At 72.6% G+C, this 56,071-nt stretch carries 50 protein-coding genes, 1 pseudogene and 1 riboswitch (2 of these 52 cut by a window edge); of the genes and pseudogenes, 27 read left to right on the top strand and 24 right to left on the bottom strand.

From position 1 onward, the window contains the following. Positions 1-56, top strand: the end of a protein-coding gene (locus tag ACFYYJ_RS11260; RefSeq protein WP_389131036.1) for a SpoIIE family protein phosphatase. Its footprint begins 2,023 nt before the window's first position; the window shows 56 of its 2,079 coding nt (coding positions 2,024-2,079); the start codon falls outside the window, past its left edge; it ends in the stop codon at positions 54-56. Positions 57-134: 78 nt separating this feature from the next. Here ACFYYJ_RS11260 and ACFYYJ_RS11255 read toward each other — a convergent pair whose 3' ends face one another. Continuing rightward, positions 135-2,933 carry a SpoIIE family protein phosphatase gene (locus ACFYYJ_RS11255; protein WP_389131033.1) on the bottom strand — a complete coding sequence of 933 codons (2,799 nt, stop codon included), beginning with the start codon at positions 2,931-2,933 and terminating at the stop codon, positions 135-137. Continuing rightward, a pseudogene (locus tag ACFYYJ_RS11250) lies at positions 2,930-3,370 on the bottom strand (helix-turn-helix domain-containing protein); the annotation flags it as partial. The gene ACFYYJ_RS11255 and the pseudogene ACFYYJ_RS11250, both read right to left, overlap by 4 nt. Positions 3,371-3,592: 222 nt before the next feature. Here ACFYYJ_RS11250 and ACFYYJ_RS11245 point away from each other — a divergent pair. Continuing rightward, entirely contained in the window at positions 3,593-4,162 is a 570-nt protein-coding gene (locus tag ACFYYJ_RS11245) for a cysteine hydrolase family protein (protein WP_389131030.1), read from the top strand. 69 nt (positions 4,163-4,231) lie between these two features. Here ACFYYJ_RS11245 and ACFYYJ_RS11240 read toward each other — a convergent pair whose 3' ends face one another. Next, a complete protein-coding gene (locus tag ACFYYJ_RS11240) occupies positions 4,232-5,380 on the bottom strand; it encodes a glycerate kinase (RefSeq protein ID WP_385132425.1) in 1,149 nt (382 codons plus the stop codon). A gap of 143 nt (positions 5,381-5,523) precedes the next feature. Here ACFYYJ_RS11240 and ACFYYJ_RS11235 point away from each other — a divergent pair, with 143 nt between their 5' ends. Genes ACFYYJ_RS11235 through ACFYYJ_RS11220 form a run of 4 tightly spaced genes read left to right on the top strand, consistent with a single transcriptional unit; the run spans position 5,524 to position 9,036 of the window. Then, positions 5,524-7,242, top strand: a complete 1,719-nt coding sequence (locus ACFYYJ_RS11235) for a BCCT family transporter (protein WP_389131026.1) — start codon at positions 5,524-5,526, stop codon at positions 7,240-7,242. Positions 7,243-7,276: 34 nt separating this feature from the next. Continuing rightward, positions 7,277-7,777, top strand: coding sequence for an NUDIX domain-containing protein (locus ACFYYJ_RS11230; protein WP_385132431.1), 501 nt, complete (start codon positions 7,277-7,279; stop codon positions 7,775-7,777). A 35-nt stretch (positions 7,778-7,812) separates the two neighbouring features. Then, on the top strand, positions 7,813-8,241 hold the full coding sequence (locus ACFYYJ_RS11225) for a hypothetical protein (protein WP_385132434.1): 429 nt from the start codon (positions 7,813-7,815) through the stop codon (positions 8,239-8,241). Positions 8,242-8,268: 27 nt separating this feature from the next. Beyond that, positions 8,269-9,036 carry a hypothetical protein gene (locus ACFYYJ_RS11220; RefSeq protein ID WP_389131022.1) on the top strand — a complete coding sequence of 256 codons (768 nt, stop codon included), beginning with the start codon at positions 8,269-8,271 and terminating at the stop codon, positions 9,034-9,036. 16 nt (positions 9,037-9,052) lie between these two features. Here ACFYYJ_RS11220 and ACFYYJ_RS11215 read toward each other — a convergent pair whose 3' ends face one another. From ACFYYJ_RS11215 to ACFYYJ_RS11165, 11 genes are all read right to left on the bottom strand, one after another. Further along, positions 9,053-9,547, bottom strand: a complete 495-nt coding sequence (locus ACFYYJ_RS11215) for a methylated-DNA--[protein]-cysteine S-methyltransferase (RefSeq protein ID WP_389131019.1) — start codon at positions 9,545-9,547, stop codon at positions 9,053-9,055. Positions 9,548-9,559: 12 nt separating this feature from the next. Next, the gene (locus tag ACFYYJ_RS11210) at positions 9,560-11,038 is read right to left on the bottom strand and encodes a DNA-3-methyladenine glycosylase 2 family protein (RefSeq protein WP_385132443.1); all 1,479 of its coding nucleotides are present in this window, start codon (positions 11,036-11,038) and stop codon (positions 9,560-9,562) included. 423 nt (positions 11,039-11,461) lie between these two features. Next, positions 11,462-12,244 (bottom strand): CDP-diacylglycerol--serine O-phosphatidyltransferase, encoded by a 783-nt coding sequence (gene pssA, locus ACFYYJ_RS11205; RefSeq protein ID WP_376657411.1) that lies wholly within the window; start codon positions 12,242-12,244, stop codon positions 11,462-11,464. Between the two features lie 67 nt (positions 12,245-12,311). After that, a complete protein-coding gene (locus ACFYYJ_RS11200; RefSeq protein ID WP_376657408.1) occupies positions 12,312-12,968 on the bottom strand; it encodes a phosphatidylserine decarboxylase in 657 nt (218 codons plus the stop codon). A 186-nt stretch (positions 12,969-13,154) separates the two neighbouring features. After that, complete coding sequence (locus tag ACFYYJ_RS11195; RefSeq protein ID WP_376657407.1) at positions 13,155-14,360, bottom strand: acyl-CoA dehydrogenase family protein; 1,206 nt, start codon at positions 14,358-14,360, stop codon at positions 13,155-13,157. 2 nt (positions 14,361-14,362) lie between these two features. After that, the gene (locus ACFYYJ_RS11190; RefSeq protein WP_030155134.1) at positions 14,363-14,875 is read right to left on the bottom strand and encodes a MaoC family dehydratase; all 513 of its coding nucleotides are present in this window, start codon (positions 14,873-14,875) and stop codon (positions 14,363-14,365) included. Positions 14,876-14,878: 3 nt separating this feature from the next. Continuing rightward, positions 14,879-15,853, bottom strand: a complete 975-nt coding sequence (locus ACFYYJ_RS11185) for a CoA ester lyase (protein ID WP_069922631.1) — start codon at positions 15,851-15,853, stop codon at positions 14,879-14,881. Next, positions 15,850-17,919: a protein meaA gene (locus tag ACFYYJ_RS11180; RefSeq protein ID WP_389131013.1), complete on the bottom strand. Its 2,070-nt coding sequence runs from the start codon at positions 17,917-17,919 to the stop codon at positions 15,850-15,852. Before ACFYYJ_RS11180 ends, ACFYYJ_RS11185 begins: the two co-directional genes overlap by 4 nt. A gap of 36 nt (positions 17,920-17,955) precedes the next feature. Then, the gene (gene ccrA, locus ACFYYJ_RS11175; RefSeq protein ID WP_385363782.1) at positions 17,956-19,293 is read right to left on the bottom strand and encodes a crotonyl-CoA carboxylase/reductase; all 1,338 of its coding nucleotides are present in this window, start codon (positions 19,291-19,293) and stop codon (positions 17,956-17,958) included. Between the two features lie 395 nt (positions 19,294-19,688). Further along, complete coding sequence (locus tag ACFYYJ_RS11170; RefSeq protein ID WP_385363783.1) at positions 19,689-20,501, bottom strand: TetR family transcriptional regulator; 813 nt, start codon at positions 20,499-20,501, stop codon at positions 19,689-19,691. Between the two features lie 166 nt (positions 20,502-20,667). Then, positions 20,668-22,464, bottom strand: a complete 1,797-nt coding sequence (locus tag ACFYYJ_RS11165) for a 3-hydroxyacyl-CoA dehydrogenase family protein (protein ID WP_385363784.1) — start codon at positions 22,462-22,464, stop codon at positions 20,668-20,670. Positions 22,465-22,966: 502 nt separating this feature from the next. Here ACFYYJ_RS11165 and ACFYYJ_RS11160 point away from each other — a divergent pair. The 3 genes from ACFYYJ_RS11160 to ACFYYJ_RS11150 all read left to right on the top strand — a co-directional run bounded on the left by ACFYYJ_RS11160 (position 22,967) and on the right by ACFYYJ_RS11150 (position 24,404). After that, positions 22,967-23,518 (top strand): adenylosuccinate lyase, encoded by a 552-nt coding sequence (locus ACFYYJ_RS11160; RefSeq protein WP_384751960.1) that lies wholly within the window; start codon positions 22,967-22,969, stop codon positions 23,516-23,518. Positions 23,519-23,530: 12 nt separating this feature from the next. Then, a complete protein-coding gene (locus tag ACFYYJ_RS11155) occupies positions 23,531-23,944 on the top strand; it encodes a RidA family protein (RefSeq protein WP_385129019.1) in 414 nt (137 codons plus the stop codon). 88 nt (positions 23,945-24,032) lie between these two features. After that, entirely contained in the window at positions 24,033-24,404 is a 372-nt protein-coding gene (locus ACFYYJ_RS11150) for a hypothetical protein (RefSeq protein WP_389131007.1), read from the top strand. A gap of 4 nt (positions 24,405-24,408) precedes the next feature. Here ACFYYJ_RS11150 and ACFYYJ_RS11145 read toward each other — a convergent pair whose 3' ends face one another. Then, positions 24,409-25,989, bottom strand: coding sequence for an alpha/beta hydrolase (locus ACFYYJ_RS11145; RefSeq protein WP_385363786.1), 1,581 nt, complete (start codon positions 25,987-25,989; stop codon positions 24,409-24,411). 113 nt (positions 25,990-26,102) lie between these two features. Further along, a complete protein-coding gene (locus tag ACFYYJ_RS11140; protein WP_389131004.1) occupies positions 26,103-27,134 on the bottom strand; it encodes an Rv2578c family radical SAM protein in 1,032 nt (343 codons plus the stop codon). A gap of 178 nt (positions 27,135-27,312) precedes the next feature. On the opposite strand from ACFYYJ_RS11140, the gene ACFYYJ_RS11135 reads away from it, so the two are divergent. The 5 genes from ACFYYJ_RS11135 (at position 27,313) to ACFYYJ_RS11115 (ending at position 32,850) form a co-directional block, all read left to right on the top strand. After that, a complete protein-coding gene (locus ACFYYJ_RS11135; RefSeq protein WP_385129015.1) occupies positions 27,313-27,756 on the top strand; it encodes an SRPBCC family protein in 444 nt (147 codons plus the stop codon). 640 nt (positions 27,757-28,396) lie between these two features. Next, entirely contained in the window at positions 28,397-29,230 is an 834-nt protein-coding gene (locus ACFYYJ_RS11130; protein WP_385129014.1) for a M55 family metallopeptidase, read from the top strand. Between the two features lies 1 nt (position 29,231). After that, positions 29,232-30,575 carry a M20/M25/M40 family metallo-hydrolase gene (locus ACFYYJ_RS11125; protein WP_385365979.1) on the top strand — a complete coding sequence of 448 codons (1,344 nt, stop codon included), beginning with the start codon at positions 29,232-29,234 and terminating at the stop codon, positions 30,573-30,575. A gap of 19 nt (positions 30,576-30,594) precedes the next feature. Beyond that, positions 30,595-32,577, top strand: coding sequence for a prolyl oligopeptidase family serine peptidase (locus tag ACFYYJ_RS11120; protein WP_385365978.1), 1,983 nt, complete (start codon positions 30,595-30,597; stop codon positions 32,575-32,577). Between the two features lie 33 nt (positions 32,578-32,610). After that, on the top strand, positions 32,611-32,850 hold the full coding sequence (locus ACFYYJ_RS11115) for a LapA family protein (protein WP_384591559.1): 240 nt from the start codon (positions 32,611-32,613) through the stop codon (positions 32,848-32,850). 5 nt (positions 32,851-32,855) lie between these two features. Here ACFYYJ_RS11115 and ACFYYJ_RS11110 read toward each other — a convergent pair whose 3' ends face one another. Further along, complete coding sequence (locus ACFYYJ_RS11110) at positions 32,856-33,584, bottom strand: hypothetical protein (protein ID WP_385365977.1); 729 nt, start codon at positions 33,582-33,584, stop codon at positions 32,856-32,858. 34 nt (positions 33,585-33,618) lie between these two features. Between ACFYYJ_RS11110 and ACFYYJ_RS11105 the strand changes: the two genes are divergently transcribed. After that, a complete protein-coding gene (locus tag ACFYYJ_RS11105) occupies positions 33,619-34,182 on the top strand; it encodes a GNAT family N-acetyltransferase (protein ID WP_385365976.1) in 564 nt (187 codons plus the stop codon). Between the two features lie 64 nt (positions 34,183-34,246). After that, positions 34,247-36,208, top strand: coding sequence for a DUF5107 domain-containing protein (locus tag ACFYYJ_RS11100; protein ID WP_385365974.1), 1,962 nt, complete (start codon positions 34,247-34,249; stop codon positions 36,206-36,208). 144 nt (positions 36,209-36,352) lie between these two features. On the opposite strand, the gene ACFYYJ_RS11095 is transcribed toward ACFYYJ_RS11100, so the two are convergent. Beyond that, positions 36,353-36,874 (bottom strand): hypothetical protein, encoded by a 522-nt coding sequence (locus ACFYYJ_RS11095; RefSeq protein WP_385363735.1) that lies wholly within the window; start codon positions 36,872-36,874, stop codon positions 36,353-36,355. A gap of 94 nt (positions 36,875-36,968) precedes the next feature. Further along, positions 36,969-37,784 carry a class I SAM-dependent methyltransferase gene (locus tag ACFYYJ_RS11090; protein ID WP_385129005.1) on the bottom strand — a complete coding sequence of 272 codons (816 nt, stop codon included), beginning with the start codon at positions 37,782-37,784 and terminating at the stop codon, positions 36,969-36,971. Between the two features lie 231 nt (positions 37,785-38,015). Between ACFYYJ_RS11090 and ACFYYJ_RS11085 the strand changes: the two genes are divergently transcribed. From ACFYYJ_RS11085 to ACFYYJ_RS11075, 3 genes are all read left to right on the top strand, one after another. Then, positions 38,016-38,588 (top strand): TIGR03086 family metal-binding protein, encoded by a 573-nt coding sequence (locus ACFYYJ_RS11085; protein ID WP_389130995.1) that lies wholly within the window; start codon positions 38,016-38,018, stop codon positions 38,586-38,588. A gap of 123 nt (positions 38,589-38,711) precedes the next feature. Beyond that, positions 38,712-39,929: an aminotransferase class I/II-fold pyridoxal phosphate-dependent enzyme gene (locus tag ACFYYJ_RS11080; protein WP_385129003.1), complete on the top strand. Its 1,218-nt coding sequence runs from the start codon at positions 38,712-38,714 to the stop codon at positions 39,927-39,929. A 54-nt stretch (positions 39,930-39,983) separates the two neighbouring features. Next, the gene (locus ACFYYJ_RS11075; protein WP_389130992.1) at positions 39,984-41,165 is read left to right on the top strand and encodes an MBL fold metallo-hydrolase; all 1,182 of its coding nucleotides are present in this window, start codon (positions 39,984-39,986) and stop codon (positions 41,163-41,165) included. Here the strand turns inward: ACFYYJ_RS11075 and ACFYYJ_RS11070 are convergent. Then, positions 41,113-41,712, bottom strand: a complete 600-nt coding sequence (locus ACFYYJ_RS11070; RefSeq protein WP_389131353.1) for a DedA family protein — start codon at positions 41,710-41,712, stop codon at positions 41,113-41,115. The two genes, ACFYYJ_RS11075 and ACFYYJ_RS11070, sit on opposite strands and share 53 nt — an antisense overlap. A 32-nt stretch (positions 41,713-41,744) precedes the next feature. After that, entirely contained in the window at positions 41,745-42,521 is a 777-nt protein-coding gene (locus ACFYYJ_RS11065) for an MBL fold metallo-hydrolase (protein WP_385128999.1), read from the bottom strand. 116 nt (positions 42,522-42,637) lie between these two features. Here ACFYYJ_RS11065 and ACFYYJ_RS11060 point away from each other — a divergent pair, with 116 nt between their 5' ends. The 6 genes from ACFYYJ_RS11060 (at position 42,638) to ACFYYJ_RS11035 (ending at position 50,521) form a co-directional block, all read left to right on the top strand. Beyond that, the gene (locus ACFYYJ_RS11060; protein WP_385128998.1) at positions 42,638-43,042 is read left to right on the top strand and encodes a hypothetical protein; all 405 of its coding nucleotides are present in this window, start codon (positions 42,638-42,640) and stop codon (positions 43,040-43,042) included. A gap of 97 nt (positions 43,043-43,139) precedes the next feature. Beyond that, complete coding sequence (locus ACFYYJ_RS11055) at positions 43,140-45,206, top strand: phage holin family protein (RefSeq protein ID WP_385363750.1); 2,067 nt, start codon at positions 43,140-43,142, stop codon at positions 45,204-45,206. Between the two features lie 191 nt (positions 45,207-45,397). Beyond that, a complete protein-coding gene (locus ACFYYJ_RS11050) occupies positions 45,398-47,017 on the top strand; it encodes an IS200/IS605 family accessory protein TnpB-related protein (RefSeq protein WP_389130987.1) in 1,620 nt (539 codons plus the stop codon). 42 nt (positions 47,018-47,059) lie between these two features. Further along, positions 47,060-47,509 (top strand): SRPBCC family protein, encoded by a 450-nt coding sequence (locus ACFYYJ_RS11045; protein WP_384755205.1) that lies wholly within the window; start codon positions 47,060-47,062, stop codon positions 47,507-47,509. Between the two features lie 104 nt (positions 47,510-47,613). Next, the gene (locus ACFYYJ_RS11040) at positions 47,614-48,675 is read left to right on the top strand and encodes an ATP-binding protein (RefSeq protein ID WP_389130983.1); all 1,062 of its coding nucleotides are present in this window, start codon (positions 47,614-47,616) and stop codon (positions 48,673-48,675) included. A gap of 52 nt (positions 48,676-48,727) precedes the next feature. Next, the gene (locus ACFYYJ_RS11035) at positions 48,728-50,521 is read left to right on the top strand and encodes a hypothetical protein (protein ID WP_385363739.1); all 1,794 of its coding nucleotides are present in this window, start codon (positions 48,728-48,730) and stop codon (positions 50,519-50,521) included. 70 nt (positions 50,522-50,591) lie between these two features. Here the strand turns inward: ACFYYJ_RS11035 and ACFYYJ_RS11030 are convergent, their stop codons facing one another. Further along, complete coding sequence (locus tag ACFYYJ_RS11030) at positions 50,592-52,184, bottom strand: RNA polymerase sigma factor (protein WP_385128994.1); 1,593 nt, start codon at positions 52,182-52,184, stop codon at positions 50,592-50,594. Between the two features lie 214 nt (positions 52,185-52,398). After that, positions 52,399-53,160 (bottom strand): methyltransferase domain-containing protein, encoded by a 762-nt coding sequence (locus tag ACFYYJ_RS11025; RefSeq protein WP_385363741.1) that lies wholly within the window; start codon positions 53,158-53,160, stop codon positions 52,399-52,401. Between the two features lie 56 nt (positions 53,161-53,216). Then, positions 53,217-53,310, top strand: a riboswitch (ZMP/ZTP riboswitch). 78 nt (positions 53,311-53,388) lie between these two features. Between ACFYYJ_RS11025 and ACFYYJ_RS11020 the strand changes: the two genes are divergently transcribed. Continuing rightward, entirely contained in the window at positions 53,389-54,234 is an 846-nt protein-coding gene (locus tag ACFYYJ_RS11020) for a bifunctional 5,10-methylenetetrahydrofolate dehydrogenase/5,10-methenyltetrahydrofolate cyclohydrolase (RefSeq protein WP_385129027.1), read from the top strand. Positions 54,235-54,336: 102 nt separating this feature from the next. Here ACFYYJ_RS11020 and ACFYYJ_RS11015 read toward each other — a convergent pair whose 3' ends face one another. Beyond that, on the bottom strand, positions 54,337-55,761 hold the full coding sequence (locus ACFYYJ_RS11015; RefSeq protein WP_385128991.1) for an NAD(P)/FAD-dependent oxidoreductase: 1,425 nt from the start codon (positions 55,759-55,761) through the stop codon (positions 54,337-54,339). Positions 55,762-56,069: 308 nt separating this feature from the next. Here ACFYYJ_RS11015 and ACFYYJ_RS11010 point away from each other — a divergent pair, with 308 nt between their 5' ends. Continuing rightward, positions 56,070-56,071, top strand: a 2-nt sliver of a protein-coding gene (locus ACFYYJ_RS11010) for a hypothetical protein (RefSeq protein WP_389130976.1). Its footprint extends 415 nt past the window's final position; a 2-nt sliver of its 417-nt coding sequence is all that appears in the window; its start codon straddles the right edge of the window (only 2 of its three bases are visible, at positions 56,070-56,071); its stop codon lies off the right edge, out of view.

Raw genomic sequence — 56,071 nt, 5'->3', positions numbered from 1 at the left:
CCGTGGCCCCGCAGGACGACGTGGCGGTGCTGCTGGCCCGCACCCTCCCGCTGTGAACGCGCCCGCCGTGAACGCGCCCGCCGTGAGCCCGCCCGCCGTGAGCCCGCCCGGCACCGGGACGGTGACCGGCCGGGTCACCAGGCCAGGTCCTCCAGCGCGTCCAGGTCCAGCGGCGCCGCCGGCGGCTCCTTGGCCCCGGTGAGCGGCAGCTCCGCCCAGATCACCTTGCCCCGGTCGGTGTAGCGGGTGCCCCACCGCTCGGCGTACTGCGCGACGAGGAACAGCCCCCGCCCGCCCTCGTCGGTGGTGGCCGCGTACCGCAGGTGCGGTGAGGTGCTGCTGCCGTCGGACACCTCGCAGATCAAGCTGCGGTCGCGCAGCAGGCGCACGCGCACGGGCGCGCTCCCGTACCGGATCGCATTGGTGATCAGCTCGCTGAGGATCAGCTCGGTGGTGAAGGAGATGTCCTCCAGACCCCAGGCGGTGAGCTGCGCCGCGCCCGCGTTGCGCACCCGCGAGACGGCCGAGGCCTCGCCCGGCACCTCCCACTCGGCGATCCGCTCCGCCTCCAGCCGCCGGGTGTCCGCGATCAGCAGGGCGATGTCGTCGCTCGGCACCGGGAACAGCATCACGGCCAGTACGTCGGAGCAGGCCTGGTCGGGGTCGCGGCCGGGCCGGGAGAGGACCTCGGCCAGGATCCGCAAGCCCGAGTCGAAGTCCCGGTCACGGTCCTCCACGAGCCCGTCGGTGAACAGCGCGAGCCGGCTGCCCTCGGGCAGGTGCAGTTCGGTCGTCTCGAAGGGCATGCCGCCCACGCCGAGCGGGAGTCCGGTGGGCAGCTCGGGGAACTCCACCCGCCCGTCCGGGTGGACGAGCGCGGGCCCCGGGTGCCCGGCGCTGGCCATCACGCAGTGCCCGGAGACCGGGTCGTAGACCGCGTACAGGCAGGTCGCGCCGGTGACCCCGGCCCGCTCGCCCAATCCGTCGCCCTCGCCGTCACCGGCGCCGTCCCCGTTCTGCCCGTCGCCCCCGTTGTCGGTCTGGTCGATCCGGCTGATCAGCTCGTCCAGGTGGCCGAGCAGCTCGTCGGGCGGCAGGTCCAGGGTGGAGAAGTTGTGCACCGCGGTCCGCAGCCGGCCCATGGTCGCCGCCGCGTGCACCCCGTGCCCGACGACGTCCCCGACCACCAGGGCCACCCGGGCACCGGGCAGCGGGATCACGTCGAACCAGTCCCCGCCCACCCCCGCCTGCGCCGGCAGGTAGCGGAAGGCCACGTCGACGGCGCTCTGGTCGGGCAGCACCCGGGGCAGCAGGCTGCGCTGGAGCGTCACGGCGGTCGCGTGCTCACGGGTGAAGCGGCGGGCGTTGTCGATGGAGACGGCCGCGCGGGCCCCCAGCTCCTCGGCGAAGGACAGGTCCTCCTCGTCGAAGGCCTCCGGGGTGTCCGCGGCCCGCCAGAAGTTCGCCATGCCCAGGACGACGCCGCGCGCCTGCAGCGGCACGGAGATCAGCGAGTGCAGCCCGTAGCCCAGGGCCTCCAGGGTGCCCGCCCTGTCGTCGGCCCGCCAGCCCATGGCGGCGTGCAGATCCGGCGCGAGGATCCCGTGCCCGGCGTCCAGGGCCGCGGCCATCGGGGCCGTCGGCACCACGAACCGGATGAGGTCGCCGACCGGCTGCAACGGGGAGTCGTCGCGCACCCCCGTGATCGCCGCCCGGCGCATCTCCGTGTACAGCCCCCCGGCCAGCGGCTCGTCCCCGCGCAGTACGGGTTCCAGCAGCTCCACCGTGACGAAGTCCGCGAAGCGGGGGACGGCGACCTCCGACAGCTCCTCGGCGGTGCGCACCACGTCCAGGGTCGTGCCGATCCGCACCCCGGCGTCGTACAGCAGCTGGAGCCGGCTGCGGGCCTCCTCGGCCCGCCCGGAGAGCGCGGCGAGCTCGGTGGAGTCGCGCAGGGTCGTCACGGTGCCGGTGGGCCGGCCCCGGTACGGCTTCGTGGGCCGTACGTTGACCGCCAGCAGCAGGTCGCCCGCCCGGTGCACCTCGTCCGTCGCCGCCCGGCCGGAGGCGAGCAGCTCGGCGGTGCGCGGTTCGAGGCCGAGGTCTCCGATGTACTGCCCCTCGGCGTCCGGGGGCAGGTCGAGGAGGCGCCGGGCCTCGTCGTTGGCGAGGTCGAGACGGTGGTCGGGGCCGATGATCAACACGCCTTCGCGGACGGCGTGCAGAACGGCCTCGTGGTGTTCGTTCATCCGGGTCATCTCGGCGGCGCCCAGTCCGCGGGTCTGGCGGAGCAGCCGCTTGCTGACGAGGGCGGCGCCGCCCGTGCCGAGCAGCAGCGCACCGGCCGCCGCGCCGAGCAGCAGGGGCAGCTGGCCCTCGACGGCGCCGGAGACGTTCCGCACCTCTATGCCGGTCCCCACCAGCCCGACCACCTTCCCGCTCGCGTCCCGCACCGGGACGACGGCGCGGACGGCGTCGCTGGGCTTGCCCCGGAAGGTCTCGGTGAAGGACTCCCCGGCGGCCGCGCGGGCGATGTCGCCCTTGGCGCGCTGCCCGATCAGCTCGGGCCGCGAGTCGGTGTAGCGGATCCCGCTCGTGCTCATGACGGCGATGAAGTCCACCCCCGAGCCGATCCGCGCGGCGTCGGCCAGCGGCTGGAGCAGCAGGGTCGGATCGGGCGCCGCCAGGGCGGCCGGGAGACCGGGGGCGTGCGCGAAGGCCTCGGCGGCGGCGAGGGAGCGGTCGCGGGCGTCGCGCTCGCTGTCGTACCCGGCCTGGATCACCAGAGCCGACGCGGCCGCCGCGATCAGCAGCAGCACGATCACCGCCGTGAGGGCGAAGACCTGACCGGCGACGCTGTGTCCCCACCGGGACGGGCGCGCGAACAGGCGCGAGCCCCTCCCGGTCGGCTGGCGACCAAAACGTCCGGTCATGAGCCCTTTCTAACACTCTCCCGGGTGTTTGGAGCGGCTGCTGCGGCCGTGGAGGCCGCGCGGTACGCACGGGGGCCCAGACCGACGTACGCGCTGAAGTGCTGGCGGAAGGTCACCTCGCTGGCGAAACCGGCCCGCCGGGCCACCTCCGGCACCGGATGGTCGGTGCGCTCCAGCAGCTTGCGGGCCGCGTCCAGCCGGTGGTCCAGGAGCCAGCGGTGCGGCGTGGTGCCGGTGGCGGCGACGAAGTGGCGGGCGAAGGTACGCGGGGCCATGCCGGCCCAGCGGGCCAAGGTGGCCACGTCCAGCGGCTGGTCCAGACAGCGCAGCGCGCGCTCCCGTACGGCGGCCAGCGCCTCGGCCGTGCGGTCGGCGGCCGGGACGGGCCGGTCCAGGTACTGGGCGTGCTCCCCGGCGCGGAACGGGCCCGTCACCACCCGACCCCGACGGCGCGGGGGCACGGGCAGGGGACGGCCCCGCCGAGCACCGCTGTTCGACGCCCTGCGGGGGCGCCCCGCGGCGCACCCGACCCCGACGGCGCGGGGGTACGGCCGGGGGCCGGGCCGGCGACGGTGGCGGCTGCCAGGTTGGCAGGATCTCATCGATCCCGGTCAGCGGCGCCCCTGTGGCCACCGCCACGCGGTGACCAGCATGGAGTCATGACGATCGACATCACCCCGAACAGTGCCCTGCTGGTCATCGACGTGCAGAAGGGCTTCGACGACGCCGCCTTCTGGGGGCCCAGGAACAACCCGGCCGCCGAGGAGAACATCGCCGCGCTGATGGACGCCTGGCAGGCGACCGGCCGCCCCGTGGTGCTCGTCCGGCACGCCTCCGTACGCCCCGGATCCGTCCTGGCACCGGAGCACCCCGGTTACGCGTTCAAGGACTTCGTCGAGGAGCGGCGGCACGAGTCCCTCCTCGTCACCAAGACCGTGAACTCCGCCTTCTACGGGACCCCGGACCTGGCCGACTGGCTCAAGGGCAACGACATCGGCCAGGTGGTCGTGGTCGGCATCCAGACCAACATGTGCGTCGAGACCACCGCCCGCATGGCCGGGAACCTGGGCTACGAGGTGCTGGTCCCGCTGGACGCCACGCACACCTTCGACCTCACGGGCCCGGACGGCCTGTCCCTGACCGCCGACCGGCTCGCGACGGCCACCGCGGTCAACCTCCAGGGCGGCGGCTTCGCCCGGGTCGTGACGACCGCCGAACTACTCGCCTGACCCCGGACACGGCAGAGGCCCGGCACCCCCGGAGGGGGGTATCGGGCCTCTGGGGCCGTCGGGCTCGGATCAGAGGACGTCGGCAGCGATGTTCGCCGCGACCTGCTCCAGCAGCGGGCCCGCGTTCGGGATGGACTTCGCCGGGTCCGGCTCCAGGGCGGTCAGCGGGTACGCCTTGCGGATACCGGCTCCCTCCAGCGCCTCCTGGCTCAGCAGCAGACGCCCGCAGACCGCCACCACCGGCTTGCCCGCGGCGCGCGCCGCCGCCGCGACACCGGCCGGGGCCTTGCCGTGCAGGGTCTGCTCGTCCAGCGAACCCTCACCGGTGATGACCAGCGTGGCCCGCTCCAGCGCCGGGGCGAAGCCCAGCACCTCCAGCATCAGCTCGATGCCCGGACGGAAGCTCGCGCCCAGCAGCAGCGCGCCGTAGCCGATGCCGCCCGCGCCGCCCGCGCCCGGGGAGGCCGCGAGTTCGGCGGCCTTCGAGCCGATCGACTTCTCCAGCACCGACGCGTAGTGCGCCAGCGCCGCGTCCAGCGTCGCCACGTCCTGCGGCGTCGCGCCCTTCTGCGGGCCGTAGACGGCCGCGCAGCCCTTGGGGCCGGTCAGCGGGTTGTCCACGTCGCTGGCCAGCACGAACTCGACCTCCGCGAAGCGCGGGTCGATCCCGGACAGGTCCGCCGAGGCCAGCTGCGCCAGCGCGCCGCCGCCCGGACCGACCGGTTCGCCGTTCGCATCCAGGAACACCGCGCCCAGCGCCGCCAGCATGCCGGCGCCGCCGTCGGTGGTGGCGCTGCCGCCCACGCCGAAGACGATCGAGCGCGCGCCCGCGTCCAGCGCGGCCTTCAGCACCTCGCCCGAGCCGTACGTCGTCGCCGTCAGCGGGGCGAAGGTGCCCGCCGGCAGCAGCTGGAGGCCGGAGGCCTCCGCCATCTCGACCACCGCAGTGCCCTCGCGCAGCGCGAAGGCAGCCGTGACCTGGTCGCCGAGGGGTCCGGTGACCCGTACCTCGCGGCGTTCGAAACCGGCCGCCACAGCGGCCGCGACCGTGCCGTCGCCGCCGTCCGCGACGGGGAGCGTCTCGATCTCCACGTCCGGTACGGCCTTGCGAAGGCCCGCCGTCACCCGCTCCGCGACCTGAACGGCCGTGAGCGAGCCCTTGAATTTGTCCGCGGCGATGAGCACGCGCGCGGCCTCAGTTACTGCTCCGTCCGTCACCTTGCTATTCCCTTGCTATCGAACAGTGCAGTCGCGCCCCCATGAGCTTATCCGGAGGATCCTCCTATGCCCATGAGTGGCCCGGGACACACACGGCGTGCCATGCCCCTAAATACGGATATACGCCTGCATAGTGTGGCCGCATGAGCGCGGAATCACTGGAAGAGGCACGTCCGGATGGACCGGACGGCGGACCGGACGGCCCCCCGGACGGCACGCCCGACCGACAGGTCGTCGTCATCGGGGTGATCGCCGTCCTGGCCGTCGTCGCCTGGGCGGCCCTCGCCAAGGGTTCCTTCGACAGGGCGTCGAGCACCGCGCTCGCCTGGGTGCTGGACGACTTCGCCTGGCTGTTCGTGATCGCCGCGGACGTCTTCCTGGTGATGTGCGTGGTGCTCGCCGTCAGCCGCTTCGGCCGGATCCGCCTGGGCCGGGACGACTCCGAGCCCGAGTTCACCAACCTCGCGTGGATCGCGATGATGTTCAGCGCCGGCATGGGCATCGGCCTCATGTTCTACGGCGTGGGGGAGCCCCTCACCCACTACCTGGCCCCGCCCCCGGCCTCCGGCGCCGCCCCGGCCACCGGCGCCTCCGCGCTCTCGGCCATGGAGTACTCCTTCTTCCACTGGACGCTCACCCCGTGGGCGATCTACGGCATCGTCGGCCTCGCCCTCGCCTACGCGACCTTCCGCAAGGGCCGCGGCAACCGGCTCAGCTCGGCCTTCGTCCCCCTGATGGGCGAGGAGCGGGCGAACGGCCGGGCGGGCAAGGCCATCGACCTGCTCGCGGTCTTCGCCACGGTCTTCGGCACCGCGACCAGCCTCGGGCTCGGCGCGCTCCAGGTCTCCAAGGGCCTGAACATCACCACCGGCATCGAGGACTCGACCTCCGTCGAGCTGATCATCATCGTCGCCCTCTCGGCGGCGTTCGTGCTCTCCGCCTTCTCCGGCCTGCACAAGGGGGTGAAGTGGCTGAGCACCATCAACATCGTGCTCGCCGCCACCCTCATGCTCTTCGTCTTCGTGCTCGGCCCCACCGTCTACGTCCTCGACGTGATCCCCGCGAGCGTCGGCGGCTACCTGCACGAACTGCTGCCCATGGCCACCCGCACCGGGGCCTTCACCGACTCCGCCTGGCTCGGCGCGTGGACGATCTTCTACTGGGCCTGGTGGCTCTCCTGGGCCCCCTTCGTCGGCACCTTCATCGCCCGCATCTCGCGCGGCCGCACCATCCGCGAGTTCCTGATCGGCGTCCTGCTCGTCCCCAGCGGGGCCACCGTCATCTGGTTCTGCGTGATGGGAGGCACCGCCATCCGCCTGGACTCCACGGGCGCCGTCCACTTCGCCGCCGTGATGAAGGAAGGCACGGAGGCCTCGCTCTTCGCGATGCTGGACGCGCTCCCGCTCGGCACCCTCACCTCGTGGGTCGCCATGCTCCTGGTCATGACCTACTTCGTCACCAGCGCCGACTCGGCCTCCCTGGTGATGGGTTCGCTGACCAGCCGCGGCTCGCTGCACCCGCCCACCTGGCTGGTCGTCACCTGGGGCGTGCTGATGGCCGCCGTCGCCGCCGTGCTCCTCGTCGCGGGCGGCCTCAAGTCCCTGCAGACCGCCACCATCCTGGTGGCGCTGCCCTTCGTCGTCGTCATGATGGTGCTCTGCTGGGCCCTGCTGAAGGAACTCCGCCAGGACCCCGGAGCCGGCCCCGCCCGCCACCACGCCCTGCACGGCATGCGGGACGCCGTCCGCGCCATGGTCGGCGACGCCATCACCGAGCAGAACGCCACCCGCCACGCGAGGCTGCGGCGCGTCGCCGAGTCCAGGGCGCGGGACGACGGCGGGACGGGCACTCCGGGGGTCTGACCGCCCCGCCGGGCACCCCCGCTAGGGTTGCGGCGTGACCACCACGGATGACTACGCCACGTACATCGCGAGCCTGCCCCGGGTGCTGGCCGGAGCGGCCGCCCTCTACCGGGACGCCGAGGGACGGGTGCTGCTCGTCGAGCCCAACTACCGCGAGGGCTGGGCCCTGCCCGGCGGCACCATCGAGTCCGACGGGGGCGAGTCCCCGAGGACGGCCGCGCGCCGCGAGAGCGCCGAGGAGATCGGCATCGACGTCCCGCTCGGCCGCCTGCTCGCCGTCGACTGGTCGATCGACGCGGGCCGCCCGCCGCTCGTCGCGTACCTCTACGACGGTGGGGTGCTGACCGCCGACCAACTGGCCTCCATCAGGCTCCAGGAGGAGGAACTGCTCTCCTGGAAGCTCGTCGAGCCCGCCGAACTCACCGCCCACCTGCTCGGGGCGCTCGGACTGCGCGCCCAAGAGGCCTGCCGCGTCCTGGAGTCGGGCGAGGGCACGGTGGAGCTGGAGAACGGCCGCCGCCCGTCCGCGTCATAACACGGCGTTTACCCAAACCAGGACAGAATCAGCTGATGATCACGATGTACGCCTGGCCCAGCACCGCCGACGGACCCGACGCCCTGCCCATGATCCACTTCACCACCGACCAGCAGGAGGGCGGGGAGGTCACCCCCGACGGAACGCCGGTCTGGATGTTCGACACCGCCATACGCGACGGCGGCTGGGCCCTGTTCACCGACTTCGACGGATGGTCCGTGCCGGCCGCCGGCTGGGAGGCCCTCTACCGCCGCGAGGACGACCTCTTCGCGGTCAGCGGCCCCGGCGCCTGCGAGGGCTGGTACCAGGGCAGCCTCGGCGCCGACGCCGACTGGGTGGAGGCCGCCGCCGCACGGCAGAGCGTGGTACTGCTCGCCGCCCCCGTCCAACACCCGTCCCTGTACGGATACGCGGTGGAGGCCGGCGCCGCGTTCGCCCTGCTCGTGCCGCTGATGGTGGTCTGACGGGCCGTCCGTCCCAGAATGTGGGGCATGAGCGAGAGCGACCCCGGAGCGGACACCGACCGGCTGGACCTGCTGCACCGCCGGCTGGACCGGATCGAGGAGCTGCTCGCGCCCGACACCCCGCAGGCCGAGGGGAGACCGGCCTGGCGCCGGCCGACCGACGGCGAGGAGCGCTGGGCGGTCACCGCGGCGATCCTCGTCGCGGTCGGCCTGCAACTCGCCCTGCCGGCCCGGCTGACGATCGACCCGCGCGGGCTGCTGCCGGCCCTGGAGCTCGGCCTGCTGGTGGCGTTGGCCGCGCTCCATCCGCACCGGCGGTTCGACCGCCGCTCGCACCTGCTGCGCGTGCTCGGCCTGGCCCTGGTGGCCGCCGTCAGCCTGGCCAACGCCGCCTCCGCCGTGAAGCTCGTACGCGAACTGCTCCACGCGACGGGCCCCGGCGGGGCGCTCGGCCTGCTCGCCACGGCCGGCGCGGTGTGGGTGACCAACGTGATCGCCTTCGCGCTCTGGTACTGGGAACTGGACCGGGGCGGCCCGGCCGCCAGGGCCCAGGGCGTCAAGGACTTCCCCGACTTCCTCTTCCCGCAGATGACGCAGCGGGAGATCGCCCCGCCCGACTGGGAACCGTACTTCGGCGACTACCTGTACGTGGCCTTCACCAACGCCACCGCCTTCAGCCCGACCGACACCATGCCCCTGACGACGTGGTCGAAGTTCCTGATGATGACCCAGACGTCGGTCTCGATGGTCACCGTGCTGCTGGTGGTGGCGCGGGCGGTGAACATCCTCCAGTGAGCGCGAAGACGCCCCGCTACACGCTCCTGCCGGACTCGAAGTCCAGCAGCCGCACCTTGCGGTCCAGCCCTCCGCCGTAGCCGGTCATGCCGCCCGAGGCGCCGATCACCCGGTGGCACGGGACGATGATCCCGACCGGGTTCTTGCCGTTCGCCAGGCCCACCGCGCGCGAGGCGCCGGGCTTGCCGAGCCTGGCGGCGAGTTCCCCGTACGACCACGTCTCGCCGTAGGGGATCCGTACGAGCTGGTCCCAGACGCTGCGCTGGAACTCCGTGCCCTCCAGCCGCAGCGGCAGGTCGAAGGAGGTGCGTTTCCCGGCGAAGTACGCGGTGAGCTGCCGGACCACTTCGGGGAAGGGCTCCTCGGAGGCGGCGACCCGCTCGCCGAAGGACTCCTCGGCCGGCCGGTGGCGCTGCCCGGTCATGTAGAGCCCGCTGAGGACGCCCTCCGTGGCGACCAGGGTGAGCGGGCCGTAGGGGCTGTCGACGACGGTGTGCTGCTTGGCGGTCATGACGGGTGCTCCTCAGACGGGCAGGTGGTTGATGGGGTGGGCGTCGGTGGCCCACAGGTACTGGACGGCGTACGCCCGCCAGGGCCGCCAGCCGGCCGCCCTCGCGGTCAGCGCGGCCGGGGTGGACGGCAGCCCGAGCCCCTGCGCGGCACGCCGCACGCCCAGATCGGACGGGAGGAAGGCGTCGGGGTCGCCGAGCGCCCGCATGGCGATGACCTCGGTGGTCCACGGGCCGAAACCGGGCAGCGCGTTCAGCTGCACGCGGGCCGCCTCCCAGTCGCTGTCGATGCCGAGCGGCAGCGACCCGTCGGCGAGGGCCGAGACCAGGGTGGTGAGCGTGGTGCGGCGGCTGCGCGGCAGGGCAAGCGACTCCGGGTCCAGCTCGGCGAGCGCCTGCGGGGAGGGGAACAGGTGGGTCAGCCCGCCCAGCGGGTCCTCGACCCGCTCCCCGTGCGCGGTGACCAACCGGGCGGCGTGCGTGCGCGCCGCCGCGGTGGACACCTGCTGGCCGAGCACCGCGCGTACGGCGAACTCGGCCGCGTCGACGGTACGGGGCACGCGCCGTCCGGGCGCCTTGTCCACGAGCGGGGCCAGCAGCGGGTCGGTGCGCAGCTGGCCGTCGACTGCCTCGGGATCGGCGTCGAGGTCGAGCATCCAGCGGCAGCGGCTGATGGCGATGGTCAGGTCGCGCAGGTCGGTGAGGGCCAGGCGGCAGCCGATGTGGTCGGGCGCCGGGGTGAGGGCGACGACCCCCGTCCCGTACGGCAGCCGCAGCGTCCGCCGGTAGGCCCCGTCCCGCCACTCCTCCACGCCGGGGACGGCGGTCGCGGCGAGGTGCCCGAAGAGGTTGTCGGGGTTGAGGGGGGCCCGGTAGGGGAGCCGCAGGCTGATCGTGCCGGGGACCCGGGGCTGCCGGTTGCGGTTCGCCTTCTCGGAGCGCAGCCGCAGCTCGCTGGGGGAGAGCGCGAAGACCTCGCGGACGGTGTCGTTGAAGGTGCGGATCGAGGAGAAGCCGGCGGCGAAGGCGACGTCGCCCATCGGGAGCTCGGAGGTCTCGATCAGCAGCCGGGCGGTCTGGGCGCGCTGGGCCCGGGCGAGGGCGAGCGGTCCGGCGCCGAGCTCGGCACGCAGCTGCCGCTCCACCTGGCGGGTGGAGTACCCGAGGCGGGTCGCCAGCCCGGGGACCCCTTCCCTGTCGACCACCCCGTCCTGGATCAGCCGCATCGCGCGGGCCACGGCGTCGGCGCGGGCGTTCCACTCGGGCGAACCGGGGCTGGTGTCGGGCCGGCACCGCTTGCAGGCCCGGAACCCGGCCTGCTGGCAGGCGGCGGCGCTGGGCAGGAAGGTCATGTTCTCGACCTTGGGGGGCACGGCGGGGCAGCTGGGTCGGCAGTAGATCCGGGTGGTCAGGACGGCCGTGAAGAACCAGCCGTCGAATCGGGCGTCCTTCGACTGCACGGCCCTTACGCAGCGCTCGGTGTCGGTGTGCATGTCCTCAAGCATCCGGGCTCGGTACCCGGCCGGCTGGCGGTTTTCCGACATCAAGGCTACCGGGAGCCGCCCCCCCCGGCGGGGCTTGAGATGCCGCGCGGCACCCGGGGCTCCGCCCCGGACCCCGCGCCTCAAACGCCGGCGAGGCTGGATTCGCCCCCGGCGGCGTCTCGAAGACAGGCGGGCCCAGGGTCGCCTCGGCGGGTATTGCCCTCCGGGCGATCCAGCCGCGCCTGGCAGGAGGCGGCAGCCCCCATCCAGCCCCGCCGGCGTTTGAGGCGTCGCCGGAGGCAAACCGGCCCCGCCGGAGTTTGAGGCGCGGGGGCTCGGGGCGCGGCCCCGGGAGTGGTGCCGCGCCCGGCGCGGCGTACGCGAAGGCCCCGGGGCCAATGGCACCCGGGGCCTTCGTAGACCTGCCAAGCCTCAGCGCAGCGTCGCCGCGCGGGCCTCCCGCCGGTTGTGGCGGAACGTGTTCGCGCGACGGGTCGTCGCGAACAGCGGAATCGTCGCCGCCAGAGCGATCTGCAGCGCGCAGCCCGTCTGGAGGAGCAGCTGACCGCCCGGTGCGTCGAACGCCCAAGCCGCCAGCAGACCCATCGCCCCGACGATCCAGCTCAGCATCGCCACCGCGAGGACACCCCGCGGCTTGGGGTACTCGACCCGGCTCACCATCAGCCAGGCCACCCCGATGATCGCCAGCAGCGTCGGGACGAACGGCAGCTCCAGCAGCACGATCGAGACGACCGTCAGCGCGCCGAAGGGGCTCGGCATGCCCTGGAACATGCCGTCCTTCATGGTCACGCAGCTGAATCTCGCCAGGCGCAGCACCACCGCCAGCAGCACGACGATCGCCGCGAGCGCCGACATCTTCTGGTGCGCGTCGTCGGCGACCATGCCGTAGACCAGCACGAAGTACGCCGGCGCGAGGCCGAAGCTGATCAGGTCGGACAGGTTGTCCAGCTCCGCGCCCATCGGCGAGCTGCGCAGCTTGCGGGCCACGATGCCGTCGAAGAGGTCGAAGACCGCCGCGAGCAGCATCAGTATCACCGCGGTCGCCGCGCTGTGCCGGGCCATGCCCGACTCGCCGCTGCCGGTGAGGTGCGGGATGAGGATTCCGGTGGTGGTGAAGTACACCGCCATGAATCCACAGGTCGCGTTGCCGAGGGTGAGGGTGTCCGCTATCGACAGCCGCAGCGAGAGCGGCATGTCGTCCTCGGTGGACTCCTCCTCGGCGGCGGACTCCGGAACCCAGCCTGCGGCCGGAGTCTCAGGGTCAGTCACGGTCAATTCGGGTCACCCCCGCGGTGGTGGCCTGACCGACCTCGACCGCGACCTCGACACCCTCGGGAAGGTAGATGTCGACGCGGGAGCCGAAGCGGATCAGACCGATGCGTTCGCCCTGCTCCACCTTGGTACCGGCCGGCAGGTACGGGACGATGCGTCGCGCGACGGCGCCGGCGATCTGCACCATCTCGATGTCACCGAGCTCGGTGTCGAAGTGCCAGACGACGCGCTCGTTGTTCTCGCTCTCCTTGTTGAACGCCGGGACGAATCCGCCCGGGATGTGCTCCACGGACGTCACCGTGCCCGCGAGGGGCGCGCGGTTGACGTGGACGTTCAGCGGGCTCATGAAGATCGCGACCCGGGTGCGTCCGTCCTTCCACGGCATGATGCTCTGCACCACACCGTCGGCGGGGGAGATGACCCGGCCCTGGGCGATCTCACGCTCGGGGTCGCGGAAGAACCACAGCATGCCCGCGGCGAGCGCGGTGGCGGGCACGGCCGCCGCGGCCCAGCGTCCGGACTTGCGGGCCCGGGAGAGGCTGAGTGCCGCGGTGGCGACGGTCGGCAGAAGCCACGGCGATGCTCCGCGCGCGAGGCGTACGCCAAGGAGGCTGTCGCGAGGTGCAGAGGTTTGGCTGTGGGGCATGGATGACCTTCGTAGCGGGTGATTGCCGCGCCGCAAACAGGGGGACGGGACGGCGGCTTTACTGGAATGCTATCGGTTGCGCGCAACAACTGGGCAAGCCAGAAGCCGAGTCGATGGCCGTCAGCCAGCCACTGGAAGTGGTCCTTATGCGGCGAATCGCAGGATGATCCGCCGCAAAAGGGACTTTCAGCCCTGGAGTCGGTACTCCTCGAGCAGGCGTCGCCCGATGATCATTTTCTGGATCTCGGCAGTACCTTCACCGATCAGCAGCATCGGGGCCTCCCGGTAGAGACGCTCGATCTCGTACTCCTTCGAGAACCCGTAGCCGCCGTGGATGCGGAAGGCGTCCTCCACTACCTCCTTGCAGTACTCGGAGGCGAGGTACTTCGCCATCCCCGCTTCGAGGTCGTTTCGTTCCCCGGAGTCCTTTTTGCGTGCTGCATTCACCATCATCGCATGGGCGGCTTCGACCTTGGTAGCCATCTCGGCCAGCTTGAACTGGATCGCCTGGTGTTCGGCGATGGCCTTGCCGAAAGTGTGACGTTGCTGGGCATAGGAGACACCCAGCTCGAACGCACGCTGAGCGACGCCACAACCACGCGCCGCCACGTTGACGCGGCCGACCTCGACCCCGTCCATCATTTGGTAAAACCCTCGGCCGGTCTGGCCGCCCAGGACCCGATTGGCCGGAATGCGCAGTCCGTCCATGATGAGTTCGGTCGTGTCGACGCCCTTGTAACCCATCTTGTCGATCTTGCCCGGGATGGTCAGGCCCGGACGGACCTCACCGAAGCCGGGCTCCTTCTCGACGAGGAAGGTCGTCATCGACTTGTGCGGGGCCGTGCCCTCGGGGTGTCCTTCGTCACTTCGCACGAGGACCGCCACCAGCGTGGAGCTGCCGCCGTTCGTCAGCCACATCTTCTGGCCGTTCAGGACGTACTCGTCGCCGTCCTTCACCGCCTTCGAGGTGATGGCCGACACATCGGAGCCCAGGGCCGGCTCGGACATAGAGAACGCGCCGCGCACCTCGCCCAGCGCCATGCGCGGGAGGAAGTGGTCCTTCTGCTCCTGCGTGCCGTGCTGCTTGAGCATGTACGCCACGATGAAGTGCGTGTTGATGATGCCCGAGACGGACATCCAGCCGCGCGCTATCTCCTCCACGCACAGCGCGTAGGTGAGGAGCGACTCGCCGAGGCCGCCGTACTCCTCGGGGATCATGAGGCCGAAGAGGCCGAGCTCCTTGAGCCCGTCGACGATGTCCTGCGGGTACTCGTCGCGGTGCTCCAGCTCGGTCGCGACCGGGATGATCTCCTTGTCGACGAACTCGCGGACGGTCTTGAGGATCTCCCGCTGGACGTCGGTCAGCCCGGCGGTCTGGGCGAGTCGGGCCATGGCTACTTCCCCTGTTCCTTCAGCTGCGGGCGGCCGGGCTGCTCGCCGCCGCGCTCCTTGATGTACGTCTCGGTCGGGACCATCACCTTGCGCCGGAAGACGCAGACGAGGGTGCCGTCCTGCTTGTAGCCCTTGGTCTCCACGTAGACGATGCCGCGGTCGTTCTTCGACTTCGACGGGGTCTTGTCGAGGACCGTGGTCTCGCCGTAGATCGTGTCGCCGTGGAAGGTCGGCGCCACGTGCCGCAGGGACTCGATCTCCAGGTTGGCGATGGCCTTCCCGGAGACGTCCGGCACGGACATGCCGAGCAGCAGCGAGTAGATGTAGTTGCCCACGACGACGTTCTTGCCGAAGTCGGTCGTGTTCTCCGCGTAATTGCTGTCCATGTGGAGCGGGTGGTGGTTCATGGTCAGCAGACAGAAGAGGTGGTCGTCGTACTCGGTGACCGTCTTCCCGGGCCAGTGCTTGTAGACCGCGCCGACCTCGAACTCTTCGTAGGTGCGTCCGAACTGCATGGCTCAGGCCTCCGGGATCTCGAACTTGGACGTGCGCTGCATGCCGGCGGCGCGGCCCTTGCCCGCGATGACCAGGGCCATCTTGCGGCTGGCCTCGTCGATCATCTCGTCGCCGAGCATCGCGGAGCCCTTCTTGCCGCCGGCCTCCGAGGTGCACCAGTCGTACGCGTCGAGGATCAGCTCGGCGTGGTCGTAGTCCTCCTGGGAGGGGGAGAAGACCTCGTTGGCCGCGTCGACCTGGCCCGGGTGCAGCACCCACTTGCCGTCGAAGCCCAGGGCGGCGGCCCGGCCGGCCACCTCGCGGTAGGCGTCCACGTCGCGGATCTGGAGGAAGGGGCCGTCGATCGCCTGGAGGTTGTGCGTGCGGGCCGCCATCAGGATCCGCATCAGGATGTAGTGGTAGGCGTCCGCGCCGTAGCCGGGCGGCTGCATGCCCACGACCAGGGACTTCATGTTGATCGAGGCCATGAAGTCGGCCGGGCCGAAGATGATGGTCTCCAGGCGCGGCGAGGCGGCGGCGATCTCGTCGACGTTCACCAGGCCCTTGGCGTTCTCGATCTGGGCCTCGATGCCGATCTTGCCGACCTCGAAGCCCATGGTCTTCTCGATCTGGGTCAGGAGCAGGTCCAGGGCGACGACCTGCTGGGCGTCCTGCACCTTCGGCAGCATGATGCAGTCGAGGTTCTGGCCGGCGCCCTCGACGACCGTGATGACGTCGCGGTAGGTCCAGTGGGTGGTCCAGTCGTTGACGCGCACGACGCGGGTCTTGCCCGTCCAGTCGCCGTTGTTCAGCGCGTCCACGATGGTGTGGCGGGCGCCTTCCTTGGCGAGCGGCGCGCAGGCGTCCTCCAGGTCGAGGAAGACCTGGTCGGCCGGCAGGCCCTGGGCCTTCTCGAGGAACCGCGGGTTCGAGCCGGGCACCGCGAGGCAGGAGCGACGCGGGCGAAGACGGTTCACCGGGTGGACTGGCGTGGTCATGCGGGGACCTCCGTGCTTGCAACGATTTCGAGAGGGTGGAGCTTGTTGGCCTTGCGGATCTCGTCGACGATACGGCCGATGATCTCCGTGATTCCGAAGTCCTTCGGCGTGAAGACCGCGGCGACTCCCGCCGCCTTGAGCGCCACGGCGTCGGCGTTCGGAATGATGCCTCCGACGATGACGGGGATGTCACCCGCCCCCGCCAGGCGGAGGCGTTCGAGGACATCCGGGACGAGCGCGCTGTGCGAGCCGGACAGGATGGACAGTCCCACGCAGTGCACGTCCTCGGCCAGTGCCGCCGAGGAGATCTCCTCGGGTGTCAGCCGGATGCCCTGGTAGACCACCTCGAAGCCCGCGTCGCGGGCCCGCACGGCGATCTGCTCGGCGCCGTTGGAGTGCCCGTCCAGGCCCGGCTTGCCGACCAGCAGTCGCAGCCGGCCCGAGCCGAGCTCGTCGGCGGTGCGGGACACCTTCTCGCGGACCTCGTGCATCGGGGTGCCGGGTTCGGCGGTGACGGCCACCGGTGCCGAGGAGACCCCGGTCGGGGCGCGGAACTCGCCGAAGACCTCGCGCAGCGCCGTCGCCCACTCGCCGGTGGTGACACCGGCGCGGGCGCACTCCAGGGTGGCCTCCATCAGGTTCTCGGTGCCGGCCGCGGCCTCCTTGAGGCGCTCCAGCGCCTGACGGGTGGTGGGGAAGACGAACGGGTCGCCGTTCCCCTGCCGGTCCGAGGACTCCTCGCGCTCGGCGCGCCAGCGTCCGATGCGCTCGACCGTGAACGCCTCCACCGCCCCGTCCACCGTCATGATGGCGCCGTCCAGGTCGGCGGTGAGCGGGTTCTCCTCGGTCTGCTGGAAGCAGTTGACGCCGACGATCTTGTCCTCGCCGGCCTCGATCCGGGCGCGGCGCTCGGCGTGCGAGGAGACGAGCTGGGACTTCAGGTACCCGGACTCGACGGCGGCCATCGCGCCGCCCATCTCCTGGATCCGGTCGATCTCGGCCAGGCAGTCGGCGACCAGGGAGTCGACTTTGGCCTCGATGACGTGGGATCCGGCGAAGATGTCCTCGTACTCCAGCAGGTCGCTCTCGTGCGCCAGGACCTGCTGGATGCGCAGCGACCACTGCTGGTCCCAGGGCCGGGGCAGGCCCAGCGCCTCGTTCCAGGCGGGCAGCTGCACGGCGCGGGCGCGGGCGTCCTTGGAGAGGGTGACGGCCAGCATCTCCAGCACGATGCGCTGGACGTTGTTCTCCGGCTGCGCCTCGGTCAGCCCGAGGGAGTTGACCTGGACGCCGTAACGGAAGCGGCGCTGCTTCGCGTTCTCGATGCCGTAGCGCTCCTTGGTGACCTGGTCCCAGATGCGGCCGAAGGCGCGCATCTTGCACATCTCCTCGATGAAGCGGACGCCCGCGTTCACGAAGAAGGAGATGCGGGCGACGACCTCGCCGAAGCGCTCCTCGGGCACCTGGCCCGAGTCGCGCACCGAGTCCAGGACGGCGATGGCGGTGGACATCGCGTACGAGATCTCCTGGACCGGCGTGGCCCCGGCCTCCTGCAGGTGGTAGCTGCAGATGTTGATCGGGTTCCACTTCGGGATGTGGTTGACCGTGTACGCGATCATGTCCGTCGTCAGGCGGAGCGAGGGCCCGGGCGGGAAGACGTGCGTCCCGCGCGAGAGGTACTCCTTGACGATGTCGTTCTGCGTGGTGCCCTGGAGCTGCGAGATGTCCGCACCCTGCTCCTCGGCGGCCACCTGGTAGAGCGCCAGCAGCCACATGGCGGTGGCGTTGATCGTCATCGAGGTGTTCATCTGCTCCAGGGGTATGTCCTGGAACAGCCGCCGCATGTCGCCGAGGTGGGAGACCGGGACCCCGACCCGGCCGACCTCGCCGCGGGCGAGGACGTGGTCGGGGTCGTAGCCGGTCTGCGTCGGGAGGTCGAACGCGACCGACAGGCCGGTCTGGCCCTTGGCGAGGTTGCGGCGGTACAGCTCGTTGGACGCCTCGGCCGTGGAGTGGCCGGCGTACGTCCGCATGAGCCACGGACGGTCCTTCTGGCGCTCTGTCATCTCAGGCGATCCTTATGGCCTTTGAGTGGCTCGGACTCAGATGTTGCGGAAGCGGTTGATCGCGTCGAGGTGCTGGGCGCGCATCTCGTGGTCGCGGACGCCGAGGCCCTCCTCGGGGGCGAGCGCGAGGACGCCGACCTTGCCCTGGTGGAGGTTGCGGTGGACGTCGTAGGCGGCCTGGCCGGTCTCCTCCAGGGAGTAGACCTTCGACAGGGTCGGGTGGATCTTGCCCTTGGCGATCAGGCGGTTGGCCTCCCACGCCTCGCGGTAGTTCGCGAAGTGCGAGCCGACGATGCGCTTGAGCGACATCCACAGGTAGCGGTTGTCGTACTGGTGCATGTAGCCCGAGGTCGAGGCGCAGGTGGTGATGGTGCCGCCCTTGCGGGTGACGTAGACCGAGGCGCCGAAGGTCTCGCGGCCCGGGTGCTCGAAGACGATGTCGATGTCCTCGCCGCCGGTCAGCTCACGGATCTTCGATCCGAAGCGCTTCCACTCGCGCGGGTCCTGGGTGTTCTCGTCCTTCCAGAACTTGTAGCCCTCGGCGTTGCGGTCGATGACCGCCGTGGCGCCCATGGACCGGCAGATGTCGGCCTTCTCCGGGGAGGAGACGACACAGATCGGGTTGGCGCCGCCGGCCAGTGCGAACTGGGTGGCGTAGGAGCCGAGGCCGCCGCTGGCACCCCAGATCAGGACGTTGTCGCCCTGCTTCATGCCGGCGCCGTTGTTGGAGACCAGCTGGCGGTAGGCGGTGGAGTTGACCAGGCCGGGCGAGGCGGCCTCCTCCCAGCTGAGGTGGGCCGGCTTCGGCATCAGCTGGTTCGACTTGACCAGCGCGATCTCCGCCAGGCCGCCGAAGTTGGTCTCGAAGCCCCAGATGCGCTGCTCGGGGTCGAGCATCGTGTCGTTGTGGCCGTCCGAGGACTCCAGCTCGACCGAGAGGCAGTGCGCGACGACCTCGTCGCCCGGGTTCCAGGCGTTGACGCCGGGGCCGGTGCGCAGGACGACGCCCGCGAGGTCGGAGCCGATGACGTGGTACGGGAGGTCGTGGCGCTTGGTGAGCTCCGACAGGCGCCCGTAGCGCTCGAGGAAGCTGAAGGTGGACACCGGCTCGAAGATCGAGGTCCACACCGAGTTGTAGTTGACCGACGAGGCCATGACGGCCACCAGGGCCTCGCCCGGGCCGAGCTCCGGCACCGGGACCTGGTCCAGGTGGAGGGACTTGCGCGGGTCCTTCTCGCGTGTCGTCAGCCCCGAGAACATCTCGACCTCGTCCTTGTGCACGGTGATCGCGCGGTACGAGTCGGGCAGCGGCAGGGCTGCGAAGTCTGCGGCGGTGGCGGACTGCGACTGAATCGCGTCCAGGATGTCCTTCACGGTAGAGCCTCCGGCTAGCGCTGATGAGGGTGCGCTGAGGTGAGCGGGGGGTGCGTAAAGCGAGTGGGTGTGCCGTCGGTCCGGCTGGTGCGGTGGTGCGGCGACGCCCGTGGTGGGGCGTGCGGTGGCCTGGTGACGCAGGCATCCGGGGCGCGGTTCGTGCCGAGTGGGCGTGGACCGCGGGGACGTCCGGACGAGATTCAACGTATGGCACCCCGTGTCACTCAGCAAGGCACCGCGTGCCAAAACTTTCTCTCATTTGCCGATTGACCTGCACCGATGAGCGATGATCGATCAGAGTTACCCGTGAGTAGGGGCAAGTCGGACAAAGCAAAAGGCCGCCCCCGTGACCGGGGGCGGCCTGTGTGACACAGCTCGCGCGAGTTGCTTTTCGACTACGTGTTGCGCAGGGCCTCTTCGATGGTCCGCATGACCTCGTCGAGCGGGGCGTCGGTACGGGCCACCGCCACCAGGACCTCGCCCTGGGTCCGCACCTCCGCCGGGGCGGGCGGCGTGGTGGCCAGGGTGCGGCCGGCGCCGATGCCGGTGCCGAAGGTCCTGCGTACGATCGAGAAGGCGTGGTCCAGTTCCGCCTCCACGTCGCCCTGCCCGCCCGCCCGCAGCCAGCGCCGCAGCACGTGGTTGTGGGCGGTCACCACCGCGGAGGCGGCCACCTCGGCCAGCAGAGGATCGTCGTTGCCGTCGTGGTGGTCGGTCTCGTCGAAGTGGGCCAGCAGATAGCGGGTGAACAGCCGCTCGTACCGGGCCACCGAGGCGATCTCCCGCTCCCGCAGCGCCGGCACCTCACGGGTCAGCCGGTAGCGCTCCACCGACACCGCCGGCGAGGCGGCGTACATCTTCATGACTTCCTTGATCCCGCGGCACACCGTGTCGAGCGGGTGCTCGTGCGCCGGGGCCACGTCGAGGACGGCCTCGGCGCGGGTCAGGGTGTCGTCGTGATCGGGGAAGATCGCCTCTTCCTTGGAGCGGAAGTGGCGGAAGAAGGTCCGGCGGGCCACCCCGGCGGTCGCGGCGATCTCGTCGACCGTCGTCGCCTCGTACCCCTTGGTCGCGAACAGCTCCATGGCCGCCGCGGCGAGCTCGCGGCGCATTTTGAGCCGCTGCGCGGCCGCCTTGGTGCCGGCCGTGCTCTCCGGCGCGTCGGATGCCGTGGCGGCACGGGGTGAGGACTTGGCGGGCTGGGACATAGAGCGAAAGTACTTCATTCGCGCGGGTGAGCGCGCCTGAGGGGGGTGGGACAGGGGTGGATGCGGGGGAGAGCCCGCACTGGGCTCGGGAGGGTATGTCCGCCGTGAGGGTCCGGCGGACCCGAGCAGCCCTCCCCACGCATCCTGCTCTTGGCCCGGCCGGGGGTTACCGGCGGGCGTACTCACGGAAACCGCGGCCGGTCTTCCGGCCCAGGCATCCCGCCGCCACCAGGTGCTCCAGCAGCGGGGACGGGGCCAGGCCCGGGTCGCGGAACTCCTTGTGGAGGACCTTCTCGATGGCCAGCGACACGTCGAGACCGACCACGTCGAGGAGCTCGAAGGGCCCCATCGGGTAGCCGCCGCCCAGCTTCATCGCCGCGTCGATCTGGTCGAGGCTCGCGTAGTGCTGCTCGACCATCTTGATCGCGTTGTTGAGGTACGGGAACAGCAGCGCGTTCACGATGAAACCGGCCCGGTCCCCGCAGTCCACCGGGTGCTTGCGGACCTTCGTGCAGATCTCGCGGACCGTGGCGTGGACGTCGTCCGCCGTCAGGACGGTACGGACCACCTCGACCAGCTTCATCGCCGGCGCCGGGTTGAAGAAGTGCATGCCGATCACGTCCTGCGGGCGCGAGGTCACGCGGGCGACCGCGATCACCGGCAGCGAGGAGGTGGTGGTGGCCAGCACCGCACCCGGCTTGCAGACCTTGTCCAGGGCCGCGAACAGCTCCTGCTTGACCGCCAGGTCCTCGGCGACCGCCTCCACGGCCAGGTCCACCTCGGCGAAGGCGTCCAGCGAACCGGCCGGGGTGATCAGCTCCAGGGTCCGGGCGGCGCCCTCCTCCGTCAGCCGCCCCTTGGCCACCGCACGGCCCAGGGACTTGCCGATGGCGGCCTTCGCCGCGTCCGCCTTCTCCTGGCTGCGGGCCGCCAGCACGACCTGGAAACCGGCCTGCGCGAAGACCTGCGCGATGCCGCTCGCCATGGTGCCGGAGCCGGCCACGCCGACCGAGGTGACCGGACGGCCCTCGCCCAGGCGCGCCCCGTCGGCCGGGGTCTGCGCGTCCGGGACCACCGCGGAGCTGCCGGGGGCCTCGTACGTGTAGAAGCCGCGCCCGGCCTTCTGCCCGGTCAGGCCCGCCTCGGCGAGCTGACCCAGGATCGGGGCCGGGGCGTGCAGCCGGTCGCCGGAGGAGGCGTACATGGCGTCCAGGACCGTACGGGCGGTGTCCACGCCGATCAGGTCGAGCAGCGCGAGCGGGCCCATGGGCAGGCCGCAGCCGAGCCGCATCGCCGCGTCGATGTCCTCGCGGGAGGCGTACTTCGCCTCGTACATGGCGGCGGCCTGGTTGAGGTAGCCGAAGAGCAGGCCGTCGGCGACGAAACCGGGCCGGTCGCCGACGGCGACGGGCTCCTTGCCGAGCTCGCGGGCCAGCTCGGTGACCGCCTCGACGGCCGGCGGGGCGGTCAGCACGCAGGAGACGACCTCGACCAGCTTCATCGCCGGCGCCGGGTTGAAGAAGTGCATGCCGAGCACGCGCTCCGGGCGCTGCGACTCGGCGGCCATGCGGGTCACCGACAGGGCGTTCGTGCCGGTGGCCAGGATGGTGTCGGGCCGGACGACCGCGTCGAGCTCGCGGAACACCTGCTGCTTGAGCTCGTAGTTCTCCGGGACCACCTCGATGACGAGATCGGCGTCGGCGGCGGCGCCCAGGTCGGAGTAGGTGCGGAAGCGGGCCAGCACGTCCGAGCGCTCCTGCTCGGTGAGCCGCTCCTTCGTGACGGAGCGCGCGGTGGACGCGGCGAGGGACTCCGCGGCGCGGCGGGCGGCGGTCTCGCTGATGTCGATGCCGATGACCTCGCGGCCGGCGCGGACGAGGACCTCGGCGATGCCGGTGCCCATCGTGCCGAGGCCGACGACGGCGATGGTCTGGAGGGCGGGCTGACTGGACGGACGGTCCATCGAGGGACTCCAGTGGATGAGGGTGACGACTGAGGGACGCGCGCGGCGCACGGCGCGCGCGGATGCCGTTTCCCTGCGGATGCGGGCAGGGGGAGGCGATGGGGTGCGGTGAGGGTCGGTCGGGTCCGGGGCTCCGGTGAGGGCCGGGAGGTCCCGGTGAGGGTCCGGGAGGGCTCCCGGTGGTGTTCGGGGCGTCCCGGTGCGATCCGGGGGAATCCCGGCGCGGCACGCGCGGGAGGTCCCGGAGGAGAGCGGCACGGACCCTGTCCCGGGGTCGCGCCGTGCGGGCGTAACGGACCGACTGACACGGGGCGGCTGCGTCACCAGGCCGCCTTCGTGCGTATGCAAGGACAGTAACCCGGGGGTAACTGCTGCGCCAGAGCGCGGAGATGTGACCTGTACCGCCCAAATGTACCGATCATCGATCATCGATCAGACGGGCCCCGAGGGAGGTCTCCGGGAACCCCGGGTGGCGGGCGCCGCGGACCCCTAGGGTGGCCGGGTGAACGACGTACTGGAGCGCCTGCGGGCGGAGTCCGGGCAATCGCCCGAGTACGAGGTGCTGCGCACGGCCGGCGCCGACGACCTGGCCGCCTCCCTGACCTCGGCCGGACTGCCCCTCTGGGCCCGGGAATTGGCCGCGTACCGCCTCGGTCTCGCCGGGGACCGCCGCGCCTTCGAGTCCCTCGTCCTCCTGCTCAACCACCGCGACCCGCCCCGCTGCGCCGCCGCGGCCGAGGCGCTGGCCGTGCTCGGCGACCCGCGCACCGCCCGCGCGGCCGCCGCCCTCGCCACCAACGACCTGCGCACGGCCTACGCCCTCCAGCCCGTACGGCTCCTCACCGCCCTGCGGGCCCCGGAGTCCGCCCCCGCCCTGAGGGCGACCCTGGGTCGGCTGCTGTCCCCGAACGACCCGTACTGGCGGGTGGCCCTCGCCTGCGTGGAGGGACTGGGGGCCCTGGCCGACCCCGACGCCCGGGAACTCCTCACCCGCGCCCAGTCCCACCCCCGCCTCGCCCTGGCGGCGACGAAGGCGCTGCGCGAACTCGGCTGACATGATCACCGCATGAGCGAACACGGTGGCAGTCACCTCACCCGCATATCCGCCCCGGAGGGCGTCAGCCCCGGAACGGGCTACAACCACGTCGTCTGGGGCACCGGACGGTTCGTCGCCGTCTCCGGTCAGTGCGCCTTCGACGAGAAGGGCGAGGTCGTCGGCGAGGGCGACCCGGCCGCGCAGGCCCGCCAGGTGTTCGAGAACCTGCGCCGTTGCCTGGCCGCGGCGGGGGCCGGCTTCGACGACGTGGTGAAGCTGACCTACTTCGTCACCGACGTCGCCCACCTCCCGGCCGTCCGGGAGGCGCGCGACGCCGTCATCCCCGCGGACCGGCTTCCGGCCTCCTCCGCCGTCCAGGTCGCCGCCCTGTTCCGGCCCGAACTGCTCCTGGAGATCGAGGCGTTCGCGGTACTGCCCGACTGAACGAGTTCAAGTCCGCCGGACTGAACAGGTTCAAACGGCGTTCCGGCGGGGAGGAGGCCCCGCGACGGAACGACTTCAGGGGGCGCCGATGATGTTCGGGTATTCGGACGACTGGTGGGTGGTGCTGTTCATACCGGCGCTGCTCTGGGTTCCGTTCGGCCCCTTCTTGATGGGCCTCACGGGGTGGTGGTGCGCGGACCGCCCCGGCTTCTGGCCGCGCCTGTGGTCCTGGCTCCTGCCGGCCCTGCCGGTGGGGGTGATGATGGCGAACGTGCTGCTGCCCTGGGAGCGCGTGAGCCGGTACGGGTGGCTGGACGACTTCCTCGCCGTCCTCTGGGTGTACGTCGGCGCCATCACGCTGCTGCCCTGGCTCCTCGGCTACGGCATCACCCGGCTGACGTGTGCCCTGCGCGCCCGGCACGCAGGGCACGACGACGGCCCGACCGAGGGGACTGCCTAGCCCCCTAGCCGCGGTAGCCCAGCAGGCCGTGGAGGGCCGCGCCGCCCGCCGACGAGGGGACGGCGCGGGTCGCCGCGGCCGGGGTCGGGGCGGGTTGGGCCGGGCAGGTGGCGTCCGTGGCCGCGCCCGACTTCAGGTAGGCCGACACCTTCTCGTCCAGGCACTTGTTGCCGGCCAGCGAGATGCCGTGGTTGCCGCCGCCCTCCTCGACCACCAAGGCCGAGCCCTTCAGCTTGTCCCGCATGCTCAGCACCCCGCCGAAGGGGGTCGCGGCGTCCTCCGTCGCCTGGAGGAGGAGGGCCGGCGGGAGCTCCGCGTTCGTCACGTCCGGGGCTTCGAGCGGCGCCTCCGGCCAGAAGGCGCACGGGGCGTTGTACCAGGCGTTGTTCCAGGTCATGAACGGCGCCTTGGCGTGGGTGCGCCACATGTCGGAGCGCCACACGTTCCAGTCCTTCGGCCACGCCGAGTCCCGGCACTGCACCGCCGTGTACACGCTGTACGCGTTGCCCGCGGAGGGCTCCACCGCGCCGAACCGCTCGTAAGCCGCCACCAGCGGCTTCGGGTCCTTGTCCACCGCGTACGCCTTGAAGGCCGCGGCCAGGTTCGGCCAGTAGCCGTTGTAGTAGCCGCCCGGCATGAAGGTGTCCTCCAGCTCGGAGGGGCCCACCTTGCCGCCCGCCGGGGCCTTGCGCAGCGCGTCCCGCATCTCGTACCAGCGCCGCTCGACCACCGCGCGGTCGGTGCCGAGCCGGTAGGTGGCGTCGTACTTGGCGACCCAGGCCAGGAAGGCCTTGTGGCGGGCGTCGAAGGCCTGGTCCTGGGCGAGGTTGTCCTCGTACCAGACCCCGCCCGGGTCGACGACGGAGTCCAGGACCAGTCGGTGCACGCGGGTGGGGTGCAGCTTGGCGTACACGGCGCCCAGGTAGGTGCCGTAGGAGTAGCCGAAGTAGCTGATCCGCTCGGCGCCGAGCGCCCCGCGCAGCACCTCGATGTCGCGGGCGGCCGAGACCGTGCCGATGTACGGGAGCACGTCCGCGTGCTTGGTCCGGCAGGACTCGGCGAAGGTGCGCACCCGGTCCAGGTTGGCGCGCTCGGTCGCCGCGTCGCGGGGCACCGAGTCCGGGCGGACCGCGGCGAAGTGCCCGGCCCCGCAGTCCAGCGTCGGTTCGCTCTTGCCGACGCCCCGGGGGTCGAAGCCGATCACGTCGTACTGGGCGGCCACCTCCTTGGGCAGGGCGGAGGCGACGAACCCGGCCAGGCCGCGGCCGCTGCCGCCGGGGCCGCCGGGGTTGACCAGCAGGGGCCCCTGGGAGGTGGCGGCGGTGTGCGGGACGCGGGTCAGGGCGAGGGAGATCTGCCGCCCCTCGGGCCGGTCGTGGTCGAGCGGGACCTTGAGGGAGGCGCACTGCAGCGTCGGGTAGCGCGAGGTCGCGCAGCCGGTCCAGGTCAGCGCGGTGGCCTGCGCGGGCGCGTCCGCCGCGGGCGCGGCGGGCGCCGCCGTGACCGGGCTCGCGAGGGCGGCGGCGACCACGGCCGTGGAGATCGACATCAGGACGGCGGCGCGCTTCTTCAAGGGGTGGAGCATGGGGCCTCCCAGCCAGGGGTTCTGGGCGGAATCGTCCCGGAAACCGGGCCCGGAAGGCGGGAATTGGAGTGCTGATTGGCCCGATGTGATGAGGGTTCAGGGGCCGTACGAGTTCACAGGAGCGTCAGCTGGGTCGCCCCGGCGGGCACGGGATCGACGGGCCGCTCCGGTGCGAGGACGGGGCGGGACGCACCGCGCCGGGCCGGCCCGATGCCGAAATCCGCCGCGAGTTCGTGCACTTGGCGGGTGATCTGCCGCTGGTACCAGGTCGGCGCGTACGACCCGCCCGCGTACATCCGCTCGTAGCGGGGAACCAGGTGCGGGTGGTGCGCCCCGAGCCAGGCCATGAACCACTCGCGCGCACCGGGCCGCAGATGGAGTACCAGGGGTGTCACGGAGACCGCGCCGGACTCGGCGACCGCCCGGACGGTCTCCCGCAGCTGTTCCGGAGAGTCCCCGAGGAAGGGGATCACGGGGGCCATCAGCACTCCGCACTCGATCCCGGCGTCGGTCAGGGTCCGCACCGCGTTCAGCCGGCCGGCGGGGGAGGGGGTGCCGGGCTCGACGGTCCGCCACAGGGCGGTGTCGGTGAAGCCGACGGAGACGGAGATCCCGACCTCGGTGACCTCGGCGGCCTCCCGCAGGAGGGGGAGGTCGCGCAGGATCAGCGTCCCCTTGGTCAGGATCGAGAAGGGATTGGCGCGGTCGCGCAGCGCCTCGATGATCCCCGGCATCAGCCGGTAGCGTCCCTCGGCGCGCTGGTAGCAGTCCACGTTGGTGCCCATGGCGATGTGCGCGCCGGTCCAGCGGCGGGAGCCCAGCTCGCGGCGCAGCAGCTCGGGGGCGTTGGTCTTGACGACGATCTGGGAGTCGAAGCCGATGCCGGTGTCCAGATCGAGGTAGCCGTGCGTATTGCGGGCGAAGCAGTACACGCAGGCGTGACCGCACCCCCTGTACGGATTGACGGTCCATTCGAACGGCATCCGCGAGGCGCCCGGCACCCGGTTGACGATCGAACGGGCCCGCACCTCGTGGAAGGTCATCCCACGGAACTCGGGGGTGTCGAAGGTGCGGGTGACGACGGCGTCGGCCCCGAAGAGTGCGGCCGGCCCCTTCGGGCCCTCGGTCAGGTTGTCCCAGCGCATGGTGCGCCTCCCTCGGTACTGGCTGCCGCAGAGAATAGAACAAACGTTCCCATGATCGTGCGGGCCGCGTCGCGGGGCCGTGGGCTCCCGCGATCTCCCCGGCCCCGGATTTGGGCCCCCGCGCCGGAGGTGGTTGGCTTCGCGGTGACGAGCGGACACAACTGCTGGAGGAACAGCTATGGCGCAGGTCGAGGCCACCACGGAGCGGATCATCGCGGCCGACGCGGAGACCGTGTTCGACGCGCTGGCGGACTACACCGGGACCCGCGGGAAGCTGCTGCCCGAGCACTTCAGCGAGTACGAGGTGCGCGAGGGCGGCGACGGCGAGGGCACCCTGGTGCACTGGAAGCTCCAGGCCACCAGCAAGCGCGTGCGCGACTGCCTGCTGGAGGTCACCGAGCCCACCGACGGGCAGCTGGTCGAGAAGGACCGCAACTCCTCCATGGTCACCACCTGGGTGGTCACCCCGGCCGGTGAGGGCAAGTCCAAGGCCGTGGTCTCCACCGTGTGGAACGGCGCCGGCGGCATCGGCGGCTTCTTCGAGCGCACCTTCGCCCCCAAGGGCCTCGGCCGGATCTACGACACGGTGCTGGCGAACCTGGCCGCCGAGGTCGAGGCCTGAGTCGCCCCGTTCCCCGGCCCCGGTGAGCCCCTGCGTGCGGGCTCACCGGATCGGGTGGTTTCCGAGGGTCCCGTGACCCCGCGCCGTCGGGGTCGGGTGTGTGGTGGGGCGCCCCCGCAGGGCGTCGAACGAAACCCGCTCCACTTACCGGTACCGCACCCCGTTCGACGCCCGAGGAGGTGCCCCGGCGCGCGCCCGACCCCGACGGCCCCCGGTGCTGCCGGGCCAGGGTCGGGGTGCCGCTGCGCGGAGCCGGTCCCCTACCCGCCCTTCCACCGTTCCCCGGGGCTCCGCCCCGGACCCCGCGCCTCAAACGCCGGCGAGGCTGGGAAGTCCCCCGATCCTCGAACGCCCGGACGGGCTGAAAGCGGCGCCTCAAACGCCGGCGGGGCTGGGATTGCTCCGCGCCTCAAACGCCGGCGGGGCTGGGATTGCTCCGCGCCTCGAACGCCGGCGGGGCTGGGATTGCTCCGCGCCTCGAACGCCGGCGGGGCTGGGAATGTCCCGCGCCTCGAACGCCGGCGAGGCTGGACGGCGTGCGGCGCGGGGTGGGCGGGATTCGGAGAGTTCGGCCTAGGCTGGGCCCTGCGCGTGCCGCCCGCGGCCCGCGCGACCGCGCTACCGACCGCCCGGGGGCCCGATGAAGATCCTCATCTCCGCCGACATGGAAGGCGCCACCGGCGTCACCTGGCCCGCCGACGTGCTGCCCGGTACGCCCCAGTGGGAGCGCTGCCGGGGCATGTTCACCTCCGACGTGAACGCCGCCGTCCTCGGCTTCTACGACGGCGGCGCCGAGCAGGTCGTCGTCAACGAGGCGCACTGGACCATGCGCAACCTGCTGCTGGAACGCCTCGACGCCCGCGCCGAGATGCTCACCGGCCGCCACAAGTCCCTCTCCATGGTCGAGGGCGTCCAACACGGCGACATCGACGGCATCGCCTTCGTCGGCTACCACACCGGCGCCGGCTCCGAGGGCGTCCTCGCCCACACCTACCTCGCCAACTCCATCACCGGCGTCTGGCTGAACGGCACCCGCGCGAGCGAAGGGCTGCTGAACGCGCACGTCGTCGCCGAGTTCGGCGTCCCCGTCATCCTCGTCACCGGCGACGACCTGACCTGCCGGGACGCCGTCGGCTACGCCCCCGACGCGCTGACCGTCGCCGTCAAGGACCACGTCTCGCGCTACGCCGCCGTCTGCCGGACCCCGGCCCGCACCGCCGCCGACATCCGCGCCGCCGCCAAGGAGGCCACCGCCCTGGCCGGCCGCCGCGAACCCGCCCCCGGCGGGCCGTACACCGTGGAGCTGGAGTTCGACGCCGAGCACCTGTCCATGGCCGCCACCGTGGTCCCGGGCGTCGAGCGGTCCGGGGAACGCAGGGTCGCCTACACCAGCGGGACGATGTACGAGGGGATCCGGACCTTCAAGGCGGTCACGACGGTCGTCTCGGCGGCGGTGGAGGAGCAGTATGGCTGACATGCACGCAATCAACAGCGAGGACACCTCCGTCGACCGGGTGGCCCTCGACGAGGCCGTCGAATTCACCTCCGGCCTCATCCGCATCGACACCACCAACCGGGGCGGCGGGGACTGCCGCGAGCGTCCCGCCGCCGAGTACGTCGCCGAGCGGCTCGCCGACGCCGGGCTGGAGCCCGTCCTGCTGGAGCGCACCGCCGGCCGGACCAACGTCGTCGCGCGGATCGAGGGCTCCGACCCCTCCGCCGAGGCCCTCCTGGTCCACGGCCACCTCGACGTGGTCCCGGCCGAGGCCGCCGACTGGAGCGTGGACCCCTTCTCCGGCGAGGTCCGGGACGGAGTGGTGTGGGGGCGCGGCGCCGTCGACATGAAGAACATGGACGCGATGGTGCTCGCGGTCGTACGGGCCTGGGCGCGGGCGGGCGTGAAGCCGCGCCGGGACATCGTGATCGCCTACACCGCCGACGAGGAGGACAGCGCCGTCGACGGCTCGGGCTTCCTCGCCGACGAGCACCCGCACCTCTTCGAGGGCTGTACGGAGGGCATCAGCGAATCCGGCGCCTTCACCGTGCACCCGAACCCGGGTCAGGCGCTCTATCCCATCGCCGCGGGCGAACGGGGCACGGCCTGGCTGAAGTTGACCGCCACCGGTACCGCCGGGCACGGCTCCAAGCCCAACCGGGCCAATGCCGTGAGCCGGCTCGCGGCCGCCGTCGCGCGGATCGGCGAGTACGAGTGGCCGGTCCGGCTCACCGACACCGTCACCGCCTGCATCACCGAACTCGCCGCCCTCCAGGGCCTGTCGGTCGACCCGCGCCGCCCCGGCTTCGACCTCGACGAGGTCCTCGGCAAGCTCGGCCCGGCCGCACTCCTCGTCGACGCGACCGTCCGCAACAGCGCCAACCCGACGATGCTCAGCGCCGGTTACAAGCTCAACGTGATCCCCGGCGAGGCCACCGCCTACGTGGACGGCCGGATGGTGCCCGGCGGCGAGGCCGAGTTCATCGCCACCCTGAACGAACTCACCGGACCCGACGTGCGCTGGGAGTTCCACCACCGGGAGGTCGCCCTCCAGGCACCCGTGGACGGGCGGACGTTCGCGGTCCTGCGCGAGTCCGTCGAGCGGTTCGACCCGGACGGGCACGTGGTGCCCTTCTGCATGGCGGGCGGCACCGACGCCAAGCAGTTCTCCCGGCTCGGCATCACCGGCTACGGGTTCTCCCCGCTGAAGCTGCCGCCCGGCTTCGACTACTGGGCCCTCTTCCACGGCGTGGACGAGCGGGTCCCCGTCGACGCCCTGCACTTCGGCGTCCGCGTCCTCGACCGCGCCCTGCGCGCCCTGTGAACCGGGCCCGGTGATGGCCGTGCCGACCCTTCCCTACGGCAGCTGGCCCTCACCCATCGACGCCGCCCTCGCCGCCTCGCTCGACGGGCGGCCCGAGTACGTCGGCACGGTCGGCCCCGAGGTGTGGTGGACCGAGCCCCGACCGCGAGAGGCCGGCCGCCGGACCCTCGTGCGCCGCCGCACCGTCGACGGGCGCCCCGAGACCACCGAGCTGCCCGCCCCCTGGAACGTGCGCAGCAGGTTCACCGAGTACGGCGGACTGCCCTGGGCCGGAGTCGAACGGGATTCGGGCGGGCCCCTGTTGGTCTTCGTCCACTTCGCCGACCAGCGGCTGTACGCCTACGAGCCGGACGCGCCCGGCGGCCCCCGGGCCCGCCCGCTCACCCCCGTCTCGCACGTGGGCGGCGGGCTGCGCTGGGCCGACCCGGTGCTGCGCGGCGGGGAAGTCTGGTGCGTGCTGGAGGAGTTCACCGGGCCCGCCCCCACCGACGTGCGCCGCGTCCCGGCCGCCGTACCGCTCGACGGGTCGGCGGCCGAGGACCGTGCCGCCGTACGGGAGTTGACGGACGACCGGCACCGCTTCGCCACCGGGCCCCGGATCTCCCCCGACGGCCGGCAGGCGGCCTGGCTGGTGTGGGACCACCCCCGAATGCCGTGGGACGGAACCGAGCTCAAGCTGGCCACGATCACCGCCGACGGCCGGCTGACCGGGGCCCGGACCGTGCTCGGCGGCCCGCAGGAGGCCGTCGCGCAGGTCGACTGGACGGCCGGCGGAAGCCTCCTCGCGGTGAGCGACCGCGGCGGCTGGTGGAACCCGTACCGGGTCGACCCGCGCACCGGCGAGGCGGTCAACCTGTGCCCCCGCGAAGAGGAGTTCGGCGGCGCGCTGTGGAAGCCCGGACTGCGCTGGCTCGCCCCGCTGGAGGACGGGCTCGTCGCCGTCCTGCACGGGCAGGGCTCCTCCGTGCTCGGCATCCTCGACCCGGACAGCGGCGACCTCGTGGACGCCTCCGGACCGTGGACGGCCTGGCAGCCGGCGCTCGCCGTGAGCGGCACCCGGGTCTACGGGGTCGCCGCCAGCCCGCGCAGCGCGTACGAGGTCGTGGAACTGGACACCGCCACGGGGCACGCCCGGGTGGTGGGGGCGCGGGCCGAGGACCCGGTGGACCCGGCCTACTACCCGGAGCCGCAGAGCCGCACCTTCCCCGGCCCCGACAACCGGGAGATCCCCGCGCACGTCTACCCGCCGCACCACCCCGCCTGCCGGGCTCCCGCCGACGAACTGCCCCCGTACGTGGTGTGGGCGCACGGCGGGCCCACCGACCACGTGCCGCCCGTACTCGACCTGCACATCGCGTACTTCACCTCGCGGGGCATCGGTGTCGTCGAGGTCAACTACGGCGGCTCCACCGGCTACGGCCGCGCCTATCGGGAGCGGCTGCGCGGGCAGTGGGGCGTCGTCGACGTGGAGGACTGCGCGGCGGTGGCCCGGGGGCTGGCCGCCGAGGGCACCGCGGACCCCGCGCGACTCGCGATCCGCGGCGGCAGCGCGGGTGGCTGGACCGCGGCGGCCTCGCTGGCCGCCACCGACCTGTACGCCTGCGCCGCGATCATCTACCCGGTGCTGGACCTGCTCGGCTTCGCCGAGGAGACCCACGACCTGGAGTCCCGCTACATCGACGGCCTCGCGGGTCCCCCGCAGACGCTTCCCGTGCTGTGCCGCGAACGCTCGCCGGTGGCCCGCGCCGACCGGATCACCGCCCCGTTCGTACTGCTCCAGGGACTCGACGACCCGGTCTGCCCGCCCAGCCAGGCCGAACGCCTGCTCGCCGCCCTGCGCGGCCGGTCGGTGCCGCACGCCTACGTGGCCTTCGAGGGGGAGGGGCACGGCTTCCGCCGGGCGGAGACGATGGTCCGGGCACTGGAGGCGGAACTGTCCCTGTACGCGCAGGTGTTCGGAATCGACCGTGCGGACGTCCCCCGTCTGGCCCTGCACGACTGAGCCCGGGGGCCGCCACGGGCGGATCATGGGGCCATGACCCACACCTCCGGGCACGGCTCCGGCCACCGCGGGCGGCTCTCCCGCAACCGCACCCGCATTGCCCTGTACGCGGCGCTCGTGGTGGTCACCCTGGTGTTCGTCTTCGAGAACACCAGGCCGACGAAGATCCGGCTGTGGATCCCGCAGGTGACGCTGCCCCTGTACGTCGCCCTGCTGATCGCCGTCGTGCTGGGCTTCCTGTGCGGGCTCTACTTCTCCCGGCGGCGCAGGTAGCGGGTCTACTCGCTCGTGCGCAGCCAGACCCGCAGCGGGCCGATCGGGGTGAAGCCGTGCCGGACGGCGGTGGCGAGGTCGTCCCCGGACTCGTAGCCGACCACGTCGTGCCCCGGCCAGCGGGCGGCGGCCGCGGCGAGGGCGCCCGTCCAGGCGGCGTCGGTGTCGGCCTCGTCGTGGGCGAACAGGTTGGACACGCCGACGACCCCCGCGGCCAGGTTCACGACGGCCCCGGCGACGACGCGGCCGTCGCGGCGGCCCGCCAGGAAGGCGATCTCCTCGCCGAGCAGGACCGGGCGGAACAGCCCCGTGCTCTCCTCGCCGTCCCAGGCGGCCTCCCAGGCCGAGAGCTCGGCCTCGCCCGCGACCTCGCTCCACTCCAGGTCTCCGGAGGACGCGCCGGCCGCCGCGGGAGCACCCGCCGGGCGGTGGATCCACTGGGCGTCGAAGAGGACCTCGAAGCCGTCCCCCTCCAGGTCCAGATCGGCGAAGCTGTCCTTCACCGAGCAGCCGGGGCCGTCGGTGTCCATCCGCCGCAGCAGGTTCTGCTCCGGCGTCCCCGGGACCAGGGTCACGCCGTCCGGGTACAGCGGAGGCGTCCGGCTCGTGCTGAGCCAGACGGACTCGTCGCCGAAGTCCGTGGGCAGGCCGTGCGCCCGGCAGACCGCGTCGCAGAAGAGGGCGTTGTTCAGCACCGCCGGGCGGAGCCGCGTGTCGAGATCATCCGTGGTCACGCGGGTGATGGTGTCATACACGTAGCCTTGGGTCGTGACCTTTTCCCACTACCTCCGCGAAGGCGCCCACGTGGGCCTGCGGCCCTTCCGGACGGCCGACGGGCCCGAGTTCACCGCGCGGGCGCACGAGAGTCGCGAGCTCCACCGCCCGTGGCTGTTCCCGCCCGACACGATCGAGGAGTACGAGCCCTACGCGGCCCGGCTGACCGAGGGCGGGAGCCGCGCCGGGTTCCTCGTGTGCGAGCGGGAGACGGGGGCCATCGCCGGCTTCGTCAACGTCAACAACATCGTCCGCGGGGCCTTCCTGTGCGGGGCCCTCGGCTACGGGGCGTTCGCGCACGCCGCCGGACGCGGGCTGATGCGCGAGGCCCTCGGCCTGGTCCTCGCACACGCCTTCGCACCGGAGACCACGAACACCGCGGGCGGCCTCGGGCTGCACCGCCTGGAGGCCAACGTCCAGCCCGGCAACGCCGCCTCGATCGCCCTGGTCCGGGGCGCGGGCTTCCGGTTGGAGGGGCTCTCCCCGGACTTCCTGTACGTGGACGGCGCCTGGCGGGACCACGAGCGCTGGGCCATCACCGCCGAGGCCTTTGCGTAATCCTGACCGGTGGTGATCCGCAGAACCCCTGTGCACCGGCCGCCGTGGCGTGTTCCATTTCCTCATGGCCACCACCGTCCGACGTGCCGTACTGACCCTCCCCGCCGCCCCGTTGGGCCCGGACGACCCCCTGCCCCCGCTGCGCACCGCCGACGAGGTGCACGCGCAGGCGGAGGGCTCGCGCGCCGGAATGCCCCGCGACATGGCGCGCCAACTCGGGTACGAGCCGCTGCGCTCATTGCTCCCCGTCCGGATCCGGGACGGATACGGACGCGACCGGACCGAGACGGAGTTCGAGTCGGTCGTCATCGAGAACGAACACCTGCGGGTGACCGTGCTCCCGGGGCTCGGCGGCCGGATCCACTCCATGGTCCACCTGCCGACCGGGCGTGAACTGCTCTACCGCAACCCGGTGTTCCAGCCCGCGAACTTCGCCCTCAACGGCGCCTGGTTCTCCGGCGGCATCGAGTGGAACATCGGGGCCACCGGCCACACCACCCTGTCCTGCGAACCGCTGCACGCCGCGCTCGTACCCGCCCCGGACGGCGGCGTGATGGTCAGGCTGTGGGAATGGGAGCGGCTGCGCGACCTGCCGTTCCAGGTGGACCTGTGGCTGCCCGGGGAATCGGAGTTCCTGTACGTGGGCGTCCGCGTGCGCAACCCGCACGAGCGGCCCGCGCCCGTGTACTGGTGGTCCAACATCGCCGTCCCCGAGGACGAGGGCACCCGGGTCCTCGCCCCCGCGGACGAGGCCTGGCACTTCGGCTACGAGCGCGCGCTGCGGCGGATCCCCGTACCGCGGTGGGAGGACGCGGACCGCACGTACCCGCTGCGCAGCGAGTACCCGGCCGACTTCTTCTACGAGGTCGAGGAAGGGGCCCGGCCCTGGATCGCCTCGCTCGACGCGGACGGGCACGGGCTGGTGCAGACCTCCACCGGCCGGCTGCGCGGGCGCAAGCTGTTCGTGTGGGGCGCGGGCGCCGGCGGTCGGCGCTGGCAGGAGTGGCTGACCGAGCCGGGCACCGGCGGGTACGCGGAGATCCAGGCGGGGCTGGCCCGGACCCAGCTGGAACACGTACGGCTGGAGGGCGGGGCGGAGTTCAGCTGGCTGGAGGCGTACGGACCGCTGTCCGCGGAGCCCGCCGTCGTGCACGGGGCGGACTGGGCGGCGGCGCGGGGCGTGGCCGAGCGGGCGCTGTCCCGGGCGCTGCCGGGCGAACGGGTGGAGGCGGCGTACAAGGCGTGGAGGGAGTGCGCGGACACCGAGCCGGGGGAGCGGCTGGCGGCAGGCTCGGGCTGGGGCGCGCTGGAGGTGATGTGCGGGGGCTTCAAGCTGCCGGGCACCCCCTTCGAGGAAGCGGGGCTCGGCGAGGCGCAGGCCCCGTGGGCGGAGCTGTGGCGCACGGGCGTCTTCCCCACCCCGAGGCGGGTGGCGCCGCCGGGGCCGAGCCTGGTGGGCACGCACTGGCGGGACATGCTGGAGACGGCCCCGGCGGATCCGCTGACCGAGTACCACCTGGGCGTGGCGCAGTGGCACGCGGGCGATGTCGCGCAGGCGGTACGGAGTTGGGAGCGCGGGCTGGCGCTGGCGCCGTCGAGGTGGCCGCTGCTGCGGTGCCTGGCGGCGGCCGACGCCCTGACCGGGGCGACGGACCGGGCCGCCGACGGGTACGCGGCGGCCTTCGAGGACCTGGTGGCGGAGAGCCGGGGCGGCGAGGCGTGGACGGCCGCGGAATCCGCGCTGGGGCGGGAGGCGATGGCGGCGCTGCTCGCGGCGGGCCGGCTCGCGGGAGCCCGGTCGGTCTGGGACCGGCTCCGGCCGGCCCTGCGCGAACGGGGCCGCTTCCGGCTGCTCGCCGCGCGGCTCCTGGCGGCGGAGGGGCATGTCGCGGCAGCGCGGCGGGTCTTCGAGGACGGGTTCGCGGTCGCGGACCTGAGGGAGGGCGAGGAGACCCTGTCGGAGGTCTGGTCGACGATCACCGACTGCGCGCTCCCGCCCCGCTACGACTTCCGCATGCGGCCGTAGCCCGCCGGGGGCCGGGGTCGGAGGAGGGTGCGGCGCCGTTGTCGGGGGCTCCGCCCCCGAACCCCCGCGCCTCAAACGCCGGCGGGGCTGGATCCGCCCCGGCGGGCCGGGTGAGCGGCCGCGGCGGTTGAGGCGCGGGATGCGCTACTTCTTGATCTGGTTGATGCAGAGCACGAACTGCTTGCCCGACCTGCGCCGGGAACCGCTGGTCTGCTCGTAGTAGCCGCTGTCCGACTTGCCCTCGCACTTGCTGCTGTCCAGCGTGTCGGGGATCACCTCGACCACCTTGAACGTGGCATTGGCGTCACCGCACTTCACCACCTGCAGGTCGGGGCTGATCACGGTCCCGTTGTTCTTGAGGCAGTCCCCGGCCTTCGCGTGGTCGGCGTCGTCCTGGCTCAGGAAGTAGCCGACCGCGACGACGATGACGGCGATCACGATGCCGACGATCTTCAGCTTCTTCAGGATGCCCATGCCACCGCTCCGGGCCGGCGGCGCCGGCGGAGCGCCCCACTGCTGCTGCGGCGCGCCGCCGTACGGAGGCTGACCGTGCTGCTGGGGGAATCCCTGACCGGGCTGGGGCGGGTAGCCCTGCGGCGGCTGCTGCCCGTACGGGCCGGGCTGGCCGGGGTACGGGCCGGGGCCCTGCTGCGGCGGGTAGGTCATGTGGGAGTCCCCCAGTGGCGTGCTCGCGGTTCTTGACGTGGGCACGCTATATCAATCGATCGGCATCTCCCGCACCGTGTCCGCCCGGGCGGGGTCAGGCCCGGCACAGGATCTCGCCGTTCGGGACCATGAACCACGCGTCGGGGTCCGCACCCCAGGCGCGCCAGGCGTCGGCGATCCCGGTCAGCTCGGCGGCCGTGGCGTGGCCGCCCCCGGTGGCGATCGCCGCGTACGACGAGGCCGTCGTGCGGTCCGCCCACAGGGAGGACCACCAGGCCGCTTCCTCCGGAGTCGCGTAGACCCAGTTCGTCGCGCCGGAGGTCACCTCCGTGAAGCCCGCCGCCCGCGCCCACGCCCGCAGCCTGCGCCCCGCGTCCGGTTCGCCGCCGTTGGCCCGGGCCACCCGCTGGTACAGGCTCTGCCACGCGTCCAGGCCCGGCGCCTGCGGGTACCAGGTCATCGCCGCGTAGTCGGCGTCCCGCGCCGCCACGATCCCGCCCGGCCGGCACACCCGCCGCATCTCGCGCAGCGCCCGCACCGGATCGCCCACGTGCTGCAGCACCTGGTGGGCGTGGACCACGTCGAACGAGTCGTCCGGGAAGTCCAGCGCGTGCACGTCCGCCGTGCCGAACCGCACGCCCTCCACGCCGCGCTCCCGCGCGTACGCGCGGGCCTGCTCGACGACGTCCTCGGCCGCGTCGACCGCCGTCACGCTCCCGCCCGGTGCGACCAGCTCCGCCAGGTCGGCGGTGATCGTGCCCGGTCCGCAGCCCACGTCCAGTACGGACATGCCCGGCCGCAGCTCGCCGATCAGGTACGCCGCCGAGTTCTCCGCGGTCCGCCAGCGGTGCGAGCGCAGGACCGACTCGTGGTGGCCGTGGGTGTAGACGGCGGTCTCGTGGGCGCTCATCGCGTACTCCTCGTCTCGAAGCGCTGCTGTTCTCCCTGCTGTGCTCCCACCGTAAAGGATCATGTCGTCATTTGAGATCCGTGTTTTGACATATGGACACGAGTCATGTCCCGCAAGGGGATCGGTCCGGCCGGTGGCAGGGGGATCCGGGTGCGAGGAGAGTGGGCCGCATGGCGGGAACCGCGGTATGCGCGGGAACCGCGGACACCCCGGAGGAAGGCGGTGAGGGGTATGCCCGAGACGCTGCTCGGGGTCCACGCCCAGGCGCTCCGGCTCTTCGGCGAACGGCTGCGCGCGATCGAGGACGGCCAGTGGGGCGCGCCGACGCCGTGCGCCGACTGGGACGTGCGGGCGCTCGTCAACCACGTCGTGGGGGAGCAGCTCTGGATCCCGCCGCTGGTCTCCGAGGGGCGTACCGTCGGGGAGCTCGGCGACGCCTTCTCCGGGGACGTGCTCGGCGAGGACCCCCTCGCGGCCTGGGAGACGGCCTCCGCCGCAGCGCACGCGGCCTTCGCCGCGCCGGGAGCGCTGGAACGGACCGTGAACCTCTCGTACGGGCCCACCCGGGCCATGGCGTACTGCTCCGAACTGACCGCCGACTGCGTCGTGCACACCTGGGACCTCGCCCGGGGCATCGGCGCCGACGACCGGCTGCCGGACGACCTCGTCGAGTTCTCCATCAAGGAGGTCATGCCGTACGCGGACAGCCTCGCGGCCAGCGGCATGTACGCGGAGCCCCTGGAGGTCCCGGCCGGGGCGGACGCGCAGACCAGGCTGCTCGCGCTGCTCGGCCGGAAGGGCTGAGACGGCGTCGGGCCCGCACCGGAGACGCGCCATAACAGGCATATTCGCTTAAATAATCGTATAAAGGGCAACGTCGGGTGAGACGGGCGGTGCCGGCGCGGAAGGCGGGAAACGGTGGCGGGGATGCAGCGCACGGCGGCGGAGGGCCGTGGCCCGGTCCGGTACGGCCCGCCCGCGCCCCAGCCGGGCCTCCCCGTACTGCCCGAACTCCTCGCCGTACTCGCCTCGGCCGCCGGCCGCTCGGCCCCCGAGGCCCCCGGCGGCGGCCAGTCCCTGCGCGAGGCCGCCTGCCGGCACTGGGGGCGCCGCGGACTCGCCACCGCCCCGGAGAACGTGGCCGCCGGGCCCGGCGCGCCCGCCCTGCTCCTCGCCCTGCTCGGCGCCTTCGGCGGCGACGTGATGCTGCCGAGGCCCTGTCCCGCCTGGTGGACCCCGCAGGTCCGACTGCTGGGACGGCGGGCCTACCACGTGCCGACCCCGGCCGAGTGCGGCGGCGTACCCGACCCGTACGCGCTGCTGGAGACCGTACGACGGGTGCGCGCGGAGGGCGGAGACCCCCGCGTGCTGCTGCTCTCGGTCGCCGACGACCCGACCGCCACCGTTCCGCCGCCCGAGATGCTGCGCGAGGCCTGCGAGGCCGCCGAGGCCGCCGGGCTGTTCGTCGTCAGCGACGAGAGCTGGCGCGACACCGTGCACCGGCCGTACGACACGCTGGTGCTCAGCCCCGCCGAGATGCTCCCCGAACAGGCGGCCGTCCTCCTCGACCTGTCCGGGGCGCTGCTGCCCGCCGGCTGGCCCGCGGCCGTGCTCCGCTTCCCCGACACCGGGCGCGGCACCTGGCTCCGCGCCCGCACCCTCGACGTGCTCACCGCCACCGGCGCGCTCGTCGCGGGCCCCGTCGCCGGGGCGGCCGCGCACGCCCTCGACGAACCCGACGCCGTCGCCGGGCGGGCCTACAAGGCGGCCGCCCTGCACGGCGCGGTGGCCGCCGCCGCGCACCGCACGCTGCTGGAGGCGGGCGCGCTGGCCCGGCCGCCGGAGGCGGGACGGCACCTGTACGCCGACCTCTCGCCGCTGCGCGCCGGACTGGCCCGCCACGGGGTCGGCGACGCGATGGAACTGGAGGACTGGCTCGGCGCCCGGCTGGGCGCGCCCACACCGGGGGGACAGCGGTTCGCGGACGAACTCGGCGCGCTGCGCGTGCGGTTGTCGACCGGGCCGCTGCTCGGGGCCACCCCCGAGGAAAGGTTGGCCGCCCTCACCGCCCGCGACCCGCTCGCGCTGCCGTACGTACGCCGCTCCCTGGACCTCCTCGGATCGGTCCTGGCGGGGCTGGCCTGACCCGCTCTGCGCCCACCGACCGACCGACGCGACCCGGTGAACGGAGACTTCTCGATGAGGGACCGCACGGAAGCCCCCGCCGTGCCCGCGGCTCCGCCGGCCGTGCCCGCGGCTCCGCCCGACCTGCCCGAGGCTCCGCCCACCCCGCCCACCCCGCCCCACGGCGGCTCCGCGCGGCCGCGTCCGCTCGGGGAGCACCGGCGGTGGCCCGCCTCGTTCGCCGACCGGCTGACCACCCCGCTCCCCGGCATGCGCGCCTTCGCCCGGCTCGCCCGGGAGGGCGCCTTCCGGCCCGGCCCGGACGGGCTGCGCGGCATCCCCGACCTCCCGTTCGAACCGGCCCCGCTGCCCGCCGTGGAACCCGGCGCGGTCTGCGCCACCTGGGCCGGGCACGCCAGCTGGGTGCTGCGGACCGGCGGGCTGACCGTGCTGACCGACCCCGTCTGGTCACGCCGCATCCTCGGTACCCCGTCCCGGATGACCCCCGTGGGCGTGCGCTGGGAGGACCTGCCCCCGGTCGACGCCGTGGTGATCAGCCACAACCACTACGACCACCTCGACGCCCCCACGATCAAGCGGCTGCCCCGGCACACCGCCTTCTTCGTCCCGGCCGGCCTCGCCCGCTGGTTCCGCCGCCGCGGCTTCACCAGGGTCACCGAGCTCGACTGGTGGGAGTCGGCCGAACTGGGCGGCGTACGCTTCGAGTTCGTCCCGGCCCACCACTGGTCGAAGCGCTCCCTGATCGACACCTGCCGTTCCCTGTGGGGCGGCTGGATCCTCACCGGGACCGACGGTCCCGCCCCCCGGAAGGTCTACTTCGCGGGCGACACCGGCTACGGGCACTGGTTCGAGGAGATCGGCCGCCGCCACCCCGGCATCGACCTCGCCATGCTCCCGATCGGGGCCTACGCCCCGCGCTGGTGGCTCAGTGACGTGCACGCCGACCCGGAGGAGGCCGTACGGGCCTGCGTCGACCTCGGAGCCCGCCGGATGGCCCCCATGCACTGGGGCACCTTCGTCCTGTCCGCCGAACCGGTCATGGAGCCCGTGCACCGCGTCCGAACCGCCTGGGCCCGCGCCGGCCTGCCCCGCGAGCACCTCTGGGACCTCCCGATCGGGGCCTCCCGCACCCTCGGCCCCGAGGACGCCACCGGCCCCGAGGACCTCACCGGCCCGGAGGACCTCACCGGGCCGGCCCGCCACGCGCCCGCCGCCACGCCGCCGGACCCGTACTGATCAGCAGCGCCAGGGCGACCGCCAGGGCCACGCCCTTCCACGGCTCGGCGAACAGGGAGCCGCCCAGGATGCCGATCAGCCCGTACGTGGCCGCCCAGGCGAGGCACGCCGGAGCGTCGCCGCGGGCGAAGCGGCGCAGCGGGAGCTCGGCCAGCAGACAGGCCAACATCACCGGGATACGGCCCGCCGGGACCAGCCGGGACAGCACCAGGACCAGCACCCCGTGCTCGTCCAGCCGCCTCTGCGCCTGGTCCAGCCGCTCCGGGGCGGCCCGCCCGCGCAGCCGCTCCAACCACCGCGAACCGCCCCGGGAACGCACCCCGCGATACCCGAGCCAGTACAGCGCGACGTCCCCGGTGAAGGCGGCCACCGCCGCCACCCCGATCACGAGCAAGACCCCGTAGGGCAGCGACTCCTGATGGAACGCCACCACCGCCGCCGAACTCACCAGGGCCCCGGTCGGGATCACCGGCACCAGCGCGCCCAGTGCCACCAGCACGAACAAAGCCGGGTACCCCACCGCCCGCTGGGTGCTCTCCTGCGGCATCTGCCCGGCCGCCGCCGCCAACTCCCCCCAGGTCACGGCAACCGCACCCGTTCCCCGTGGCCGGGCAGCCGCACCCCCACCTTCGGCGCGAGCCGCCCCGCCAGGCGCACGAACTCCCCGCCCGGGGCGTGGAACTCGTGCGGCCGCACCGCGTCCATCCCGATCGGCCAGTACGTCCCGTAGTGCACCGGCACCGCCGCCGCCGGGGCCAGCTCCGCCAGCGCCCGCGCCGCCCGCCCCGCGTCCAGGTGGCCCGGACCCAGGTACGGGCCCCAGCCGCCCACCGGCAGCAGGGCCACGTCCACCGGCCCGACCTCCTCGGCCATCGTGTCGAACAGCCCGGTGTCCCCGGCGAAGTACGTCCGGGCCGCGCCCTGGACCACGTACCCGAGGGCCTGCGCGCGGTGCGGCCCGAACGGCAGCCGCCGCCCGTCGTGCCGCGCGCTCACGGCCCGCACCCGCACCCCGTCCCGTACGTCGACCACCTCGCCCGGGGCCACCTCCGTCACCCGCAGCCCGCGCCGCCCGGCCGTCCGCGCCAGCCCCGGCACCGCCCGCCGCGCCCCGCGCGGCACGACCAGCCGGGTCCCGGGCCCGAGCCGGGCCAGCGAGGGCAGGTGCAGGTGGTCGGAGTGCAGGTGCGAGACGAGCACCACGTCGGCCACCGCCGCCTCCGGCGGGGGCACCGCCCCGGCACGGCGCCGAAGATGGGCCAGGCGGCGCGCGAACAGCGGATCCGTCAGGACCCGGACCCCGGAGTCCTCGACCGTGCACGTGGCATGCCCCCACCAGGTGATCTCCACAGGCACCCGGCCTCCCTCCCTCGCCCGTCCCACAAGCCTAGGCAGTCTCCTCGCGATCCGCCCGGAACCGGAGCTCTCCGCCCCCTCCTCCCCGGCGGCGGATCGGAGTAGGGTCGGGCGACATGGATGAGCTGCGCGTGGCCGCAATCGCCAGCCTGGCCCCGCTCGAAGACCTGGACGCCGACCCCTTCGCCGTGGACACCCGCAGCCAGCAGGCCATGTGCGCCCGCTGGGCCGCGGCCCGCGGCTACGTCGTGACGAGGCAACTGCTCGTCTACGGGCTGCGCGCCGACCACTGCGGGCTCTGGTCCGACGTCGACGCCGGTCAGGTCGACCTGTTCGTCGCCGCCAACCACCGGGTGCTGGCCCGCGCACTGCGCTCCGTGGAGGAGTTCAGCGCCGAGTGCGAGCGGCGCGGCGTACGGCTGGAGACCGCCGGGCACGACGAACCGCGGTACACCTCCGCGATGAAGGCCGAGGTGCACCGCCGGCTGTCCATGCCGACGGCGGGCTACGACGGCACCTGACCGCACCCGCCCACCCCGTACTCCCTGTCGCCCGGCCGGGTGAGCCCGCCTGTGCGAGCCTGGAGGCGGGACGGGGCTCGCGGGAGGTTGCGGCGTGATGCGAGGACGATGGCGGGCCGCGGGCGGCGCCCTGGTGCGAGTCGTCCTCGTATGGGCGGTGTCCACCCTGACCATGCTCGCCCTGGCGGGCGTCCTGCCGGACTTCAGGCTCCAGTCCGGCGACGGCGACAGCATCACGCAGATCGCCCTGACCGCCGCCTGGGGAGCGGGCGCCTTCGGCCTGCTGAGCGCCCTCGTCTGGCCCCTGCTCGTCCGGGCCCTGCTGATCCTGCCCGCGCTGGTCCTCGGACTGCTCGTCTTCTCCCTCAACGGCTCGCTGCTCCTCATGGCGCTGCGCCTGATCCCGTCCGGGCGCGGCCAGGTGGAACCCGACACCGCGGTGGTGGTGGCCGCGGTGATGTCCGCGGTCGCCTCGGCCACCTCCACCACACTCGCGATGCGCGACGACGACGCGTACCGCAGGCGGCTCTACCGGCTCGCCGACCGGCGCCACCGCCGGCTCCGCGGGCCCGGCGGGTCCGGAGCCGACGGGGCCGACGGGGCCGGTCCCGGGTTGCTCTTCCTCCAGCTCGACGGCCTCGGGTACGAGGCGCTGCGCCGTGCGGCGGACAGCGGGTTGATGCCCACGGTCGCGGGGTGGCTGGAGGGCGGCCACCGCCTCGCCCCCTGGCGTACGGACTGGTCGAGCCAGACGGGCGCCAGCCAGCTCGGCATCCTGCACGGCTCCAACTTCGACGTGCCCGCCTTCCGCTGGTACGAGAAGGACACCGGCGAGGTGGTCGTCTGCAACCGGCCCACCAGCGCCGCCGAACTCCAGCGGCGCGCGATCGCCCGCACCGGCGACGCCGGACTCCTCACGCGCGACGGGGCGAGCCGGGGCAACCTGTTCAGCGGCGGCGCCGACCAGTTGGCGCTCGTCCTGTCCGTGTCGGCCCGGCGCGGCCGGGCGAACCGCTCCCGCGCGGGCTACTTCGCGTACTTCTCCGATCCGGCCAACGCCGTCCGCACCGCCGTGTCCTTCGTCGCCGAAGTGGTCCGGGAGATCGGCCAGTCGGCACGGGCCCGGCTGCGCCGGGAGACCCCGAGGGTGTCGCGCGGCGGGCTGTACCCGCTGATCCGGGCCTTCGCGACCGTGGTCGAACGGGACGTGGTCGTGGCGGCGGTGATCGGCGACATGCTGGCCGGCCGCGCCGCGGTCTACGCCGACCTGGTCGCCTACGACGAGGTCGCCCACCACTCGGGCCCCCACGGCCGGGACGCCGACCGGGTCCTGGAGCGCCTGGACCGGAGCATCGCGCTGATCGCCCGGGTCGCCGAGCACGCGCCGCGCGAGTACCGGATCGTGCTCCTCTCCGACCACGGACAGAGCCCGGGGGAGACCTTCCTGGGCCGCTACGGGCTCACGCTCAAGGACCTCGTCCGGGCCGGCTGCGGGCTGCCCGTCTCCCGCCGGGCCGGCCGCACCCGCAGCGGGGCCGAGGCCCGCGCCGCCGTCCGGACCGCCCTGCACCGGCCGGTGGAGACGGGCGAGGAGACCCTCCCCGAGCCGGGCTCCGACCCGGTGGTGCTCGCCTCCGGGAACCTCGGGCTGATCTCCTTCCCCGACGTCGCGGGCCGTGCCACGCGCCGGCTCGTCGAGCGGGCCCACCCGGCCCTGCTGTCCACCCTGGCGAACCATCCGGGGGTCGGCTTCCTGCTGGTGGACGGGGTCCTGCTGGGCCCCGGCGGAGCCGAGGCCAGGCTGGACGTCCCCGGCGAGGCGGAGGAACTGCTGGCCGCCTTCGGCCCCGGCGCGGCCGAGGCCGTCCGGCGGACCGACGCCTTCCCGCACGTGCCCGACGTCATGGTGAACTCGACGTACGACCCGGTCACCGGCGCGGTGCACGCCTTCGAGGAGCAGATCGGCTCCCACGGCGGCCTGGGCGGGGAGCAGGGGCACCCGTTCCTGATGTGGCCGCGGGAGCTGGCCGAGCCACCGGCCGGCCTGGTCGGCGCGGAAGCGGTCCACGGGGTCCTGCGCGGATGGCTCCGCGACGCGGAACGGGACGGCCCCCAGATCCCCCTGGATAGGCCCGCGCGAGCGCCTGACCTGTGGGGTTTGTAACTGCTGTGCATTGACTGCGTATGAATGTGTCAGGCGTGTTCGAGTGAGCGTCTCGGTTTCGGAGCTCGTGCTCCGTTCGGGGAGTCACGTGTTCGTCGATCGAGCATGTGACTTCTGTGTGTGGCAGTCGTTGGGTGTGATGGAAGGATCTTCGGTTCGCGGATGGGGGACGGGTGGGTGCACTACGGGAGATGGCGGAGGTGTTCGTGGTCCCGGGCCCTTCGGGTGTCGCTATCCGGGACCGGCTCAGGCAGCTGACGGCCGGGGACGAGGAGGTGCTGCGCCTGGTCGGCGATCATCTGGGTTCGCTGGCCGCCCGTGACCTGAAGACCCGCTGCGCGGCGGGGCTGGAACACGACAGTGAGCGGTGGGCGGAGCGTAAACGGGATCTGACGTGCGAGTCGTCCTCCCGCTGGGCGGGGGCGATCACGAAGGCCACGCACGACCAGTGGTCACTGGCCCGCCGCTGCCAGCTCGCGCACATCCAGTCCTTGGAGGCAGGCGTACGCACGCTGACGCACCGGCTGTCCCAACCGATCGGGGAGCAGGGCACTAAGCGGAAGCCGGGCGGTTACCGCAGCGAGCAGGAGTGGTTCGCCAAGTCCCGCCGCCTCCACGTTCTCAGTGGCCGGTTGGAGCGGGAGCAGGCTGACCGTGACGCCGGACGTGTGCATGTCGTACGGGGTGGGAAGCGTCTGCTGAACACCCGCCACAACCTCGACGCCGCCCGGCTGACCGAGGCCGACTGGCGGGAGCGCTGGGAGGCCGAGCGCTGGTTCCTCGCCGCAGATGGCGAGTCCGGGAAGCGGTACGGCAACGAGACCATCCGCGTCACGCCCGACGGCGAGGTCTCCATCAAACTGCCGGTCCCGCTGGCGTACATGGCCAACACCAAGCGCGGCCGGTACGTCCTCGCCGCCAAGGTCGCGTTCGGGCACCGGGGCTCCGAGTGGGCCGACCGGACCGAGGCGAACCGGGCGGTCGCCTACCGCATCCACTACGACGTCGAGCGTGCGCGCTGGTACCTGACCGCGTCGTGGCAGAAGCCCGTCGTCAAGACGATCCCCCTCGAAGCCGCCCGCGCCCACGGCATGGTCGGGGTCGATACGAACGCCGACCACTTCGCCGCCTACCGGCTCGACCCGCACGGCAACCCCGTCAGTGACCCGCACCGCTTCTTCTACGACCTGTCTGGCACCGCCGGCCACCGTGACGCGCAGGTGCGCCACGCCATCACCCGCCTCCTGCACTGGGCGAAGCGGTGTGGCGTGAGCGCGATCGGGATCGAGAACCTCGACTTCACCACGGAGAAGACCCGCGAGAAGCACGGCCGCCGCAAGCGGTTCCGTCAGCTCATCTCCGGCATGCCCACCGGCAAGCTCCGCGCCCGCCTCGTCTCGATGGCCGCCGAGCAGGGCCTGGCCATCGTCGCGGTCGATCCCGCGTACACGTCCATGTGGGGCGTTCAGCACTGGCGCAATCCTCTGACCAGCACCAAGCGAAAGATGTCCAGTCACGATGCCGCGAGCATCGCGATCGGCAGGCGCGCCCTCGGGCACCCGATTCGGCGACGGACGACACCGCCCCACGACGACCGGAGTGATCGTCGTGGGCATCGGACCGTTCAGGCCGAACCGGACACCCGAGGACGCGAGGAAACCCGACCCCGCGTACCCGGATCACGGACACGATCCGTGCACCCGGACGCGGAGCGAACACGGGCGACCAGGACACCCAGAACCGTTCGGGATGTCCGCAGTGCACAGGAACGGGTCCAAGACCCACTCCTGCCCACTGATCAGGAACGGTAGTTTGGAATGAGAGGTCAGTCAGGGGGGATCCAAGGGGTCGCCATGTCAGCGATCAGCAACACCATCGACATCTCCCGCAGTCCGGACGAGGTCTTCGCCTACGTCACGGACCCGACCCACCTGCCGGAGTGGCAGGACAGCGCCGTCTCCGCCGTCCCGATGGGCGATCTGCCCGTCCACGTCGGTTCGCAGGTCGTCGTCACCCGCAAGGTCGGCAAGCGCCGGATCCCCACGAAGATGGAATTCACCGAGCTCGACCGGCCGCGCAGCTGGCACCTCCACGGCATCGAGGGGCCGGTGCGGCCGGAGATCCAGGGAACCATCGAACCCCTCGACGGTGGCGCGAGGTCCCGCGTCACCCTGTCCGTCGACTTCGAGGGGCACGGCCTGGGCCGGGCCCTCGTCCCCCTCGCGGTCAAGCCGATGGTCCGCAAGGAGATGCCGCGCAGCGAGGAGAAGCTGAAGCACCTCCTGGAGCACACGGCCGCCTGAGCGGTGATCGGCGGGGCGGAAAACCGGATGCTCCTGGGCGCGTGGTGCGATCACACTGGCCGCACCACGCAACCCAGCCCGACCACCCTGAGGACACCGCTTTCGTGCAGGCCGCCGTCGCCGTCACCCCCGCCCAGCTCCCCGAACTCCTCCTCGGCCTCGCCACCGTGCGGCCCGTCTTCATCTGGGGGGCACCCGGGATCGGAAAGTCCTCCCTGGTGAGGAAGTTCGCCGACTCCCTCGGCCTGGAATGCGTGAGCCTCCTCGGTACGCAGCTGGCCCCCGAGGACCTGGTCGGCGTACCGCAGATCCGTGACGGCCGGTCCGTGTTCTGCCCGCCCGAGATCATCGCGCGCGACGAGCCGTACTGCCTCTTCCTCGACGAACTCAACGCGACGAGCCCCGATGTGCAGAAGGCCTTCTACTCGCTGATCCTCGACCGCCGGATCGGCTCCTACGAGCTCCCCGAGGGCTCCGTCGTCATCGGCGCCGGCAACCGGGCCACCGACAACGCGCTGGCCCGGCCCATCGCCTCGGCCCTCGTGAACCGCCTCACCCACGTGCACCTGACGGCCTCCGCGCGGGACTGGCTGGTCTGGGCCGGCGAGAACGGCATCCACCCCTGGGTCACCGACTACCTCACCGACCGCCCGGACCACCTGTGGTCGCAGCCGCCCAAGACGGAGGAGCCGTTCTCCACCCCGCGCTCCTGGCACATGCTCTCCGACGCCCTGCACTCCTTCGGGTCCGGCCTCGACGAGCAGACCCTGAAGGTGATCGCGCACGGCACCCTCACCCCGGCGCACGCCGTCTCCTTCTGCGGCTACGCGAAGATCGTCCGCCACGCCTACGGCATAGAGGCGATCATGAAGGGCGACGCGAGCTGGCCGCGCCGCCTGGAGGACCGCGACCTGCTGTACTACCTGGCCGACGCCTTCCGCGGACGCCTGGCCAAGGACCTCCCCGCCGACAAGACCCACGTCTCGCCCGGCATGCGGGAGACCGCGTACCGGGCCAAGTCGCTGCTCGTACAGCTCGCCGAGATCTCGGTGGAGGTCGCCCAGACCGTCATCGCGGACGACGTCGACGGCCTGCCGGTGCTGCCCGGCTGGTTCCTGATCGAGGCGGCCCGCGACATGCCGCGCCTGGTCGAGGCCCGCCGATGAGCGCGGTGCGCTCCCACTCGGGGAACCGGCCCGCGCCCGGCGGGGTCGCCGTATGAGCCGTGCCGCGCGGGCCAAGAAGGACGACAAGCCCGATCCGGCCGCCCAGGCCTTCGCCGAGGGCCTCGCCCTGGTCAAGCGGAACCCGGCCCTCGGCGCCGTCGACGGCAGGATCTGCCGCGAGACCCGGTGCGCCGCCACCCCCGCCGGGGGACTGGTCGCCGTCACCTCCAACGGCACCCTCCACGTCCACCCCACCAAGCGGGCCGAGCCGAAGGAATGGGCCTGGGCCCTCGCCCACGCCCTGCTCCACCTCGGCTTCGGGCACGTACCGGCCGCCAAGGAGGACGACCGCCCCCAGCCCGACCGGTTCGCCCTCGCCGCCCGCTGCGCCGTCGTCAACCGCTTCCTGCTGACCTTCCCCGTCGGCCGGGCCCCCGACCACCTCCCGGCCGACTACCCCGGCGGGGACGAGGAACTGATCGCCGCCCGCTGGCGCCGCGACGGCATCCCGCCCGCCTACGAGAACTGCGGCACCGCCGGGGACCACCCCGACCAGGTCCTGGTCGGCTGGACGAACCTGATCAGCGCCGTCCCCGACTGGGAGACCGCCTTCGCCCACGCCCTCACCCGGGCCGTCTCCGCCACCATGGCCGTGGCCGGCGGCCACGAGGGCCGCGTCCTGCGCCCCTGGGACCACGCGCTGAACTGGTTCGTCTCCTCCTACCCCCTGCTCGGCGGGCTGGCGGCCGGTCTGACCGTCGTCGCCGACGCCGAGCTGGCCCGCGCCCAGGGCATCGCCATCGCCGCCGTCAGCGCCACCGCCGGGGAGATCTACATCAACCCGCTGCGCAACTTCGACCACGAGGAGTGGCGGTTCGTCCTGGCGCACGAGATGTTGCACGCCGCCCTGCGCCACGGCGAGCGCCGCGGCGCCCGGGACCCGTACCTGCACAACGTCGCCGCCGACTACGTCGTCAACGGCTGGCTGGTGGAGATGGGGATCGGCAGCATGCCGGAGGGTCTGCTGTACGACCCTCTGCTGAAGGACCTCTCGGTCGAGGAGGTCTACGACCGGATCGCCGGCGACCTGCGCCGCATCCGGCGCCTGGCGACCCTGCGCGGCAAGGGCCGCGGCGACATCCTGGGCGAGCCGCTCCCGCACGGAGCGCACCGTCCGTACGCGGACCTCGACGAGTTCTACCGGCGCGGCCTGGTCCAGGGCTTCGACCTGCACCTGCACGAGGAGCGCGGGCTGCTGCCCGCCGGGCTGATCCAGGAGATCCGGGCACTGGCCCACCCGCCGGTGCCGTGGGACGCGAAGCTCGCCCGCTGGTTCGACGAGTTCGTGCCGCGCCCCGAGCCCGTGCGTTCCTACGCGCGCCCGGCCCGCCGCCAGGCCTCCACCCCGGACATTCCGCGGGCCGGCCGCTGGTTCGCGCCCGAGGAGGTGGCCCGCTGCACCTTCGGGGTGGTGCTGGACACCTCGGGCTCGATGAACGCCGCCCTGCTCGGCAAGGCGCTGGGCGCCATCGCCTCGTACGCGGAGGCCCGCGACGTACCGGCCGCCCGCGTGGTCTTCTGCGACGCGGCCCCGTACGACGCGGGCTACCTGCCGCCCACCGAGATCGCCGGCCGGGTGCGGGTCCGCGGGCGCGGCGGAACCGAGCTGCAGCCGGGCGTCGACCTCCTGCTGCGGGCGGAGGACTTCCCGCCCGGGGCGCCCGTCCTCGTGATCACGGACGGCTGGTGCGACACCCTGCGGATCCGGCGCGAGCACGCCTACCTGATCCCGGAGGGCGCCGCCCTGCCGTTCACCCCGAAGGGGCCGGTCTTCCGACTGACCTGAGCACCCGGAGAACGCGGACGCCCCCGCACCGCCGGAAGGCGATGCGGGGGCGTGGTGCGCCGGGGCCGGCTCAGTCCAGGTAGTCGCGCAGCACCTGCGAACGCGACGGGTGGCGCAGCTTCGACATGGTCTTGGACTCGATCTGGCGGATGCGCTCACGGGTGACCCCGTACACGCGACCGATCTCGTCCAGCGTCTTCGGCTGGCCGTCGTTGAGGCCGTAACGCATGGAGACCACGCCCGCCTCGCGCTCCGAGAGCGTGCCCAGGATCGACTGGAGCTGCTCCTGGAGGAAGGTGAAGGACACCGCGTCGGCCGGCACGACCGCCTCGGAGTCCTCGATGAGGTCACCGAACTCGCTGTCGCCCTCCTCACCCAGCGGGGTGTGCAGGGAGATCGGCTCGCGGCCGTACTTCTGGACCTCGATGACCTTCTCGGGGGTCATGTCGAGTTCCTTGCCCAGCTCCTCCGGGGTGGGCTCGCGACCCAGGTCCTGGAGCATCTGGCGCTGCACGCGGGCGAGCTTGTTGATGATCTCGACCATGTGCACGGGGATGCGGATCGTGCGCGACTGGTCGGCCATGGCACGCGTGATCGCCTGCCGGATCCACCAGGTCGCGTACGTGGAGAACTTGAAGCCCTTGGTGTAGTCGAACTTCTCCACGGCGCGGATCAGGCCGACGTTGCCCTCCTGGATCAGGTCCAGGAAGAGCATGCCGCGCCCGGTGTAGCGCTTGGCCAGGGAGACCACGAGACGGAGGTTGGCCTCCAGCAGGTGGTTCTTGGCCCGGCGGCCGTCCTCGACCAGGATCTCCAGCTCGCGCTTGAAGGCGGGCTTGTGGTCCTCCTCCTCTTCGAGCTTGTACTCGGAGAACAGACCCGCCTCGATGCGCTTGGCGAGCTCGACCTCCTGCTCGGCGTTGAGGAGCGGCACCTTGCCGATGAGCTTGAGGTAGTCCTTGACGGGGTCGGCGGTGGCGCCGGCGACCATGACGGTCTGCGCCGGGGCGTCGTCCTCGTCGTCGTCGGACAGGACGAAGCCCTGACCGGCGCCGGCCTTGGGGGCCTCCTCCTCGGGCTCGTCGACGAGGTCCTCGGCAGCCCAGTCCTCGCCCTCGACGACCGGGTTCTCGCCCTCGTCGGCGTCCTTGGCGCCGGTCTTCTTCGCGGCCGCCGTCTTCTTGACCGCGGTCTTCTTCGCGGCGGTCTTCTTGACCGTGCGCTTCTTCGGCTCGGCGGCGACCGCGTCGGACGTCACCTCGTCGGAGGGGGCGGCAGCGGCCTGAGTGGCGGATATCGCCGAGGCCGTGGCCGGGGTGCCGGCGGCGGCCGTCTTGCGCGCGCCGATGGGGCGCGGCGGGGCGGCGGCCTTCTTGGTCACGGTACGGGCGGGGGCGGCGGCCGCCTTGCGGGGCTTCTTGGCGGCTGCCTTCGTGGCGGGGGCGGCGCTGACGTGGAGGGCGACGCCCTCCTCGTCCAGGACCTGGTTCAGGCTGCGCAGGACCCGCTTCCACTGGTCCACCGGGATGCGTCCGGCCTCGAAGGCCTGACGCACGTCGTCACCGTTGATGTGACCCTGCTCGCGGCCGCGCTCTACGAGCGCGACGAGGGCCTCCGATTCGGCGATCTCCGGAGGGAACGTACGGGACGGGCTGAGCGACACAAGGAGCCTCTCGTTGCGAGCAGATAAGGGATCGGCGGGACATCATCGCGCGAACTTGGGAAACAGACCCGAAGGGGGTCTGTATTCCGGGCCGCGCGAGGACACCTGTCGGTTCATCGCACGCTCGACTCGATTCGTTACGCGCTGAATTGAGTGACCTGCGCCACGCTGCGGACGGGCAACCTCTCGGCCGCCTTTCCGTCCGCCCCCGGCGTCAGTCCGATTTGCGGGCTTCGATGAGGAAACGCGCTGTATGTGCGATGAACGGTCCCTCGCGCTCGATCCGTTCGTGCAGCTCCAGCAACCGGTCCCGGTACTGCCCCACGGTGAAGCCGGGCACCATCCAGATCACCTTCCTGAGGAAGTAGATCACCGCTCCGATGTCGTGGAACTCCGTACGGAGCCGTTCGGAGCGCAGGTCGACGACCTCCAGGCCCGCCTTCGTGGCCTCGCTCACGGCGTCGTCGGGGTGCCGGGCGCGGCGGACCTCCTCCGGCTGGGGCCCCAGGAAGTACTCGACGAGCTCGAAGACGCTCGCCGGCCCGACCTGCTGGGACAGGTAGGTCCCGCCGGGGGTCAGCACCCGCGCGATCTCCTCCCACCAGATGGTCACCGGATGCCGGCTGGCGACGAGCTCGAAGGCCTCGCCGCCGAAGGGCAGCGGCGGCTCGTCGGCGTCGGCCACCACGACCGCGCCGAGCGGGTGCAGCAGCCGGGTCGCCCTGTCGATGTTCGGCGGCCAGGACTCGGTGGCCGCCGTCAGCGGGGGCAGCGGGCCGGCCCCGGCCAGGACCTCGCCCCCGCCGGTCTGGATGTCCAGGGCGGACCGGACCCCGGCCAGGCGCTCCCGCAGCAGCCGCTGGTACCCCCAGGAGGGCCGCTGCTCGGTCGCCCGGCCGTCGAGCCAGGAGAAGTCCCAGCCGTCCACGGAGACGGACTCGGCTTCCGCGACAAGATGGTCAAAAGTGCGCGTCATGCCCCGATCCTCGCAGGCCGGGCACCGGTGGACCACCGGATATGTCGACTACAGTGGACGTGGGCCGTGACTGGCGTTCGGGTGGATCACCACCGGGGAGCGGCCCGGCGTACTCCGGTACGTCGTCTGCCGCGCGCCTGGGCGAACCGCGATCCGCAGCGACGTTCAGGAGACCCCGTGACGACTGCCCAGACTGCCACTGCCACTGACAGCGCCACCGCCCGGCTGATGGACGGCACGGCCCTCGCCCGCCGCATCTCGGAGCAGACCGCCGCCCTCGCGGCGAAGATCACCGAGCGCACCGGCACCGCTCCCTGTCTCGCGACCGTGCTGGTCGGCGAGGACCCCGCCTCCGTGACCTACGTCCGGATGAAGCAGAACCGTTGCGCCAAGGCCGGGATCACCTCCCGCCACGTGGAGCTGCCGGCCGAGACCACCACCGAGGAACTGGTCGCCGCGATCACCGCGCTCTCCGAGGACCCGGAGATCAGCGGCATCCTGCTCCAGCACCCCGTCCCGCACCACATCGACGAGCGCGCCGCCTTCGAGGCCATCGCCCCCGGCAAGGACGTCGACGGGGTCACCATGCACTCCTTCGCGGCCATGGGCTTCGGACTGCCCGGCTTCGTCTCCTGCACCCCCGGCGGCATCATGCGGCTGCTGGAGGAGTACGACGTGGACCTGACCGGCAAGCACGCCGTGGTCGTCGGCCGCAGCGCGATCCTGGGCAAGCCGGCCGGGATGCTGCTGCTGGAGCAGAACGCCACCGTCACCTACTGCCACTCCCGCACCCAGGACCTCCCCTCGATCGTGCGCCAGGCGGACGTGCTGGTCGCCGCCGTCGGCAAGGCCGAGTTCATCCGGGGCGAGGACATCAAGCCGGGCGCCGTCGTCCTGGACGCCGGGTACAACGAGGGCAACGTCGGCGACGTCCACTTCGAGTCGGCCGCGGCCCGCGCCTCGCTGATCACCCCGGTCCCGGGCGGTGTCGGCCCGATGACCATCGCGGTGCTGCTGGAGCAGACCGTCCGGGCGGCCGCGGCGCAGGCCGGGCTGGACCTCGCGGACCTCTGACCCGCGCCGAGCGGGACGACGTACGAGGTACGGCGGACGCCCCGGGCCTACGGGCCCGGGGCGTCCCGTTCCCCGGGACCTTCGCCCGCCGCCCGAAGGCCCTCAGCGGCGAAGTCCGGGCGCCGGCCGACCGAGCCCGGCGACGGCCAGCTCCGCGGGGCTGAGCGGGGGCGCCTGAGGGGCGCCGCGGTCCGAGGAACGCAGGACGTGCCAGACGATCGCCGGACTGAACCAGTGCGTGGGCGCGCTGCTCATGGTGATCACGTTGAACAGGGCCGCCGCGAGGACCTCGTCGGTCGTGGCACCCCTCATCAGCCGGTCGACGTACCGGTCGATCAGGCCGGACCCGGCAGCCTCCTTCATCCCGGTGGAGGTGGCCCCGGGATACAGGATGTCCTGGCTGGTGGCGAGCTCCCAGGCGGTGCCCACCTGGGGGGCGATGGCGCGCTGCGCCGCGCGGCCGAAGCCGGGGTGGCCGAGCCCCTTGCCGCGGAGCAGGGCGCGGACGGCCAGGATCCCCTGGGCGGCGACCGTCATGCCCTGCCCGTAGAGCGGGTTGAAGGTGGCCACCGAGTCGCCGACGGCGAGGAAGCCGTCGGGCAGGGCGGCCTTCTCGAAGAAGATCCGCCGGTTGGCGGTCCCCTGGGTGACGGCGACGTCCGTCAGGGGCTTCCTGCCTTCGAGGAGCTCGCCGACGATCGGGTGCCTGACGCCCTTGGCGAAGGGGATGAACGCGTCGGGGTCCCCGGTGGGCTGGCCGCCGCGGGTCCCGGAGAGGGTGGCCTGCCACTGGCCGTTCTCGATGGGCACGACGGTGGCCGTCTGTCCGGGGACGGGCACCCGGGGGTCGGACTGCACGTTGACGATGGGGAATCCCATCGCGTGGGCTCCGGCGGGGGCTTCGAAGATCCGGGTCGCGTAGACGAGACCGGAGTCGACCTCCGCCTGTCGTATGTCGGTCACGCCCAGTGCGTCCAGCCAGGTCCGGGCGCGCGAGCCGCGCCCGCTCGCGTCGACCACGAGGTCGGCGGCCAGCAGCAGCCCCTCCTCCTCGGGGGTGTCGACCCGGACGCCGGTGACCCGGGCCGCCGTGCCCTCCAGGGCCCGGACCCGGCTCCGCTCGAGCGTGGTGACCCCCTTCAGGGCCGTGACCCGGGCACGCACCACCGAGTCGAGGAGGTCGCGGCTGCAGGAGACGTTGAACTGCTTCTCCGGGACGCGCGGGATCCAGCCCTGTGCGGTCATGGTGACCAGATCGGTGGGCAGGCTGCGGCGGATGGCGCCGGCACGCGTCCAGTCGTCGGTGATGCCCGGCAGGATCTCCTCGATGGCGCGGGCGCCGCCCGACCACAGGAGGTGGGTGTGCCTTCCCTGCGGGAGACCGCGCCGGGGCGCCGGGCCCTCGGGCAGCGGATCGGCGTCGATCACGGTGACCGTGGCGTGCTCGGCGAGGACGGCGGCCGCGAGCATGCCGGCCAGGCTGCCGCCGATCACGACGGCGCGGCGGGGCGGGGACGTACGGGTCATCGTGTCGCGCTCTCTGTCGGGGCGGTGGGTGACCCTCCACGCGCCGATTCTCCACAAGTCGACATAGCGCTCGTGCGGGTTGGGCCTGATGCAGCGTATCCGGCCCAACCCTGGCGAACCAGCCGCAGCCGACGCGTTCTTGGGGCCCGCACGGAGCCGCGGCCGGACGCTCCTGCATGACCTCTGAGGTAATCGACCCCGCCGCGCGGGCGCGGCAAGGTGGGGGCATCGGGTTCCGGAACTGCGCACTCAGGGCCGGAACCCGGTACCCCACCTCGCCGTTCGACCTCGATGGAGGCTGATTCCCCAT

The sequence above is a fragment of the Streptomyces sp. NPDC002467 genome (assembly GCF_042889825.1).
GTDB lineage: Bacteria > Actinomycetota > Actinomycetes > Streptomycetales > Streptomycetaceae > Streptomyces.
This window is presented reverse-complemented; position numbering and strand designations above follow the sequence as displayed.

Bases quoted from the DNA above. Each gene is read 5' to 3' on its own strand.
- ACFYYJ_RS11045 (WP_384755205.1), top strand. From the start codon at position 47,060: ATGTCAGCGATCAGCAACACCATCGACATCTCCCGCAGTCCGGACGAG.
- ACFYYJ_RS11210 (WP_385132443.1), bottom strand. From the start codon at position 11,038: ATGCACACCGACACCGAGCGCTGCGTAAGGGCCGTGCAGTCGAAGGAC.
- ACFYYJ_RS11025 (WP_385363741.1), bottom strand. From the start codon at position 53,160: ATGACGCGCACTTTTGACCATCTTGTCGCGGAAGCCGAGTCCGTCTCC.
- ACFYYJ_RS11020 (WP_385129027.1), top strand. From the start codon at position 53,389: ATGGACGGCACGGCCCTCGCCCGCCGCATCTCGGAGCAGACCGCCGCC.
- ACFYYJ_RS11140 (WP_389131004.1), bottom strand. From the start codon at position 27,134: ATGCGCTGGGACAACCTGACCGAGGGCCCGAAGGGGCCGGCCGCACTC.
- ACFYYJ_RS11090 (WP_385129005.1), bottom strand. From the start codon at position 37,784: ATGAGCGCCCACGAGACCGCCGTCTACACCCACGGCCACCACGAGTCG.
- ACFYYJ_RS11080 (WP_385129003.1), top strand. From the start codon at position 38,712: ATGCAGCGCACGGCGGCGGAGGGCCGTGGCCCGGTCCGGTACGGCCCG.
- ACFYYJ_RS11185 (WP_069922631.1), bottom strand. From the start codon at position 15,853: ATGACCACGCCAGTCCACCCGGTGAACCGTCTTCGCCCGCGTCGCTCC.
- ACFYYJ_RS11255 (WP_389131033.1), bottom strand. From the start codon at position 2,933: ATGACCGGACGTTTTGGTCGCCAGCCGACCGGGAGGGGCTCGCGCCTG.
- ACFYYJ_RS11245 (WP_389131030.1), top strand. From the start codon at position 3,593: ATGACGATCGACATCACCCCGAACAGTGCCCTGCTGGTCATCGACGTG.
- ACFYYJ_RS11200 (WP_376657408.1), bottom strand. From the start codon at position 12,968: ATGCCCCACAGCCAAACCTCTGCACCTCGCGACAGCCTCCTTGGCGTA.
- ACFYYJ_RS11235 (WP_389131026.1), top strand. From the start codon at position 5,524: ATGAGCGCGGAATCACTGGAAGAGGCACGTCCGGATGGACCGGACGGC.
- ACFYYJ_RS11150 (WP_389131007.1), top strand. From the start codon at position 24,033: ATGATGTTCGGGTATTCGGACGACTGGTGGGTGGTGCTGTTCATACCG.
- ACFYYJ_RS11015 (WP_385128991.1), bottom strand. From the start codon at position 55,761: ATGACCCGTACGTCCCCGCCCCGCCGCGCCGTCGTGATCGGCGGCAGC.
- ACFYYJ_RS11130 (WP_385129014.1), top strand. From the start codon at position 28,397: ATGAAGATCCTCATCTCCGCCGACATGGAAGGCGCCACCGGCGTCACC.
- ACFYYJ_RS11145 (WP_385363786.1), bottom strand. From the start codon at position 25,989: ATGCTCCACCCCTTGAAGAAGCGCGCCGCCGTCCTGATGTCGATCTCC.
- ACFYYJ_RS11190 (WP_030155134.1), bottom strand. From the start codon at position 14,875: ATGCAGTTCGGACGCACCTACGAAGAGTTCGAGGTCGGCGCGGTCTAC.
- ACFYYJ_RS11180 (WP_389131013.1), bottom strand. From the start codon at position 17,919: ATGACAGAGCGCCAGAAGGACCGTCCGTGGCTCATGCGGACGTACGCC.
- ACFYYJ_RS11165 (WP_385363784.1), bottom strand. From the start codon at position 22,464: ATGGACCGTCCGTCCAGTCAGCCCGCCCTCCAGACCATCGCCGTCGTC.
- ACFYYJ_RS11215 (WP_389131019.1), bottom strand. From the start codon at position 9,547: ATGACCGCCAAGCAGCACACCGTCGTCGACAGCCCCTACGGCCCGCTC.
- ACFYYJ_RS11100 (WP_385365974.1), top strand. From the start codon at position 34,247: ATGGCCACCACCGTCCGACGTGCCGTACTGACCCTCCCCGCCGCCCCG.
- pssA (WP_376657411.1), bottom strand. From the start codon at position 12,244: ATGCCGCTCTCGCTGCGGCTGTCGATAGCGGACACCCTCACCCTCGGC.
- ACFYYJ_RS11125 (WP_385365979.1), top strand. From the start codon at position 29,232: ATGCACGCAATCAACAGCGAGGACACCTCCGTCGACCGGGTGGCCCTC.
- ACFYYJ_RS11060 (WP_385128998.1), top strand. From the start codon at position 42,638: ATGGATGAGCTGCGCGTGGCCGCAATCGCCAGCCTGGCCCCGCTCGAA.
- ACFYYJ_RS11115 (WP_384591559.1), top strand. From the start codon at position 32,611: ATGACCCACACCTCCGGGCACGGCTCCGGCCACCGCGGGCGGCTCTCC.
- ACFYYJ_RS11035 (WP_385363739.1), top strand. From the start codon at position 48,728: ATGAGCCGTGCCGCGCGGGCCAAGAAGGACGACAAGCCCGATCCGGCC.
- ACFYYJ_RS11195 (WP_376657407.1), bottom strand. From the start codon at position 14,360: ATGGCCCGACTCGCCCAGACCGCCGGGCTGACCGACGTCCAGCGGGAG.
- ACFYYJ_RS11095 (WP_385363735.1), bottom strand. From the start codon at position 36,874: ATGACCTACCCGCCGCAGCAGGGCCCCGGCCCGTACCCCGGCCAGCCC.
- ACFYYJ_RS11075 (WP_389130992.1), top strand. From the start codon at position 39,984: ATGAGGGACCGCACGGAAGCCCCCGCCGTGCCCGCGGCTCCGCCGGCC.
- ACFYYJ_RS11220 (WP_389131022.1), top strand. From the start codon at position 8,269: ATGAGCGAGAGCGACCCCGGAGCGGACACCGACCGGCTGGACCTGCTG.
- ACFYYJ_RS11085 (WP_389130995.1), top strand. From the start codon at position 38,016: ATGCCCGAGACGCTGCTCGGGGTCCACGCCCAGGCGCTCCGGCTCTTC.
- ACFYYJ_RS11070 (WP_389131353.1), bottom strand. From the start codon at position 41,712: ATGCCGCAGGAGAGCACCCAGCGGGCGGTGGGGTACCCGGCTTTGTTC.
- ACFYYJ_RS11170 (WP_385363783.1), bottom strand. From the start codon at position 20,501: ATGTCCCAGCCCGCCAAGTCCTCACCCCGTGCCGCCACGGCATCCGAC.
- ACFYYJ_RS11135 (WP_385129015.1), top strand. From the start codon at position 27,313: ATGGCGCAGGTCGAGGCCACCACGGAGCGGATCATCGCGGCCGACGCG.
- ACFYYJ_RS11055 (WP_385363750.1), top strand. From the start codon at position 43,140: ATGCGAGGACGATGGCGGGCCGCGGGCGGCGCCCTGGTGCGAGTCGTC.
- ACFYYJ_RS11050 (WP_389130987.1), top strand. From the start codon at position 45,398: ATGGCGGAGGTGTTCGTGGTCCCGGGCCCTTCGGGTGTCGCTATCCGG.
- ACFYYJ_RS11225 (WP_385132434.1), top strand. From the start codon at position 7,813: ATGATCACGATGTACGCCTGGCCCAGCACCGCCGACGGACCCGACGCC.
- ACFYYJ_RS11155 (WP_385129019.1), top strand. From the start codon at position 23,531: ATGAGCGAACACGGTGGCAGTCACCTCACCCGCATATCCGCCCCGGAG.